A 51,130-nucleotide genomic window follows, 5' to 3' on the forward strand; every position below is an offset into this window, starting at 1 on the left:
ATCCGCGGCGTAGTCGTTCGGCGCTTCCAGCACCACATAGACGCCCCAGCGCAAATCGCGGAACACCGGCCGGCCGTCGCGTTCCAGCGACGACACCACTTCGACCACGCCGGATTTCTCCAGCACGCCGCCCTTGTCGTGCGGCCGCATCACATGCGGCAGATCGTCGACGCCGCAGGGCGGAAACAACAGGCCGCCGGCCGGCACGTCGAGGCCGGTGGCGTTGGCGATCGCGGCCATTTCGATCGCGGATTTGGTGCCGTCGAGAAACGAGTTGAACATCTGCGGATTCATGCCGGCGGACTGCGCCTCGCCGGCCGTCAGCCCGTAATGGCTCCAGACCTCGGCCGGCGTCACGTCGTGATAGGCCGGCAAATATTTGGTGCCCTTGCCGGCGGCGACCACGCGGAATCCGGTCGCGCGGGCCCAGTCCACCATCTCGGCGGTCAGCGCCGGCTGGTCGCCATAGGCCAGCGAATAGACCACGCCGGCCTGGCGGCCTTCTTCCGCGAGCAACGGGCCCGCCAGCACATCGGCCTCGACATTGACCATCACGATATGCTTGCCGGCGGCAATCGCCGCGCGCGCATGCCTGATGCCGACCGCCGGATTGCCGGTGGCTTCCACGATCACCTCGACAGCGCCGGAGGTCGCCCTGCCGGCGTCGGCGGTGAAGGTGGTCGCCGCGATCCGCGCGGCGTCCCAGCCAACCGTGCGGCAGGCCTCCCGCGCCCGCTCCGGATCGAGGTCGACGATCACCGGCACCTCGAGTCCCGGCGTATGCGGCACCTGCGACAGGAACATCGAGCCGAATTTGCCGGCGCCGATCAGCGCGACACGAACCGGTTTTCCGGCCGCGCGGCGGGCGTTGAGCAGGTGGTGAAGGTTCATGAGAGGGACGATCCGGCTGGCTGGAATGATGTTACGGTCGGAAGGCAGCAGCGGTGCGCTCCCTCTCCGATCGGAAGAGGGCCGGGGTGAGGGGTTCAGGCCTTATCGTTCGGCCTTAACCCCTCACCCGGATCGCATCTGATGATGCGATCCGACCCCTCCCGATCGGAGAGGTGAAGCAGAATTACTCCGCCGCCTGGCGATGGCTGCGCGCAAGCCGGAGCAGCGCATCGTCCTTTACGGTCTGGATCGGCGTAAAATCGCGATGTGCGATGAACTCCGGCCGGGTCGGGGTGCGGATATAGTTCGAAACGGCGTTGAGCGTGAGGTAGACGATCTTGCGCGGATACGGCGTGATGTTGCCGGCCGAGCCGTGCACCAGGTTGCCGTGGAACATCAGCATGCCGCCGGCCTTTCCGGTCGGCGCGACGATGCCGCCTTCCCTCACCAGCCGCGTCACCGTTTCCTCGTCCAGCGTCCACAGCGGATAGGAGGTGGTCTCGAGGTCGTGCGCCGCCTTGAGATCGCCGGCGGTCTGGCTCTTCGGCACCAGCATCAGCGGGCCGTTGATCGGCATCACCTCGTCGAGAAAGATCGCGATGTTCATCGCCCGCGGCTCCGGCATGCCGTCGTCGCGCTTCCAGGTGCCGTAATCCTGGTGCCATTGCCAGACGTCGCCGGTAAAGGCGGATTTGGCGTTGATCTTGTACTGGTGCATGTAGACCTTCTCGCCGAAGATCTGTTCCACCGGATCGATCATGCGCGGATGCGCGCCGAGCAGGCCGAACGCTTCGTTGTAGAGATGGGCTGCGAAGGCGGTGCGCGGCGCGCCGCTCTTTTCGCGCCATACCTCCGGGCGGTCGGTGTCGTAGATACCCTCCGCCTCATGCGCCAGCAGCGCTACTTCCTCGCGGCTGAACAGTTCGGGAAGAAACAGCCAGCCTTCCCGGTTGAAGTCGTCGATCTGTTGCTGGGTCAATTTCATGGCGTATCCTCCCTGGGATATTTTAGCACGGATTTCATTTCTTCTTGCCGGGTTCGGTCAACATCCGCGTCATCGGGTAAAGCTGCGGTACGATCGAGCCGGTATTGATATATCCGTCGCGGGCGCGATGGCAGGCGTTTCATCGTGGAATTCCTTGATGGCAGATTAGCATCGGGCCGGACGTTTACCAACCGGGCGATGGCGCAGCGCAATAACCGTTGCGTTCACCCTGCCGCCAGAAATTCCAGCACGATTTTACTGAATTCCTCGGGTGCCTGCTCGAACATCCAGTGGCCGGCGCCCGCTATCATCGCGGTCTTTGCGCCGGGAACATGCGCCGAGAGCGCGCGCAGCACCGCCGGTAGCGGCCCCCTGGTGTCGGCGCCGCCGACGAACAGCGTCGGCGTCCTGATCGATTCCGCCTGCTGCCTGGTATAGGGCTGGCGATTTTCGCCGACCTGTCCGATCAGGGTGTAGACGTTGTCGCGTAGCTGCTGTTTGGGTGCCGCCGGCAGGCGCCCCCACGCGCCTTCGCCCTCGATCGTATCGAAGAAAAGCATCAGCCCGCCCTCGATGTCACCCTCTTTGACCCTTTCTGCCGATGCGGCGAACCGCGACACACGTTGCGAGAGTCCGGCGGCAGGATCGAGCGATAGGTCCAGTTCGCCGCCGGGTTCGGCCAGCACCATCCTGCGCAGCAAATCGGGCCGCTGCTGCGCGACGCGAAACGCGATATGTCCGCCGCGCGAATGTCCCATCAGGTCCAGCGGCTTGTCCGCGAATTTCTCGATGAAGGCGATCACGTCGGCGACATGCTGCGCCATCAGATAGTCATTGCCGACGCCGTCCCAATGCTCGGGGAAAAAGCGCCGCAGGGAAACCGAGATCACGCGACGCTGCTTCGACAGCGGCCCGTACACCGCCGACCAGGTGCGGAAATCACCGAGCGTGCCATGGACGCAGACCAGCGGCGGCCCCTTTCCGACCTCGAGGTAGGCCATGTCGTATCCGTTGACGGCAAGCGTTTGCATGGGACACCAGGAAATGTGATAGGGGGCACATGGTGGCTTTACGGCGCACCCAGAAACTCCAGCACGATCTTGCAAAATTGGTGCGGCGCCTGTTCGAACATCGGGTGGGTGGTGTTGGGGATCATCACCGTCCTTGAATTGGGAACGTGGGCGGCAAGCGTGTGCAGCACATGCGGCAGCGATCCCCTGGTCCTGGCGCCGCCGATGAACAGGGTCGGCATCGCGATCGCTTCGGCATCGGCCTTCGAGAAAGGCGGGCGCCGGTCGCGGGCTTGCCCGACCAGCGTGTAGGCGTTGTCGCGCAATTGCTGTTTCGGCATCGCCGGCAGCCGTGCCCACTTGCCGGGACCTTCGATCGCCTCGAAGAACAGTTTTAGCCCACCCTCGACGTCGCCGGCAGCGATCAGGCTGGCTGCAGCCGCGACCCTCGCGGCAAGCGGCGACGGCCCTGGTGCCGCGGTGGGGTCGAGCGTGGCATCGAGCTCGCCGCCGGGTTCGGCCAGGATCAGCCGGCGCAACAGATCGGGCCGCCTTTGCGCGACCCGTAACGAGACGTGCCCGCCGCGCGAATGCCCCATCAGGTCGACCGGCCCAGCGTTCAGTTGCTCGATGAAGCCGATCATGTCCTCGACGTGCTGCGCGATCGAATAGGTGTCGCCCACGCCATCCCACCGCTCGGGGAAAAAGTGCCGCAAGGACACCGCGATCACGCGGTGTTTTTGTGATAGCGGTCCCAGCACGCAGAACCAGCTCCGAAAATCGTTGAGCGAGCCGTGTACGCACACCAGCGGCGGGCCCTCCCCGACCTCCAGATAGGCCATGTCGGTGCCGTTGACGGGAAGGGTTTGCATGGGGACTCGGGCGGGGCAGGCGGAAGGCGAATGCGGATCATTCCATGAAATCCGGCAAATGCCTACTAACCGGGCTCGCCCGCGTAGCTCAGCCCCGGAATGACGGAGGCGAGCGTCATCCTGTGTATGCCGCCGGTTCCGTCGGATTTCGGGTGGATCGCAACAATTTCCAAGCCTAGATTCCCTGCCAGCACGGAATATCCAGTTCACACCATGGAGCCACAAGATTTGGAGCCAGCCATGACAGAGCAGCATTTTGCGTTATTCGACACCGCGATCGGCCCTTGCGGCATCGTGTGGGGCGCGCGCGGCGTGGTCGCCGTGCAATTGCCGATGTCGAGCGAGGACAAGACCCGCGGCCGCATCCATCAGCGCTATGGCGACATTGCCGAGGCGCCGCCGCCGACCGAGGTACAAAGCGCGATTGACGGGATGGTGGAGTTGCTCGCGGGCAAACCCAACGATCTGTCGGACGTCGTGCTCGATCTCGACGGCGTTCCCGAATTCAACCGCGGCGTCTACGATATTGCGCGCACCATTCCGCCGGGCAAGACGCTGACCTATGGCGATATCGCCAGGCGGCTCGGCGGCGTCGAGCTGTCACGCGACGTCGGCCAGGCGCTCGGGCGCAATCCCTGTCCGATCGTGGTGCCTTGCCACCGCGTGCTCGCCGCCGGCGGCAAGCCCGGCGGATTTTCCGCCAATGGCGGCGTGGTGACCAAACTCAAAATGCTTGCGATCGAGGGCGCAGTGGTCAATCACACGCCGAGCCTGTTCGACTGAGGTGATGTCGCCGGCTGCATCGACGCGTTATCTGTCGCGGATGGACGGAATCACAAAATTGGAAAGGATGTCGATCTCCGCATGACCCTGGTGCCCGCTGAAGTAGAGGCCGGATGTCATCATCACGACGAGATCGAGCTCGGGAACAACGAAGATGCGCTGGCCGCCCTGTCCCATGGCGGCAATCCACGTGACTTCCTTGCCTTCCGAAAGCGTGCGGCCGAGCCACCACTGATAGCCGTAGAAGAACAAATCGCCGAAGTAGCCGATGGCCTGAAAACGCGGGGCGGTGGATTGCGCGATCCATGCCGCCGGGACGACTTGCCGGCCTTCCCACACGCCGCGATTGAGCACGAGCTGTCCGAGCTTCGCGGCGTCGCGCGGCCGGAGACGAAGGCCGATGGCCGCCGCAATCTTCCCGTTGGTTGGATAAGTCTTCCATTCCCAGTCGGTGATGCTGAGCGGCTGGAACAAAGTTTCGCGGGCAAAGGCTTGCAATGACTTCCCGGAAACGCGTTCGATGATGTTGCTCAGCAGATCGGTGCCGCCGCCGTTATAGGTCCAGATTGTGTCAGGCGGCCCGGCGATCGGCTTCGCCAAAATGTACTGAAGCGGGTTGGCGTCCGCGCCAAGGTGAGGCTCGTCGTTGCCGGGATCGGTCCAGGCGAGGTTCTCGTTCCACTTGATACCGGATGACATCGTCAGGAGATGGCGAAGGGTGATGCCGTCCCAGCCTGGCGTCTTGAGCGCCGAAAATTCCGGGAAGAATTTGACCACGGGTTCATCGACGCCGGCGATCAGCTTGCGGTCGATTGCGATGCCTATCAGCAGCGAGATAACGCTCTTGGAAGCCGAGCGCATATCGTGTCTGGTGGTCGCGTCATGGTCGTATTGTCCCGGCACATCCCAGCGCTCGTCATAGCCTGCGAAATATTGCTCGAACACCAGTTCACCATGACGGACGATGACGACGGCATGAACGTCGGCTTCGGTATCCTTCAGCCGGGCGGCAATGCCGCATAGCCGTGCGCCATCAAGGCCGGCGCTTTCGGGCGAGGCTGCGATCCAGCCGTCGTCCAATGCGGCCGGAGTGCCACAAACCGGATTGGTCTCGGCCAGTGTACCGGAGGCAATGACCGCGAAGACCGCGGCGAAGCCGAGACGCCGTAGTTGATCGAGGCGGTCGCGCATGGCTGCGGCGTTACGCCGGCGGCGGCAGCGAGATCTTGACCGAAGGTCGCGTCAGCATCTTTTCGTGGAAAGCATCGAGCTTCGGATAGGCCTTGCGCCAGCCGCAATCGGGAAAGCGGAAATCGGCATAGCCGAGCACGCAGACCAGCGCGATCTGCGAGATGTCGAGCGGCCGTGACAGCATGTCGGCTTGCTTCTCGAACCGCGCCATGCCGTTCCACGCCCGGTGCCAGTGATCGTCGCTCCACGCCTGCCAGCGCAGTTCCTGCGGCCGCACCATCCGCTCATAGCGGCACAGCAGCATCGAATCGAGCATGCCTTGCAGCAGGGAATGGTCGCTCTTGACCTTCCATTTGACGGCGCCGGATGCCGGAACGAGCTTTCCGCCGCCGGCCAACTCATCAAGATATTCGACGATGACGTAGGAATCGACGATCACCTCGCCATTGTCCAGGATCAGCGCCGGCAGCTTCTTCACCGGATTGATCTGCGAGTATTCTTCATTGAGCTGGCCCGGCACCACGGTGGCCGGAATGAATTCGATTTTGTCGATCAGGCCGAGTTCGATCGCGGCGATGCGGACCTTGCGGGCGAACGGCGAAGCGGGAGAGTAGGTCAGTTTCATGGAGTGTTCCTTTTTCTCCGTCATGGCCGGACAAAAGTGCCAAGCGCGCCTTCGCACTAAACGTCCTGAAGGACGGGACAAACCCGGCCATGACGAATTTTACAAATACGCGTGCATGATCCTCAAGCGGCGACGATTTCCTGCCGCTGCTCGCCAAGCCCTTCGATGCCGAGGGTGACGACGTCGCCGACGTTGAGGAACTTGGGCGGCTTCATGCCGGCGCCGACGCCGGGCGGCGTGCCGGTCGTGATGATGTCGCCGGGCAGCAGGGTAAGAAAGGTCGAGACGTAGGCAATGCACTTCGCGATGGTGAAGATCATGGTCGAGGTCGATCCGGTCTGGCAGCGCTTGCCGTTGACGTCGAGCCACATCGAGAGCTTCTGCACGTCCGGTATTTCGTCCTTGGTGACCAGCCACGGGCCGAGCGGACCGAAGGTGTCGTGCGATTTTCCCTTGGTCCATTGTCCGCCGCGTTCCTGCTGGAAGTAGCGTTCGGAGACGTCGTTGCAGACGCAGTAGCCGGCGACGTGATTGAGCGCGTCGGCCTCGGAGACATATTTGGCGCGGGTGCCGATGATGGCGGCGATTTCGACTTCCCAGTCGAGCTTCTTGGATTCCCGCGGCTTCTCGACCGGATCGTTGGGGCCGCTGAGGCTGGTGTTGGCCTTCAGGAAGAAGATCGGCTCGGGCGGAATTGGGTTTCCGGTCTCCTTGGCATGATCGACATAGTTCAGGCCGATGGCGACGAATTTCGAGAGGCCGGTAACCGGCGCGCCGAGCCGCGGCTTGCCGTCCACGGCGGGCAGCTTGGCGGCGTCGAGACCGGCGAGCTTGGCCAAGGAGGCCGGCGCATAGGCCTCGCCATTGAGGTCCTTCACATGCGCCGACAGATCGCGCAGTTGACCCGATTTATCGATCAGGCCGGGCTTTTCCTGGCCAATCGCCCCATACCGAACAAGCTTCATTTTCATCACTCCCTGACGTGGTTTTGGTTACTTGGATGCTTCATGGAACAGCACGCGGGGAAATTCAACTGCTGACTGCGCGCCGCATGGCAGGTCCCTTATCCGAAAAGCGCATGGGGGAAGTAACGGCTCCGGGATCATGCCCTAAACGATGAATTTGAAGGCGTCGCCGTCGCGCCGGATGCGGCCGCCGTTGAAATGGCCGCCGATCACCAGCGTCGGCCTGTCGGCAAGACGCGAGAACAATTCGCGCCGTGTCACCGCCGAGCGCACCGGATCGGAGTCCGCGGTCGACGACCAGTCGAGATGCGCCATCTGGCAGGGATGATGGGCGACGTCGCCCATCAGCAGGGCGTCTTCGCCGTCGGACTGGATGTGAAGGCTCATATGGCCGGGGCTGTGGCCGGGCGTCGGGATCAGGGTGATTTCATCGCCAATTTTGGCGTCGCTGGCGACGAGGTCGGCCTTGCCGGCATCGGCGAGGGGTTGCACCGAGTCATTGAAGACAGCCACCTTGTCGGACTCGTCGCGGTGGTCGCGCCAATGCTCGTATTCGGTTTTGCCGAACACATAACGCGCGTTGGCGAAGGTCGGCACCCATTTGCCGCCCTCGAGCCGGGTGTTCCAGCCGACATGGTCGACATGCAGATGCGTGCAGAGCACGGTGTCGATGCTGTCGGGCGCAAAGCCGGCCGCCGTCATGGTCTCGAGGAACGGCTCCTGGCGGTTGTTCCAGGTCGGAACCTTGCGGCCTTCCTTGTCGTTGCCAAGACCGGTATCGACCACGATCCGCCGCGAGGGCGTCTCGACCACCAGCGAGTGGATCGACATTTTGAGACGGCCCTCGTCGGTGGCGAAATGGGGAATCAGCCAGGGCAATTTCCGGATTTCTTCATTACTGGCCAGGGGCAGTATAAATTTCGTGCTGCCGATCGTCTCCAGTTCGACGATTTTCGTGATTTTGACCTTGCCCACTTTCCAGTGCATCCGGCGCTTCCCTGAAAATCCGCTTGTTGGAGGGCGAAAGATGCTGGTTTCCGCAAGCCTGTGCAATGGATCATCCGGCGGCATCGGGCGTTATCGGGGAAAGCCTGCCCAAGGAGCGCGCGATGCCAGAGCTAGCGATTTCAGCCGAAAAAGTCGGTTTTTTGATCGAGAAAGCGCGGGAATTCGATGCCACGGACGCGCCGACCGATCCGGATTCCGGCTCCAACGGGACTGACGACAACATGATCGATGTGCTCGAGGATAATGGCAGCGATCCGGTGGCGCGCGAGATTACGGGCTTCATCGATGCGCTGACGGACGACGAGCAGATCGACCTGGTCGCCCTGATGCGGCTCGGGCGCGGCGATGCGACCATCGAGAATGGCAAGATCTCCGTCGTGAGGCGGCCGATGGCCGCAACGGGCGCACCGCAAGCTATCTTCTCGGCGAACCGATGCTGGGTGATCTCCTGGCCGAGGGCCTCGATGAGTTCGGACTGAGCTGGGCCGACGAGCGAACCACGCCGGTACGGTGAGAATTCTGCTTCGAGTTGGAAGAAACTGCTACCGCGCGCAATCGACGATGACGGTGCCGAGCTTGTCGCCTTTTTCCACCGCAAGGTGAGCCTGGGTGGTTTCCGATAGCGCGAACTGCCCGGCGATGTTGTGAATACGCGTTCCCGCCGCCAGCCATTTCGAAATATCGGCTTGAGCTGCCGCAAGCAGCGGAGGCGGCAACGCCGGCAGCACCAGCGTGCGCAACGCGATGCATCTTTCCATCAGGGTGCGTATCGGCACCACCGGGTTGCGATTGCCGTTGGTGGCGTAGACCGCGATGGTTGAATTCATCGCCATCAGCTTCAGCGTGGTTTCGATGTTGCCGCCGAAGTCGACGTCGACGACGCGATCGACACCGCGCTGTGCGGTGAACGCCATCGTTTTGGCGACAACGTCCTCGGTCCGGTAGTTGACGACGAGGTCGGCGCTCGCAAGGCGCGCCTGCTCGGCCTTCATCTGCGAACTAACAGTCGCGATGACGCGCGCGCCGCCCCATTTTGCCAGTTGCACGGCATAGTGGCCGACCGCGCCGGCGCCGCCGGTGACCAGGACGGTCCGGCCCGCGATCGGCCCATCGCCGAACAGGCAGCACCACGAGGTCATGCAGGGGATACCGAGCGTCGCCCCGGCCGCGAACGACACGTCGTTCGGCAACGGCGTCACCAGATGCTCGGCCAGCGCGATATATTCAGCCGCGGTGCCGAACGCGCGGCCGTTGCGCTGCCCGTTAAAGAGCCAGACCCGTTGCCCCACGCTGAGCCGCGTGACGCCGGCGCCGAGCTGATCGACGATCCCTGCGCCGTCGCTGTTGGGAATCACGCGGGGGTATTCCATCGCGCGGTAGCTGCCGGAGCGGCGGCCGGCATCGGCGGGATTGACGCCGGAGGCTTCCAGCCGGACCCGGACTTCGCCAGGTCCGGCCGCCGGCGTCGGCATCTCGCCAAAGCTCAGCACATCGGGTGCAGCGCCCGTCCGCTCATACCAGGCCGCCTTCATTTGGTAGCGCTTTCGGTTAGAGCGTGCCGGGGAACGCGCCGCCATCGAGCAGGATGTTCTGCCCGGTGATGAAGCCGGCCTTGGCGCTGCACAGAAACGCGCACGCCTCGCCGAATTCGTCGGGATCGCCGAAGCGCCCGGCGGGATTGAGCTTGGCGCGTTCCACCATGATCTGCTCCGCGGTGAGGCCGCGCTTTTCGGCCTCCGCCTTCGCGGTGCCGCGCAGCCGGTCGGTATTGAAGGGTCCCGGCAGCAAACCGTTGATGGTGACGTTGTTGATCACGGTCTTGCGCGCGATGCCGGCGACGAATCCGGTGAGGCCGGCGCGCGCGCCGTTCGACAGGCCCAGTATCTCGATCGGCGACTTCACCGCGGCCGAGGTGATGTTGACGATGCGGCCGAACTTGCGTGCCATCATGCCGTCCACCGTCGCCTTGATCAGTTCGATCGGCGTCAGCATGTTGGCGTCGATGGCCTTGATCCAGTCGTCGCGGGTCCAGTTGCGGAAATCGCCGGGCGGCGGACCGCCGGCATTGTTGATCAGGATGTCTGGGTCGGGACAGGCTTTCAGCGCGGCCTCGCGGCCCGCAGGCGTGGTGATATCGCCGGCGACTTCCGTCACCGTGACGCCGGGGTTTGCCTTGCGTATGTCGGCGGCGGCGTTGGCCAGCACTTCGGCGCCGCGCGCGGTCATCGTGACATGCACGCCTTCGGCGGCAAGTGCGGCTGCGCAAGCGCGTCCCAGGCCCTTGCTGGATGCGCATACCAATGCGCGGCGGCCTTTGATTCCAAGATCCACTGTCTCACTCCCCTCTGGTTCGGATGGCTTTTTTGGTGGTTCGATATGCCTACTGTACCTCTGAATGGCGACCTGGTTCAATTCGCCCGCATCTCCGCCTTGATCATGTCGGCCGCCTTCTCGCCGATCATGATGGTCGGCGCATTGGTGTTGCCGCCGATCAGGGTCGGCATGATCGAGGCGTCGACCACGCGCAGGCCTTCGAGGCCGTAGACTTTCAGCTTCGGATCGACCACCGCCATCGAATCGTTGACGCCCATCTTGCAGGTGCCGACCGGGTGATAGACGGTATCGACGCGCTCGCGCAGCACTTTGCGAATATCGTCGTCGGTTTCGACGCCTTCGGTGAACACGTCAGAGGTCTGCAGCGCCTTCAGCGCCGGCGCATCCAATAGCCGCTTGGTCACCTTGAAGCCGGCGACCATGGTATCGACGTCGGCTTGCTCGCCGAAGAAATTCGGATCGATCGCGGGGGCGGCAAGCGGATCGGCGCTTTGCAGCCAGACGCTGCCGCGGCTTTTGGGGCGCAGCAGGCAGACGTGACAGGAGAAGCCGGTGCCCCAGCGCGGCTTGCGGCCGTGATCGTTCACCATCGCCATGCAGAAGTGCAGCTGGATATCGGGCACGTCGAGGTCGGGGCGGGTTTTGAGGAAGCCGCCGCATTCGGCGATGTTCGATGTCATCGGTCCACGCCGCTCGCGCCGGTATTGCGCGATGCCCTTGAAGATCCGCGCGATGCCACCGAACGACAGGCCGGCGAAATACGGCGCGTCGGAGGTGAAGCCGAATACAAAGTCCGGATGGTCCTGCAGGTTTTGCCCGACGCCCGGCAGATGATGCGTAGAGGCGATGCCGTGTTTGGCAAGGGCTGTGCTGTCGCCGACGCCGGACAGCATCAGCAGTTGCGGCGTCTGGAACGCGCCGCCCGACAGGATCACTTCGCGGCGGGCGCGAATTTGCCTGGTTTCCTTGCCTTGCCGGTATTCGACGCCGACCGCGCGCTTGCCCTCGAACAGGATGCGGGTGGCCTGCGCGTTGGTCTCGACGCGCAAATTCGGACGCGTCGCCATGAAGGGGTGAATGTAGCCGCGCGCCGCGCTCCAGCGTTCGCCGTTCTTCTGCGTCACCTGATAGCTGCCGAGGCCTTCCTGGTCCTCGGCATTGAAGTCCTCGCGGATGCGGAATTGGGCTTCGCGCGCGGCCTGCAGGTACATCTCCCGCACCGGATTGTCGGACCGCAGTCCGGTGACGTGGAGCGGACCGCCCTTGCCGTGATACTCGCCGCCGAGTTCGGCATTGTCCTCCGAGCGCTTGAAGTAAGGCAGCACGTCGGCATAGGACCAGCCGGTGTTGCCGAGCGAGGCCCACTGGTCGTAATCGCTTCTGTGGCCGCGGATATAGACCATGGCATTGATCGCGGAGGAGCCGCCGAGTCCCTTGCCGCGCGGCTGATAGCCGATCCGGCCGTTGAGGCCCGCCTGCGGCACGGTATCGAACGCCCAGTTGTTGACCTTGCCGGAAATCATCAGGATCATCGCGCCCGGCGCGGTGACGACCCAGTTGTCGTCCTTGCCGCCGGCTTCCAGCAGCGCCACCGACGTATTCTGATCCTCGGAGAGACGGCTTGCGACCGCGCAGCCGCCGGAGCCGCCGCCCACCACCACAAAATCGAATGTATCCGTCACGGTTGTTCCCCCTCGTTGATATTTCTTATGGCTTGCCAGCTCTCGTTATTGCGAGGAGCGAAGCGACGAAGCAATCCTGGCGCTACGACATCAATCGCAGCATCTTCTCCAGCCGCGCGATCCTGGCGCCATAGGGCGGATAAAGATCGGCCAGCCGGTTGAACGGCGAACGATAGAACACCGGCTTTAGTTTGCTTAAGGAGCGAAACCCCCATTCGCCGTGATAGGCGCCGGTACCGGACGCCCCGACGCCGCCCATCGGCTGGTTGATCTGGGTGAAATGAAACAGGCAATCGTTGACGGTGACGCCGCCGGAGACGGTGCGCGACAGCACCTCGTCGCGCGCCGCGTTGTCCTTGCCGAACCAGTACAGCGCCAGCGGCCGGTCGTGCTTGTTGACGTAGGCGACCGGCTCACCCGCGTCCCTGTAGCCCATGATCGGCAACAGCGGCCCGAAGATTTCTTCCTGCATGACGGTCATGTTAGGCGTGACGCCGAGCAGAATGGTCGGTGGAAACTTGCGTTTCGATTTCCAGGCGGGATCGCTGGCCTTCGCGGCCTGCATGACCTTGGCGCCCTTGGCGGCGGCGTCGGCCACCAGGCCCTCGAGCCGCGCATAATGCCGGTCGGAGACGATCGACGTGTAGTCGGCATTATCGGGGTCGGTGCCGAACATCTTCTGCATATTGGCCTGCAGCCGCTCGGCAAAATCCTGCACCGAGGCTTCCGGCACCAGCGCATAGTCGGGCGCGATGCAGGTCTGGCCGGCATTGAGCAGCTTGCCATAGGCGATACGCGCCGCTGCTTCCGCTAGATCGGCCGAACGGTCGACAATGGCAGGCGACTTGCCGCCAAGCTCGAGCGTGATCGGCGTCAGATTGCGCCCGGCGGCTTCCGCCACGAGCCGGCCGACCCGGGTCGAGCCGGTGAACATCAGATGGTCGAACGGCAGGGAAGCAAACGCCTGCGCGATATCGTCCTCGATGCCCGTCACCATCATTTCCGAGGCGTCGAATTTCGCGGCGATGACTTCCTTGAGCAGCGCCGAAAAACGCGGCACCAGCTCGCTCGGCTTGATCATCACGCGATTGCCGGCGGCAAGGGCGGCCACTGCGGGCGCCAGCGTGAGCTGCAACGGGTAATTCCAGGGCGCGATGATGCCGACCACGCCGAGCGGCTGCGGGATCAGCCGGTTCTTGGCCGGCATGAATTGCAGCGCGGTCGAAACCCGCTGCGGCGCCATCCATTTCTTCAAGTGCCTGGCGGCGTGCCTGATTTCGCCGAGCACCAGCAAGCTCTCCGCGATCGCGGTCTCGATGCTGCTGCGATGGCCGAAATCCGCCGAGATCGCCTGCTCGAAACCAGTTTCATTGTCCGAGATCGCCGCGCGCAAGCGCGCCAGCCGGTCGAGACGCTCAGTCAGCGTCGGCGCCGGCATGGTCCGCGACAGCTCGAACATGCGCTGAAACGCATCATCCAGGGCTCTTTGCCCCCGGCTTTTCAGCGGCTGGTCCATGGCGTTCCCCCCAAAATTCTCTTGGCCCAAAGCTGGGCTTTTGCGCCAATTCTGGCAAGAGCGGCCTTGCGGGCCTGTTTGGCCTGATAAAGCCTGTTCCGCCCCGATAAAACCCCGAAAAGATCGCTCGCGGGCCTTTCCAAAGCACCCTCGCATTGGTACATACCGCTCGCGCCATGGGCATTTGCCCGGGTTGCCTTCTCAGGAAGCCTCCGGACGGGATCGATCGGCGCCTTTGGGCGTGGGCCAAATTCGTTTCGGTGTTCGGTTTTCGGGAGGGTGAGCATGGTTTATCGCGGGGTGGAGCAGCCCGGTAGCTCGTCAGGCTCATAACCTGAAGGTCACAGGTTCAAATCCTGTCCCCGCAACCAGACAAACCTCTGATTTTATGAGGTTTTTTGAGAGCCGCCCTTCGGGGCGGCTTTCTTGTTTTGAGCATGTCGCCACCGTGTCGCCACCGCCTGCGGTTGGAGAACTCTGGGCGATACACCATTGGGAGCTGCTGAACTTCGGCTTCTGTCGGCTATTTGGTGCTTTGGCTCGGACCCTGTCTCCGTATTCGAGCGATGACTGGTGGACGTGAAGCGAGTTTCGACCCGCACCTTTCAGTTGCGGGATCAGCGCGTGCTGCCTAGTCTCGGGGCAGCTTTGCGCCGGCAGAACGCTTGCTCCAGGAACTCGGGATCACGGAGCCCGGCGAGATCGACCTTGAAGCGATCGCCTTTCATCTCGGCGCGCGCGTCCGATATCGCAAACTCGAAGGTTGTGAGGCGCGCATTATTGGACGGAACGAAGCTGCGATCATCACGATCGGTAAGGATTGTTCCGATCGGCGGAAGCGCTTTTCACTGGCTCACGAAATTGGTCATTGGACTCACCACAAAGGTCAGACGCTCGTCTGTCGCGTTGAGGAGTCCGCTCCACAAGGTAAGATGTCTCCCGAACGTGTCGCTAATAACTATGCGGCTGATCTTCTTATGCCGCATTATCTTTTCGGCCCCGCCGCCCGCGTCTATCCGAAATTGAATTTCAAAGCCGTCAACGATATCGCCGACATTTTTCACACGAGCCGATCAGCGACCGCCATTCGTCTTGTCGAAGGCGGCCACTCGCCCGCGTTGCTGGTTTGTCATGGGCTTAAAGGCCGCAAATGGTTTGCGCGTGGCCCCGACGTTCCGCCGCGATGGTTTCCGAGAGATGATCTCGACGCTGATAGCTTTGCGTTCGGCGTCCTTTTTGGCAAAAAGCCGGATGATCCAATGCCGCGCAAAATTGACGCGGAAGCTTGGTTTGATCGTCGCGATGCAGGAAAGTTTGCTGTACACGAACAAACAATCCGAAGCGCAACAGACGAAATTCTAACTCTGGTCCTGATCAACGATCCCGAAATGCTCGAAGATGAGTGACGAACTCTTGCTGAATGGATTGTGTTGGTCAGACTTTGCCAATTGTAATTATCGAGCCGTTTCTATCAACGTCGAGCCCCAGTCCATGGTCATGGTGCCGCTGGCTTTGACGTTGCGCGCGGTCAAGCGAGGCGCCGGTGCGAAATCTGCTCACTAGCACCTGGGGCGGCCGGGAAGCGGCAAGATGACATTCATGCCGCGTTTGTAATAGCTTAGGTAAATCCGGAAGCTTTGGGATAACACCAGACCGGCAAACCTTGCCTCCCCGGATAGCATCGCTATATCGGATTTTCCGCTATTACCCTTTGCCACCCAGCGAGACCGTTAATGACCACCGATACCGAAACCCCCGTTGAATCCCAGCCATTCCAGGCCGAGGTCTCCGAGCTCCTGCACCTGATGGTGCATTCGGTCTATTCGGAGACCGATATTTTCCTGCGCGAATTGATCTCGAACGCGTCGGACGCCTGCGACAGACTGCGCTATGAGGCGATCGCCCGTCCCGAACTGATCGCGGACGGCGAGCCGCCGAAAATCCGGATCGCACCGAACAAGAAGGACAACACGCTGACGGTTGCCGACAGCGGCATCGGCATGGACCGGCAGGAGCTGATCGACAATCTCGGCACCATCGCGCGTTCCGGCACCAGGTCTTTCCTGTCGCGTCTGGCCGAGGCCAAGGACGGCGCCAATCTGATCGGCCAGTTCGGCGTCGGGTTTTATTCCGCCTTCATGGTGGCCGAGCGCATCGTCGTCACCAGCCGCCGGGCGGGCGCGGATGAGGTCTGGACCTGGTCTTCGTCGGGCGGCAGCGGATTCGAAATCGCACCAGTTCGGGAGGAAGACGCGAAGCGAATCGCGCGGGGCACCGAGATCGTGCTGCACCTGAAACCCGACGCCAAAAAATACCTCGAGACCTACGAGATCGAACGTATCGTCGGCGCCTATTCCGACAACATCCAGTTTCCGATTGTGCTGGTTCCGGAAGAGGGCGAGCCGCGCCAGATCAATTCGGCCAGCGCGCTGTGGCAGCGTCCCAAATCGGAACTGAAGCCGGAGGACTATGTGCAGGCCTACAAGTCGATTGCGGGTGCGTTCGACGAGCCGGCGATGACGCTGCATTATCGCGCCGAGGGACGGCAGTCCTATGCGGTGCTGCTGTTTGCACCCTCCACCAAACCGTTCGACCTGTTCGAGCCGTCGCGCAAGGGCAGGGTCAAGCTTTATGTGCGCCGTGTCTTCATCACCGACGATGCCGACCTGTTGCCGGCTTACCTGCGCTTCATCCGCGGCGTGGTCGACAGCGAGGACCTTCCGCTCAACATCTCGCGCGAGATGCTGCAGAACAATCCGCAACTGGCGCAGATCAGGAAAGCGGTCACCAGCCGCGTTGTCGGCGAGCTCGAGACGCTGGGCGAAAAGGAACCCGACAGCTTCGGCAAAATCTGGGACGCCTTCGGCCCGGTGATCAAGGAAGGCCTCTACGAAGATTTCGAGCGGCGCGAAAAATTGCTGGCGCTGGCGCGATTCAGCACAACCGCGGGCGAGAAGCGGTCGCTCAGGCAATATATCGCCGGCCTCAAGCCCAACCAGACCGAGGTTTACTTCCTGGTCGGCGACAGCATCGAGCGATTGAAGTCGAACCCCAAGCTCGAATCGGCGGCGGCCCGCGGCATCGAGGTGCTGCTGCTGACCGATCCGGTGGATGCGTTCTGGGCGTCGGCGCGGCTGGATTTTGAAGGCAAGCCGCTGAAATCGCTGAGCCAGGGCGATGTCAACTTCGATCTCGTTCCGCTGCTCGATGACAGCGCCGGGAAAGAGGCCAAGGACGCGGCCGTGACCGACGAGGCGGCGACGATCGCGGTCATCAAGGCCTGCCTCGGCGATCGCGTCACCGATGTCAGGGCCTCGCAGCGGTTGACCACCAGCGCGTCCTGTCTGGTCGCGGGCAGTCAGGGGCCCGATCGGGAGCTCGAGCGCCTGTTGTCGCAGCAAAATCGCGGGGTCAGGACCAAACCGATCCTGGAGATCAATCTGCGGCATCCGCTGGTGGCGGCGATCGCGAAGGCTGAAGCAGGGTCGGCGACCGCGGACGATCTGTCGCTGCTGTTGCTGGAGCAGGCTCAAATCCTCGACGGCGAATTGCCCGAGGATCCCGCAGCCTTTGCCGCGCGCCTCAATCGCCTCGTCCTGCAGGCGATGCCGTCGCCGGGCGAAGGGTCGACATGAATAATGGCCCGGCATCGTTAGCGCTGCGGGCAGGATTGGCGATTATCCTGGCGATCACGGTCGTCGCGGTGCGGTCGCCAGCCCTGGCGCAAGGCAACACACCAAAAGCGCTCGCGGTAATTCCGCCGAACAAGGATACCGACCTCAAATTCTATTCCGGCAACGGTCCGCCTCAGGAAGGTGTCGCAGCACTCGAATACATGATGTCCGATGCCGATCTGGTGCTCTGGGTCGCAGGCAACCAGTTTTTTGCGATGGATGAGGTGGTCGGTGCTTTCCGGAAAGTCCATCCCGGTGTGACCGTCGGGCTGATCACGCTGCCACCCGGCCTGCTTCTTTCAGCGATCGAAGGCGGTGGCTGGGTTTATGACGGCAAGGAATATCGCGGCACTCCCGATGTCTATGCCTCCGTCAATCTCGGGCACCTGAAAAAGCTCAAGGCCGCCGGCCTCATGAACAGCTATGAGGTCTACATGCATAACGAGCTGCAGATCATGGTGGCCAAGGGCAATCCGAAGGCCATTACCGGCATCGACGATCTCGTCCGGGCCAACGTCCGGACCTCGATGCCCAATCCGGTGAGCGAGGGCATCATGCAATTCTATGCCCGCAAGGTGCTGGAACGGCATGGGCTGTGGCCGGCGATTGCCAACGGCCAGGAATGCGCCTCCTGCCAGACCACGGAGCGGAACTGGTTCACCGCCGTCCATCACCGGGAAACGCCCGAACGCATCCGCGATGACAAGTCGGATGCCGGCATCGTCTGGAAGACCGAAGGGATGGAAGCCTTGCGTCACGGCGCTCAGATCGAGACCGTGGAACTGCCGGCCGCAGACAGCTTGCGCGACGAAGTCTCCTATGCCGTCGGCGCGCTGCAAAACAGCCGGCACCAGGAAAACGCGGAGAGTTATCTCGCCTTCCTGAGGTCGGATGCCGCGCAGGACGCCTATGCGCAATTCGGTTTTGTCAAGGCGCGGCCGGAGGAGCTCGTCCTCAAGCCCATCGATTGAGCAGCGATCGGCGGTTCAATCCGCCTTGCAGCGGGCCCGGAAAATGCTACGCGTCGGTGCGGCTACAAGGTAACCGGGATCGTCATCCCCTGGGCACGCTAGCCTCAAAAAAACCTGGAGGAACGCATGGGCCGGAAGATAGCGATTGTCGGAGCAGGTGCCGTCGGCGGGTATGCCGGGGCGCATATGGTGCAGGCCGGCGAGGACGTGACGTTCATCGATCCGTGGCCCGAGCATGTCGAGCATATGCGCAAACACGGCCTGCGCGTCACCCACGCCAGGGACGTTCCGGAATTCACCGTTCCGGTTCGCGCGCTGCACGTCACCGACGCCCAGCAGCTCGCCAAGGAGACGCCGGTCGACATCGCCTTTGTCTGCATGAAGTCCTACGACACCGCCTGGGCCACCATGCTGATCCGCCAGTATCTGGCGCCGGCCGGCTACGTGGTGTCGCTGCAGAACTGCATGAATGAAGAGACGATCGCGGGCATTGTCGGCTGGGGCAAGACGCTCGGCTGCATCGCCAGCAGCATCACGGTCAACCTGCCTGAGCCGGGCCATATCCACCGCGGTGCCGCCAAGCACGGCGCGGCGCACACCGTATTTCGCGCCGGCGAGGTGCACGGCCGCATCACGCCGCGGTCGGAAGAAATCTGCCGCCTGGTCGGCTACGCCGACAGCGCCAAGGTCACCGGCAATCTGTGGGGCGAGCGCTGGTCGAAACTGGTCGCCAACGTCATGGGCAACGGGCTCTCCGCCTGCACCGGCCTGCCAGGCGGCGAGCTGTTGAAAAGCGAGCCGATCCGCCGCTTCTCCACCCGGCTCGGTAGCGAAGCGATCCGCGTCGGGCAAGCGCACGGCTACCAGCTGGAGGAGATTCTGCATCTGCCGCCGGAGACGATCGCGCGGGCCGGCGAGGGCGACGAGACGGCGATGCGCGCCTGCGACGAGCAGCGCTTCAAGGACGGTAGCCGCACGTCGTCCGAGCAGCGTCCCTCCATGGGCCAGGACATGCAGAAGGGCCGGCGCACCGAGATCGAATTCCTCAACGGCTTTGTGGTGCACGAGGGCGAGAAGGTCGGCCTCAACTGCCGCGCCAATGCCGTGCTGACGGACATCGTCAAGCGCGTGGAACGCAACGAGCTCAAGGCCGATCCGCGGCACATCACCGAGCTGCGGTTGAACTGAACAGGCAGTCCGCCCCGTTACGGTTCTGCGGTCCTGGTACTGCCGCCGGGAACGATCCGGCACGGCTCGCCGGTCGCTCAACGAATAAGCAAATGCACGTCGCAAAAGCTGCGCATAGGTAATGAGCAGACGCCGGCGCGAAATCCAACTTACTGACAATATGAATGATTCCCGAACCTCGCGACGCCTGAACGCGTTGTACACAATGGCATGGGGCTTGCTTAACTATCTCCGGCAGTTCTTGCGGGGGGTACGTAGGTCATGGCCAACTCGAAGTATTCATCCGGCGGTACGGTCGCTGCGGAGCCAGGGCCGATCGATCTCGATTGGTCGAGCACGGCGCTCGTCATCATCGACATGCAGCGCGATTTCATGGAGCCCGGCGGTTTCGGCGAGACGCTGGGCAACGATGTCTCGCAGCTGGCGAGCGCGGTAGAGCCGATCGCAGCGGTGCTGGCCGCGGCGCGCGAGAGCGGGATGCTGGTGGTGCACACCCGCGAGGGCCATTTGCCCGACCTGTCCGATGCGCCGCCCGCCAAGATCGAACGCGGCGCGCCGTCCTTGCGCATCGGCGATCCCGGTCCGATGGGCCGGATCCTGATCCGCGGCGAAGACGGTCACGACATCATTCCGGCGCTTTATCCGATCGACGGCGAGATCGTCATCGACAAGCCGGGCAAGGGTGCGTTCTACGCCACCGAGCTCGGCGACCTCCTGCAGAAATACGGCATCAAGGATCTCTTGGTGTGCGGCGTCACAACGGAGGTCTGCGTCAACACCACCGTGCGCGAGGCCAACGACCGCGGCTACCGCTGCGTCGTGCTGGCTGACGGCTGCGCATCCTATTTCCCCGAATTCCACGAGATGGGCCTGAAAATGATCAAGGCCCAGGGCGGCATTTTCGGCTGGGTCAGCGACTCCGCCGCGGTTCTGGAGGCAATGACACCGGAGACTTCGAACAAGTTGGCAGCGGGAGCATCACGATGAGCACGAGTACAACGGGGACTGCTGGAGATTTCAAGCCGGTATTGTGGACGCCAGGCGACTGGAATGCCTTTTTCGGTTTCGGCACCAACATCCTGGTCAACATGCTGGTGCTGACCGGGTTGCTGCGCTTCGTGCTGAAGATGCCCGACTCGCTGGTGTTCGGCCGCATCCTGCCGGCGCTCGGCCTGATGATGTGCCTCTCCACCTTCTACTATGCGTGGCTTGCCTACCGGCTGGCACAGAAAACGGGCCGCACCGATGTCTGCGCGTTGCCATCGGGCGTCAGCGTACCGCACATGTTCATCGTCACCTTTGTGATCATGCTGCCGGTGACGCTCAAGACCGGCGATGCGATGAAGGGCTGGTCCGCGGGCCTGGTCTGGGTATTCTTCCAGAGTTTTATTCTGATGATCGGCGGCTTCATTGCGCCCTACATCCGGAAGATTACCCCGCGCGCGGCGCTGCTCGGCACGCTGGCCGGCGTATCCGTCACCTTTATCTCGATGCGGCCGGCGCTGGAGATGTACATGACGCCGCAGATCGGCCTGATCTGCTTTGCCATCATCCTGGTGAGCTGGTTCGGCGGCGTGAAATATTTCAAGGGAATACCGGCGGGCCTCGTCGCCATCGCGGCCGGCATGATCATCGCCTGGGGCTCCAACCTGTTCGGGCTTGGGCTCGGCGGCTTGAGCGTCAAGGGCGTCGGCGACGCCTTCGCAAGCTTCGGCTTTTCGGTGCCGATCCCGGCGGTCGGCCAGGTGTTTTCGGGCTTCGAATTCCTTGGCGTCATCCTGGTGACGGCGATCCCGTTCGGCATCTACGACCTGGTCGAGGCGATGGATAACGTCGAAAGCGCCGAGGCAGCGGGCGATGCATATCCCACCACCCGCGTGCTGACCGCCGACGGCGTCGTCAGCCTGATCGGCTGCCTGATGGGCAATCCGTTCATCAACGCGGTCTATATCGGCCACCCCGGCTGGAAGGCGATGGGCGGCCGGATCGGTTATTCGGCGGCGACCGGGATCATGGTGGTGGTGTTGTCCTGGTTCGGCATCATCTCGGTGCTGCTGGCGCTGGTGCCGGTGGTCGCGATTTCGCCAATCCTGCTCTACATCGGCATGCTGATCGGCGCGCAGGCGTTCCAGACCACGCCGCTCAAGCATGCGCCGGCGATCGTGCTGGCCTTGACGCCGCATCTTGCGGCCTGGGCCAAGCTGCAGATCGACACCATGCTCGGCTCGACGCTCAATGCGGCCCAGAGCGTCGGCGGCCTCGCCGCCGACAAGGTCGGCGCGGTCAAGACCGCGGCGATTGCAGCGCTGCCGCAGCAGGGCGTGCTCTACCGCGGGCTGGAAGTGATGGGCGGCGGCTCGATCCTTGCGGGCCTGGTGCTGGGCGCGATCGGCGTCTTCGTCATCGAGCGCGACTTCATGAAGGCTTCCGCCTTCGCGCTGGCGGGTGCCGTGTTGACCTATTTCGGCTTCATGCACGGCGAGGCCGTTGGCATCGGCGGCGGAATGGGCGTGACGCCCGGCGTAGCACTGGCCTATGCCGTGGTGGCGGCCGGCTTCTTCGCGGTGGAGAAGTTCGGTGCCAGCACGATGCCCGTGCCGGAGATGCCGTCGCACGCGGTGCCGGCGGAGTGACAGTGGCGCAGTAGCCTGTCAGCGCGGGGAATACGGGTTCAAATTCGGTTCCCGCAACCCGACAAAAGCCCCTGAAAACATTTTGTTTTCAGGGGCTTTTGTATTCCATGCGCGGCGCGGGCTGCCTTTCGCGAACCGATTTGCGGTGCCGGCCGTATCTTGCAGTGACTTGACGATTGCCAAAATCCGGACCATCCCGCAGCCATGACCACGCTTGGCAATTCCTTCTACGGCAGCATTCCGGTGTTTCGCGGCTTTTCCAGCCTGATGGACCCGGCGTTGTATTCGCCGTTGCCGCAGGACTGGTCGATCGGCATCGCCGATATCGTGGAATCGACCCGGGCGATTGCCGAGAAGCGTTACAAGGCGGTCAACATGGCCGGCGCTTCCGTGATCGCGGCTGTCACCAATGCGCTGGAGGGACGCGAATTTCCGTTCGTGTTCGGCGGCGACGGCGCCAGCTTTGCGGTATCGCCTGACGATCTCGATCGCGCGCGCGAGGCGCTGGCGGCGACTGCGAGCTGGGTCGAGGAAAGCCTTGGCCTCGTGATGCGGGTGGCGCTGGTGCCGGTCAAAGCGGTGCGGGCGCAAGGCCTTGACGTTCGCGTCGCCCGGTTCGGGCCGTCGGCGAACTTGTCCTATGCGATGTTTTCCGGCGGAGGCCTGGGGTGGGCGGAAGCGGCGATGAAGCGCGGCGAGTTCGCGGTGCCGAAAGCGCCGCCGGGAACGCAGCCCGATCTGACCGGGCTGTCATGCCGGTTCGAGGAAATTCCTTCGGTGCACGGTCTCATTCTTTCGGTGCTGGTGGTGCCGGCGCAGGGCGCCGATCCCGCGGCGTTTCGCAAGCTGATCGAGGACGTCATAGCGCTTTCCGAGCGCAGTCCGGATTCCGGCCGGCCGGTGCCGCCGGGCGGTCCGCCGCTGCGATGGCCGCCGGCCGGAGTCGAATACGAGGCCCGTGCCGGCCGTAAAGGCTCGCTGTTCAGGCGGCGAGCGTTGGTGCTGGTGCATACGCTGTTTGCCTATCTGGTGATGCGCTTTGGCATCAGCGTCGGAGGCTTTGTGCCGAAAACCTATGTGCAGCAGGTGGTGGAGAACTCCGACTTCCGCAAATACGACGATGGACTGCGCATGATCCTCGATTGCACGCCGGAACTGGAGCGAGCGCTGACGCAGCGTCTTGCCGCGGCGGCCTCGGCCGGAATCGCGCGGTACGGCCTGCACCGGCAGGATGCGGCGATGATGACCTGCTTTACGCCGTCGGCGTTGCGCAGCGATCACGTCCATTTCATCGATGGCGCCCGCGGCGGCTATGCCTCGGCGGCGACCGCGCTAAAGGCGACGGCGGCTTAGCTTGCTCCTCATGGTGAGGAGCGCGCCTTCGCGCGTCTCGAACCATGACCGCGTGCGGCGTTCTTCGAGACGCCGCTTCGCGGCGCCTCAGGATGAGGAGAAGGATCAGGTTTCAGCGGCCTGACCGGCTCCAAGTCTCGCCGCCGCAGAGCGCGCCGACGCAGCCTTCGACCTTCAGCGAGTTCGGGCCGGCCAGCGAAATATTGCTGGTGTAGCTGTTGCCGTCATCGGCGTTGTAGATCTGGCCGGACCACCTTTCCGGGCCGGAGGGCCACATGCCGCTGAACAGCGGAAGCCCGATCATCGGACGCTTTGCCAAGGACGGGTCGCGGTTCTTGTCATCGACCTGGGGTTTCCCGGTTGCGGAATCGATCGGATCCTTCAGCCAGACGATGACCCCGCAGATTCCACCGCCGCATTTGCTGACGCGAACCTTGGCGTCGCCCGCTTGCGTCAACCAGATACCGCTGACTGGGCCACTGGTTTGCGCTTTCGCCGGCGAAGCGCTCAAGAGCGCCATCAAAACCGCGATGATAAAACCGAACCTGCTAGCCATTAGAATTCTTCCCCAAAAAGCAGCTCTGAATAACAAAAAATCGAATTTGTGCAATGCCATATCGGCCGCTGAGGTCGTTCACCCGCGCATGGTCACCAAGGCAGGCCGCATAGGTCGATCACGCCCTTCAGCGGCGCGCGCTTGAGGCTGTAGAGGTAGGGCGGGATGGCGGTGAACCGGACCCGTCCCTCGGGCTGCTGGCAATAGATTTCGCCGTCGAACGGCTTCCAGCCGCGACCGGCGTAAAACGGCACGTTGTGCGGCTCGCAAAACAGCATCGCGAAATCAGCCGAACCTTCGTCCCGCAAGGTTCGGATCGCCGCATCGAGCGCGATGCTGGCATAGCCGCGGCGGCGAAAGTCCTCGCGGGTCAGAACCCCGCCGATGCCGCCCGCCCGCATCTTGCGCCCGTTCCATGTGACCTCGCGGCGATAGATGCCGACATGGCAGAGGGCGCCTTCCGGCTCGGCCTGCACCAGTATCCGCAACTCGGCATGGGCGAAAACGATGCCGGCCCACGGCAATTTGGCCACGACTTCGGGCGGCCAGACCGCGTCGAACAGCGGTTTGGCCATCGGCCACGATGTATCTCCGTTCAAAACGTCGATCTCGATGCTCATCAGCGTGCCATTCGCGGGGCGACGGACCCCGTGTTTTCCCAAATTGCGGTGTTTTAGACCGATGGAACCTTCTATAAGGGTTCCCGTTACACCATGTCTCCCATCATTGCGGACATCCCCCCATGACCTTCACGTTGCCCAACCTGCCTTACGCCCATGACGCCCTTGCGCCCCATATGTCGAAGGAAACGCTGGAGTATCATCACGACAAGCATCATCAGGCTTACGTGACCAACGGAAACAACGCGATTAAGGGGACCGAATTCGAGGGCAAATCCCTCGAGGAGATCGTGAAGGGCTCGTTCGGGAAGAACCCGGCCGTTTTCAACAATGCCGGCCAGCACTACAACCACCTGCATTTCTGGAACTGGATGAAGCCCAATGGCGGCGGCAGCAAGTTGCCCGGCCGCCTGGAAAAGAAGATCACCGAGGACCTCGGTGGCCTTGAGAAATTCAAGACCGACTTCGCCGCCGCCGGCGTCGGCCAGTTCGGCTCCGGCTGGTGCTGGCTGCAGGTCAAGAACGGCAAGCTCGAAATCTCCAAGACGCCGAACGGCGAGAGCCCGCTGGTGCATGGCGCCACGCCGATCCTCGGCTGCGACGTCTGGGAGCACTCCTATTACATCGATTATCGCAACCGCCGTCCGGACTACCTGAAGGCGTTCGTCGACCATCTGGTGAACTGGGAATATGTCGACCAGTTGTTCTCGAAAGCCTGATACTTCCCAGGCGCTAAGTTTGGGCGGCAGCGTCAAGCTGCCGCCCTTTTCGTTTGGATATTCTGCGTCATGCCCGGGCATGACGAGATTCACGGCGAAACCGTAGTTCAGGAATCACGAGGTGGATTTGAGTCTGCCGCCTCGATCTAATATCATCGTGCTGCGGTGTGGACGGCCTCATCCGCCGATGCGGGAAACGACTTGATGAATTATCTGCTGGTTTTTGTCGGCGGCGGCCTCGGTGCCACGCTGCGTCACCTTGTCAACGTTGTGAGCGGGCGCTGGTTCGGTACCGCCTTTCCGTATCATACCTTCTTCATCAACATCACGGGCTCGATAGTGATGGGCCTGATTGCCGGCTACCTCGCGTTCAGGGCGGACGCGTCGCAGTCCTGGCGGCTGTTCCTGATGACCGGCATCCTTGGCGGCTACACCACGTTCTCCGCGTTCTCGCTCGATACGGCGCTGCTCTACGAGCGCGGCGAGATCGGGCTTGCTGCGTTCTACGTGGTGGGGTCGGTGGTGTTTTCGATTGCGGGCCTGTTCGGCGGTCTCGCGCTGGTTCGCCATCTGACGTGACCTCTTTTGGCCGCTGCAATCCCGCATGGGCCTCCAATGAGGCGCGCATGGGTTTTGCCGTTGTTCTGTTTGCTTCGCTGTGCCGCCAAGACTAAGCCATTGCGGTCTCATCACCCGTCAGACCGATTGCCTTGAAAGAACTTCCTCTGAATGACCCGGCGCCTGCCGACGAGGACGCCGACGACGGCGAACCGGGTACCCGGCGTAAACGCAAGCCGATCGGCTGGTCGATGATCTTCATCGGTGTGCTGGTCGCGGTCAGCGCCACGCTGGTCTACCGGCGCGACGGCATCGACGGCGTGCTGGAAATCCTCACCCACGATCTCTGGCTGTTCGGCGGCATCCTGCCGCGCGTGCTGGCGGGCTGCCTGCTCGGCGCGTTCATTGCCGAGATCTTGCCGCATGAGAAGGTGTCGCGGTCGCTGGGGCCGGCCTCCGGGCTGAAAGGCCTGCTGATCGGAACCGCGTTCGGCGCGATCCTGCCTGGCGGGCCCTTCACCGCCTATCCGGTGGCGAGCGCGCTGCTCACGGTCGGCGCCGATTTCGGCGCCACCATCGCGATGGTCGTAAGCTGGACGCTGATCGGTTACGGCCGGGCGGTTGCCTGGGAATTGCCGATCATGGGGGTCGACTTCACGATGTGGCGCATCGTGATCTCGCTGCCGTTGCCGGTGCTGGCCGGCGCGCTCGGCCGTTTTGTCTATGTCAGGATGTATCCGAAGGGCGCGCCGCCATGAGCGCGGCCCTGCTGATCGACATCATCCTGTGGGGCTCGGTGGCCGCGGTCGGGTTTCTCGCTCTGCAGCGCGGCCGGCCGGTGCTGATCGCCTCGCTGCGCGACGGCACCATCGACTTCATCGCCGTGGTGCCACGGATCGCACTCGGCGTGGTCGGCTCGGGCTATATCGCAGCCGTCATCCCACAGGAGATCATCACCGGCTGGCTCGGGCCTCACTCAGGCTGGTTCGGCGTGCTTACCGCCGTGATCGCGGGCGCCGCGACGCCGGGCGGGCCTGTGATCGGCTTTTCAATCGGGGCTGTCGCATTGAAGGCCGGCGGCGGCGCGCCGCAGGTGATCGCCTATGTGGTCGCCTGGGCGCTGTTCGCCTTTCAGCGGTTGCTGCTGTGGGAAATCCCGTTCATGCCGGCGCGGTTCGTCTGGTTCCGCGCCGCGGTCTCGCTGCCGTTTCCGTTTCTGGCCGCCGCCATCGCGATGGCGATCGGCAAGCCATAGCCCGCCGGACCGGCTGCAAGGCTTCCTGAAAACGCGCGAAACCGCTATCAAACGGGGCGCGTGAATAACTGCCGCCCGATGCCGCAATGATATCCGGACCGAAGAATGAGCCGTTTCTGGAGCAGCTTGACGCACGACCTCAAGCCTTACGTGCCCGGCGAACAGCCGCGCATGGTGGAATTGGTCAAGCTCAACACCAATGAAAATCCGATTGGCCCTTCGCCGCGCGCGTTGCAGGCGATCCGCGACCAGGCGACCGATACGCTGCGCCTCTATCCCGACCCACAGGCCACCGCGCTGCGGAGTGCCTTGGCCGAGTATCACAAGGTGCGACCCGAACAGGTGTTCGTCGGCAACGGCTCGGACGAGGTATTGGCGCACGCCTTCGCCGCTCTGCTCAAGCACGATGCGCCGCTGCTGTTCCCGGATATCACCTACAGTTTCTACCCGGTCTATTGCCGCCTGTTCGGCATACACTACGAGGCCGTGCCGCTCGACGACGCCATGCGGATCCGCGTTGCCGATTATCGCCGGCCGGCCGGCGCGCTCATCCTGCCCAATCCGAATGCGCCGACGGGAGTAGCCCTGTCACGGGCCGAGATCGTCGCCCTGCTGGAGCAGCATCCTGACGCTCCCGTGGTGATCGACGAGGCCTATGTCGATTTCGGCGCCGAGACCGCGATTCCGCTGGTCGCTTCCCACCCGAACCTTCTGGTGGTGCAAACCATGTCCAAGTCCCGGGCGCTGGCCGGGCTGCGGGTGGGCTATGCGATCGGCGATGCCGACCTGATCGGGGCGCTCACGCGGGTCAAGGACAGCTTCAACTCCTATCCTCTTGGCCGGCTTGCCCAGGCCGGCGCCATCGCCTCGCTGGAAGACGAAGCCTGGTTTCAACAGAGCCGGGCGCGCGTGATCGAAGGCCGCGAGCGGCTAACTCGCGGCCTGGTCCGGCTTGGGTTCAAAGTGTTGCCGTCGTCCGCGAACTTCGTCTTCGCGTGTCATCCGGCGCATGAAGGCGCGGCACTGGCCGGGGCACTGCGGCAACGAGCGGTGATCGTCCGCCATTTTGCCGCGCCCCGCATTAGCGACTATCTGCGGATCACCGTGGGCACGGACGGGCAAATCGACCGGCTATTGTCGGCCTTGTCGGACATTCTGGGCAGTAAGCCTGCGGCGGCCTGATTGACTTTCGTCATGGCCGGGACAGGCTCGGGGCATGACGAGGACTCAACTCTCGCCGACAATTGCGGGTTCGTGGACTTTTGTTATGTTATAATATAACGTTTATCCGTGACCCACGCCCCCAGCCACGGCCCCAGCCATGCCCACAGCCACGGCCCGGCTTCCCCGCACCCGGCCCAACCGGCGTCCTGGTCGATCCTGCGCATGACGCTGGTTGCCCGATTGGGCGCAGCACTCGCGGTCAGCGCCGGGCTCTGGGCGGTGGTGTGGCTTTCGATGAGGTGAGCATGGCCGCGCAACTGCAATTCCGCGATGTCACGCTGGGCTACGACCGGCATCCGGCCGTGCATCATCTGAGCGGCGAGGTCGCGACCGGCGCGCTCCTCGCAGTGGTCGGTCCGAACGGCGCCGGCAAGTCGACGCTGTTTCGCGGGCTGGTCGGCATCCTCAAGCCGCTGGCGGGCTCGATCGGACTTGGCGATCTCGATGCGCGCGACATCGCCTATCTGCCGCAAACGGTCGACATCGACCGCAGCTTCCCGATCTCGGTGTTCGATTTCGTCGGCACCGGGCTGTGGCGCTCGATAGGGTTGTTCGGCGGCATCGGCCAGTCAGGGCGCGACGGGATCGCGCAGGCGCTGGCAGCCGTTGGTCTCAACGGCTTCGAGAACCGGGCCATCGGCACGCTGTCCGGCGGCCAGATGCAGCGGATGTTGTTCGCGCGCGTGCTGCTGCAGAATGCGCGCCTGATCGTGCTGGACGAGCCCTTCAACGCCATCGACGCCAAAACCTCAGCCGATCTGCTGGCGCTGGTGCGGCGCTGGCATTCCGAGCAGCGCACCGTGCTGGCGGCGCTCCACGACATGGATCTGGTGCGCGCCAATTTCCCCGACACGCTGTTGCTGGCGCGCGGGCCGGTCGCCTGGGGCGCCACATCGGAGGTGCTGACCGCCGACAATCTGATGCAGGCGCGGCGGATGTGCGAAGCGTTCGACGACAGCGCGGCGGCGTGCGCCGTTGACGATGTGTCGTCGCGGGCCGCCTGAATCATGATCCATGATGCGCTGATCGCGCCCTTCACCGAATTTGAATTCATGCGCCGCGCACTGGCGGCGGTGACGGCACTGGCGCTCGGCGGCGCGCCGATCGGCGTGTTCCTGATGCTGCGTCGCATGAGCCTGGTTGGTGACGCCATGGCGCATGCGATCCTGCCCGGTGCCGCGATCGGTTTCCTGCTGTCGGGCCTCAATCTCTTTGCGATGACGTTCGGCGGATTGATCGCGGGTTTTACGGTGGCGATTCTCGCAGGTCTGGTCGCGCGCACCACTGAACTGAAGGAAGACGCTTCGCTGGCGACGTTCTACCTGGTGTCGCTGGCGCTCGGGGTAACGATCGTTTCCATCAAGGGCACCAATATCGATCTGCTGCATGTGCTGTTCGGCGACATCCTGGCGATGGACGACCAGACCCTGCTGGTGATCGCGTTCAACGCGACGATCACGCTGATCGTGCTGGCGGTGATCTATCGTCCGCTGGTGATCGAATGTGTCGATCCGGTATTCCTGCGCACCGTGAGCAGGGCCGGTGCGCCGGCGCATCTGGCGTTCCTGGCGCTCGTGGTCATCAACCTCGTCAACGGCTTTCATGCGCTCGGCACCCTTTTGGCGGTGGGGCTGATGATCTTGCCGGCCGGGATCGCGCGGTTCTGGTCGCGTGACATCACCGGCATGATCTGCATCGCGGTCGTAAGCGCCATCGTATCGGGTTATGCCGGATTGGTGCTGTCGTTTCAGACGCGGGTACCGTCGGGGCCGGCGATCATCCTGGCGGCGGCGGTGCTGTACGTTATTTCCGTTCTGTTCGGCAGCGTCGGCGGCCTGGTGAGGCAGATGTTCCCCGGCCGCCACCTCGAAGCTTGAGACTGCTTATGAAGTTGCAATTGTCAGCTCTGCGCTCGCTGCCACCTCTCCCCTTGCGGGAGAGGTCGGATCGCATGGAATGCGATCCGGGTGAGGGGTTAAGGCCTATCGATAGACCTGAACCCCTCACCCCAACCCTCTCCCACAGGGGGAGAGGGAGCTCACCGTCACTGCTGCGACATCGAACCAATTCTCGATGAGTCGGACTTTGACGATACGGTGGGTTATCTTTTTGGCGTTTGTAGTGCTCGCTTCGCTCGCCCGCGCGGAAGAACGCCTCAACGTCGTCGCCAGTTTTTCGATCCTCGGCGATTTCGCAAAAAACGTCGGCGGCGAGCGCGTCAGCGTGACGACATTGGTCGGTCGCAACGGCGACGTGCACGTCTATACGCCGGCGCCGGCGGACGCCGGCAAGGTCGCGGAAGCCAGACTCCTGGTTATCAACGGCCTCGGCCTCGAAGGCTGGCTGCCGCGGCTGGTGCAATCCTCCGGCGGCAAGGCCGCGGTCGTGACGGCGACCGATGGCATCGCGCCGATCAAGGTCGGTGCCGATGCCGATCCGCATGCCTGGCAGTCGGTCGCCAATGCGAAAATATATGTCGCCAATATCCGCGACGCGCTGGTGGCTGTCGATCCCGCAGGCGCAACGGTCTATCGGACCAATACGGAAAGCTATCTGGCGAAACTCGACGCGCTCGACCGCGAGGTGCGCGGGGCCATCGCACAAATTCCCCCCGATCGCCGCAAGGTGATCTTGACCCACAAGGCCTTTGGCTATTTCGCCGCCGCCTATGGCATCGACTTTATCGCTCTTTTGGGGGTTTCCACCGAATCCGAGCCCAGTGCGCGCGACCTCGCCGACATTATCACCCGGATCAGGACCTTGCGCATTCCGGCGGTGTTTCTCGAGAATATCAGCGACCCCCGGCTGATCCGCCGGATCGCCGCCGAGACCGGCGCCAGGATCGGCGGAACGCTCTATTCCGACAGCCTGACGGATGAAAAGGGCGACGCCCCCACTTACATTGAACTGGTCAGGCACAATATAAAGGCGCTGACCAGCGCGCTGGCCAATTAGGGCAGGGGCCTCCTTGCCGCCGGTGCGGTGTATCGCTGTTTTTCCGGAGTTATCATGCCTGAACCGACCTCCCAAAAAATTCCTGTAACCGTGCTCACCGGCTATCTCGGCGCCGGCAAGACCACGCTGCTCAATCGCATCCTGTCGGAAAACCATGGCAAGAAATACGCCGTGATCGTCAACGAATTCGGCGAGATCGGCATCGACAACGACCTGATCATCGGCGCCGACGAAGAAGTGTTCGAGATGAACAATGGCTGCGTCTGCTGCACGGTGCGCGGCGATCTCGTCCGCATCCTCGAAGGCCTGATGAAACGAAAAGGCAAGTTCGACGCCATCATCGTCGAGACCACCGGCCTCGCCGATCCGGCGCCGGTGGCGCAGACCTTCTTTGTCGACGAGGACGTGCAGAGGAACGCCCGGCTCGATGCGGTGGTGACGGTCGCCGACGCCAAATGGCTGAGCGACCGTCTGAAAGACGCGCCCGAAGCCAAGAACCAGATCGCCTTTGCCGACGTCATCGTCCTCAACAAGACCGATCTGGTTTCCGGGGCCGAACTGGCCGAAGTCGAGGCGCGGATTCGCGGCATCAATCCCTATGCCAAACTGCATCGCACCGAGCGCTGCCAGGTTGCGCTATCCGACGTGCTGGAGCGCGGCGCGTTCGATCTCGACCGTATCCTCGAAATCGAACCGGAATTTCTCGAGGCCGGCGACGACCATGACCACGACCACCATCATCACGGCCACGACCACGATCACCACCATGGTGGCCTCAAGCACTACCATGACGAGGACATGCAATCGCTGTCCTTGCGCACCGACAAGCCGCTCGACGCCACCAAGTTCATGCCCTGGCTGCAGGGCCTCATCGCCAGCGAGGGCCAGCGGATCTTGCGCTCGAAGGGGATTCTTGCCTTCAGCGACGACAACGACCGTTATGTGTTCCAGGGCGTGCACATGATGCTGGAGGGCGATCACCAGCGGGCCTGGAAGGACGGCGAGGCGCGCGAGAGCCGTCTGGTCTTCATCGGCCGCGAATTGCCCGAGCAGACCATCCGCGACGGATTCGAACGCTGTATCACCACGTGATGAAAGAGTTCGACCCAGGCGACAATGCGGCCTCCATCGTCTCCGTCACCGATCGGGTGCGCGGCCTGACGATCGGCATGCCGGTCACGTCCGTGCATTTTCTCGGCGAGAACGCGGCCTTTGTCGGCGCCGAAGAAGAGGTTGCGCTGGTGAACGGCGACGGCGGGATTTCGCGCATCGCCGTCCACAGCGGCGGCATCCTGTGCTCGGCCTTTGACGGGATGCGCCTGGCGATGGGCGGCGATGACGGCAAGCTCAAGGCCCTCAACGCGGCAGGTGAAGTCGCGCTGCTCGCGACCGATCCGAAACGGCGCTGGATCGACAATGTCGCGCTGCATCCCGATGGCGCGGTGGCATGGTCGGCCGGCAAGACCGCTTTTGTCCGCGGCGGCACCGGCGAGGATAAATCCTTCGACGCGCCCTCGACGGTCGGCGGGCTGGCGTTTGCACCCAAGGGCCTGCGCCTGGCGGTCGCGCATTATAACGGCGTGACGCTATGGTTTCCCAACATGACGGCCAAGCCCGAAGTTCTGGAATGGGCCGGCTCGCATCTCGGTGTCGTGTTCAGCCCGGACAACAAATTCGTGGTCACTGCGATGCATGAGCCGGCGCTGCATGGCTGGCGGCTGGCCGACCACCGGCACATGCGCATGACCGGTTATCCCGGACGCGTCAGGTCGATGTCGTGGAGCGTCGGCGGCAAATCGCTGGCGACCTCGGGCGCCGACATGGTGATCGTGTGGCCATTCGCCAGCAAGGACGGACCGATGGGCAAGGAGCCCGCGATGCTGGCGCCGCTGCAGGCGCGCGTCTCCGCCGTCGCCTGCCATCCCAGGCAGGATATCCTCGCCGCCGGCTACAGCGACGGCACCATCCTGATGGTGAGGCTGGATGACGGCGCCGAAATCCTGGTCCGCCGCAGGAACGCCGCCTCACCGGTCGCGGCACTCGCCTGGAACAGCAAAGGCACCCTGCTGGCGTTCGGCGCCGAGGACGGCGATGCCGGGCTGCTGACGCTTTAGGGCGGGGGCAGGCCTCATTTACCGGTTTCCCGGGGAACAATGAACCGCGGCGTCGGTTAATCCCGCTCGCAATCGCGGGGTGAACGACATGTCTCCGGACGACAGAAAACGCGCCTACAGGAAAGATCTGCTGCTGGCATCCGTGATGGTCGCGGCGGGGCTTGCGCTATCCGGCGTTTCGCTGGTCGATCTGGCGGTTCACGAGCCGAAGATGGCGCAGGCGACACCGCCGCTGCAATCGACGCCCGGTGCGGAAACGAAACCGTCGGCGCCTGCCGAGTCCGTGACGACAGGTCAGCGGCCATCGGAGATTCCGCCGCAACCGGCGCATCCCGACGCCGAGGCGCAAAAGGCCGGAGTCACGCCGGCCCTGCCGCCCGCGCCGGCCGAAAAGATCGCCGCGCCGATCGGGGAAAAATAGCGCGATATCCGCGATGCCCTGGCATCCTTTAGTCCGTCATGCCCCGCGAATGCGGGGCATCCAGTATTCCGCGACATTCATCGGGATCGAGGCGCCGGCGTTTACTGGATCATCCGCCGGAGCCTGTCATCGGGCTCGCCGAAGGCGAGACCCGGTGGCGAATGATGACAGGCAGATGTTCGCGGATGCACCCCCCGGAGTGATGGCTTGCCGAGTTTGCAGCCTCGCTAGTTGCGTCTCGCTGCCGCATAATGTGTGCATCCGATAGCCACCCACGAGGCGGATAATGAAAATCGACGACGTCAGGCGAACCGCCTATTCGATGCCGCTGACCAGCCCGTCGTTCCCGCCCGGGCCCTATCGTTTTTTCAACCGTGAATATTTCGTCATCACCTACCGGACCGATCCGGAAGCGCTGGCCGCTGTGGTGCCGGAGCCGCTCGAAGTCACCGATCCTATCGTCAAATATGAATTCATCCGGATGCCGGACTCAACCGGCTTTGGCGATTACACCGAGACCGGGCAGGTGATTCCGGTCCGCCTCGACGGCGTCGACGGTGTCTATATCCATTCGATGTATCTCGACGACGATGCGCCGATCGCGGGCGGCCGCGAGTTGTGGGGGTTTCCCAAAAAGCGCGCCTCGCCGAAAATCGAGGTCGAGAGCGACGTGCTGGTGGGGTCGCTGCATTACGGTTCAGTGCTCTGCGCCTCCGGCACCATGGGCTACAAGCATCGCACCGTCGATCACGACACCGTATTGAAATCCCTAAGGGTGCCGAATTTCATTCTCAAGATCATTCCGCATGTCGATGGGTCGCCGCGAATCTGCGAACTGGTGCGCTATTCTCTCGAAGACATCGTGTTGAAAGAGGCGTGGACCGGCCCCGGCGCGCTCGGCCTGTTTCCCCACGCGCTGGCGGACGTCGCGCGGCTGCCGGTGCGCGAGGTGGTGTCCGCGCTGCATTTCAAGGCGGACCTGACGCTGGGGCTCGGCAGCGTCGCGTTCGATTATCTGGCGAAGTGATGGCACGCCGCGCCACAGCGTTTTCGAGCGAAGTGGATACCGGTTCGCGTAAAGAAAACGCGTCAAAATCAGAATCCAGAGCCCCGTTTCGATTCCATCGAAACGGAAGCGACTCTAGTTGAGCGGCCGCCAGATGATATCACAAGCGCCCTTGCAGTTGTTGCAATGCGTCGGTTGACCGAACGTGCTGGCCAATTCCCATTCCTGCGATTCATTGCTCCACTGAACCGTGGCGGAGGAGATGATGTCGTCGGATTGGCAACTCGAGCAGACCGGGGTCGACCGTGATGCCTGTCGACCGAGGAATGTAGCGGTTTTGGCCAGCTTGGATGGTTCCTGGTTCAGGTTGAACGGATTGAGAAGCAACGCGTGTTTCATGTCGTAGCCCACCGGTGAGTCGAATCACCTAACCCCGGTGTGACGATAGAGCCTTGGCGATCAGGGCGTCATCAGGATTTTCACATCTGTGGATGGTGGCAGCTAAAACCGAACGGTTTGGAACGCTATCCTTATTGCGAAACGCTGAATCATCGCACCAGCACGTTGCGGAACTGCCACGGATCCGACGTGTCGATATCCTCCGGGAACAATCCGGGCCGGTCGGTCAGCGGGGTCCAGTCGGTGTAGTAACCGTTCACCGGGCCGAGATACGGCCTCTGGATTTCGAGGCAGCGGCGGAAATCCATCTCATCCGCCTCGACGATTCCGGCGGTGGGATTTTCCAGCGCCCACACCATGCCGGCGAGCACCGCCGACGACACCTGCATGCCGGTGGCGTTCTGGTAGGGCGCGATGTCCCGGGTTTCCTCGATCGAAAGCTGCGAGCCGTACCAATAGGCGTTCTTGCCGTGGCCATAGACGAGGACGCCGAGTTCGTCGATGCCGTCCTCGATCTCGTTCTCGTCCAGAATGTGCCATTTCGGCTGCATCCTGCCGGTCGCACCGAAGATTTCGTGCAACGACAGCACCGCGTCATTGGCGGGATGGTAGGCGTAGTGGCAGGTCGGGCGGTACACCACCTTCTGGCCGTCGCGTACCGTGAAATAGTCGGCGATCGAGATCGATTCATTGTGGGTGACGAGGAAACCGTACTGCGCGCCCGGCGTCGGGCACCAGGAACGGACGCGGGTATTGGCGCCGGGCTGCAGCAGATAGATTGCCGCCCCGCAGCCGTGGCTGTGGGTGCGGCCATTGTCCGGCATCCACTTTTCGTGCGTGCCCCAGCCGAGCTCGGCCGGCTGCATGCCCTCGGACACGAAACCTTCCACCGACCAGGTGTTGACGAACACGTTCATCGGCTTCGGTCTCTTCGAGCGCTGGGTGTCGCGCTCGGCGATATGGATGCCCTTGACGCCGAGCTTGTGGGCGAGCTGGCCCCAGCCTTCGCGGCTCTTGGGGTCGTTGAAAGGCGTATCGGTGTCGCGGGCGATGTCGAGCAGCGCCTGCTTGACGAACCACGACACCATGCCGGGGTTGGCGCCGCAGGTGGACACCGCGGTCGGCCCGCCCGGGCTCTTGTGCTTGGCGGCAAGCAGGGTCTCGCGCAGCGCGTAATTCGAGCGCGCCTCAGGGCCGATATTCTTGTCGAAATAAAACCCGAGCCACGGCTCCACCACGGTGTCGATATAGAGCGCGCCGATCTCGCGGCACAGCGTCATGATATCGACCGACGAGGTATCAACCGACAGGTTGACACAAAAGCCCTGGCCGCCGCCGGCGGTCAACAACGGCACCAGCACCTCGCGATAATTGTCGCGGGTGACCGCCTGCTTGATGAAGCGCACGCCGTGGGCTTTGGCGATCTCGCCGTCCTCGTGCGGATCGATGATGACGAAGCGCGATTTGTCGTAGGCGAAATGCCGCTCGATCAGCGGCAGGGTGCCTTTGCCGATCGAGCCGAAGCCGATCATGACAATGGGACCGGAAATCTTCGCGTGGATTTGCTGGGTAGGCGGGCTCATGAGAAAGTCTCCGGATAGGGATGCGCTGGGCCAGAAGGGATCAAGCGGTGCGCCGTTTCGCGGTCACTTCGATCTCCACCTTCATCTCGGGCTTGTAGAGTCCCGCGACCACGAGGATCGTCGCGGCCGGCCTGATATCGCCGAGCCTTTCGCCGCAGACCGCCAACACCGCGTCCGCGTCCCTGCCATCGGTGATGTAATAGGTCGCGCGCACGATGTCGGCCATCGCGAAGCCGCCATCCCTGAGCGCCGCTTCGATGGTCTTGAAGCAGTTGCGCGCCTGGCTTGTGACATCCGAAGGCATCGCCATGGTGGCGTAATCATAGCCGGTGGTGCCGGCCACGAAGGCAAAATCGCCGTCGATCACCGCGCGGCTGTAGCCGGCAGTCTTTTCGAACGGCGAGCCGGTGGAAATCAGGCGGCGGGACATCGGAACCTCGATCTGGGCCTGGCGCGGTTTACCGGCCTTTTTCCAGGGCCGGCACGGCAACTCGCTATCGCACGACGAGCGATATGTCACGCTGGGAACGAAGGGTCGCGGAAGCCCGTCTGGGTGCGACTATGTCCATGATGATCATGACAACCAGCATGATCAACAAGACCGTTGTAACGGTTCGGGTGCGCAAATTCGGGGCATCGTCGCGCGTCATCGATCGGCCTTCCGGCATGACGCTCAGGCCGCCTGCGGTATTGCGCGTGTCTTCTTGAGAAGATTGGCCTGGATTTTGGGCAGCGAAGCACCGGCCGGCACGGTCATGCCCCAGGCGCCGTTGAGGGCGCCGTCGCGCAGTTCGAGGCCGAGCAGGCGGTCATGTTCGAACGGGCCGGGCAGGGACAACTCGCCGGTTTTCAGCGACGAGAAGCCGAAGCGGGCATAGTAAGGCGCGTCGCCAAGCAGGATCACCGCGCCGTGGCCACGCCGTTTCGCGGCCGCGAGCGCGTGATTCATCAGCGCCGCTCCGACGCCGAGTTTCCGGCAGGACGGATCGACCGCCAGCGGGCCAAGCACCAGCGCCGGCACGCCCCCGGCGCTGACGTGCCACAACCGCAATGTTCCGACCAACCGGTGTTTCAAGCCGTCCCGGCGCACGGCCGAGAAGGCGAGGCCTTCGGCCGGTGCGCGCCCGTCGCGAAGGCGCTGGCAGGTGCGCATTTGGCGGTTTTCGCCAAAGCAGGCATCCAGCAGCGCTTCGCGCGCGACGACGTCCGAAGCGCGTTCCGCGCGGATCACGAACGGGGCGGTTTCGGTCAGGACAACCGGGGTCTCTTGCAAGGCAGTCATGGCACGTCAGTCCCCACTCCAACGGCACAGATGCCAGGGGAGTGTTGTCAGCAAACTCGGATGTGAGGGATGGAAGCCGGCGGACCGGCTTCCGGTTGTTTTGCTCCCCCTCCGGCGTAGGGGGAGGGAGGGTTGGGGCAGGGGTGCTTCGCGCCGGCCTCCCCCCGCAAGCGGGAGAAGCAAGCGGAAAGCTCAGATGTGGTAGGTCCGCAACGGCGGGAAGCCGTTGAAGGCCACCGACGAGTAGGTCGACGTATACGCCCCGGTCCCCTCGATCAGCAGCTTGTCGCCGATCTCGAGCGTCACCGGAAGCGGGTACGGCAGCTTCTCGTACATCACGTCGGCCGAATCGCAGGTCGGCCCCGCCAGCACGCACGGCGTCATTTCCGCGCCGTCATGCGGGGTGCGGATAGCGTAGCGAATCGACTCGTCCATGGTCTCGGCGAGACCGCCGAACTTGCCGATGTCCAGGTACACCCAGCGCACATCGTCCTCGTCGCTCTTTTTGGAGATCAGAACGACTTCGGTCTCGATGATGCCGGCATTACCGACCATTCCGCGGCCCGGCTCGATGATGGTCTCCGGGATCGCGTTGCCGAAATGCTTGCGTAGCGCGCGGAAGATCGACCGGCCGTACTGCACGACCGGGGGAACGTCCTTGAGGTACTTGGTCGGGAATCCGCCGCCCATGTTGACCATCGACAGGTTGATGCCGCGCTCGGCGCAGTCGCGGAACACCGTCGAGGCCATCGCCAGCGCACGGTCCCACGCCTTCACCTTGCGCTGCTGCGAGCCGACATGGAACGAGATGCCCCAGGGCTCCAGTCCCAGCCGCTTCGCAAGATCGAGCACGTCGACGGCCATTTCCGGGTCGCAGCCGAACTTTCGCGACAGCGGCCATTCGGCGCCGGCGCAATCGTACAGAATACGGCAGAACACCTTCGAGCCGGGAGCGGCGCGGGCGATCTTCTCGACCTCGGCGGTGCAATCGACCGAGAACAGTCGAATGCCGAGCGCGAAGGCGCGCGCGATGTCACGCTCCTTCTTGATCGTGTTGCCATAGGAGATCCGCTCCGGGGTCGCACCCGCGGCCAGGGCCATCTGGATTTCGGCGACCGAGGCGCAATCGAAGCACGACCCCATCGAGGCCAGCAGCGACAGCACTTCCGGCGCCGGGTTGGCCTTCACCGCGTAGAACACGCGGCTGTCCGGCAGCGCCTTGGCGAAGCTCTGGTAGTTGTCGCGAACGACTTCGAGGTCGACGACGAGACACGGCTCGACGTCCTGGCCCTCGTTACGACGGTTGCGCAGGAATTCCTGAATACGTTCAGTCATAGCACCCTCCCAAACGGCCCAGCGACGGGACACGTTCAAAAATGATCTCGGATAAGAGCGTTCCGGCCGCATCGCGCGATGGAGGCGCAACTAAGCCAAAAAACTCGAACCGAACTGTGCTGCCGTGGATTGGTTGGGAATGATCCCGCCCGCACACCTGGCAATGAAGGACAAGCCTCTTCGGTATTCGCGCCGGCTGGTGGAAAGCCGGCAGAGACCAAAAAAGCCCGATCCGTCGTTGCTTTAAGTCGCGTCCCCCGTTGAGAACGAGGTGCGCCGGTTCGCCTCCGGCTGCCAGTCACGGTTGCAAGGGGTGAAGAGACCTTCAATGGCATCTCTTGAGAGAGATGCTGGCCTTTCAAGTCTCGGATGACTTGAGCGACCCTCGGTAGCTTCGTCCCTTGGCGGCTGTCCGGCCTCTTGTCCGGATACCTACCGACTGACACACGACCACAGGCACGTGCGAAATTGGGCAAGAGTGCAAATAAGGGTTTTGAGTCTGCTGTGCAACATTTTTTTTGCGCTGGGGTCAATTTTCCCCGACGCGCGCCTTCAGCGCCGCTCTCGGCGCGCGCAAGCGAGCTCGAACGTGAACAGGCGTTAAGTTTCTTTAATGAGGCGTTAGCGTTTGACGCGAGCAGCGCGCGGCTTTGTCGCTCGAGCTATCTCACGCGCGCCGCGTGAACGGCTCGACACGCTGGGCGGCGCGGATGAACGCCGCCATGATCAGGACGCCGAGCGCGAACAGCACGGCTTGCAGGATGTGTGCGCCGGTGTCGTCGAGACCGAACAGGATCGCGAGCGCCCAGCCGCCGGCGAACGCCGCGCCGAACACTTCGGCGCCGATCAGGATGGCGGCGCTGATGACGGTGACGACACTGGGCCAGACGATCTGGCGGGCGGCGGTCGGGGTGGGTTGGGCGTTCATGAGGCGGATCCTGTTGCGGGCGCAATCTCTCGCAAAAGGGCCTCGCTATCAAGCGCAAAAGGCCTAAAAAAGCCTCGCCGCGTGCTATAGCTGGCCCGATCATTTTTGAGGCGAAAACGGAAATCTCGATGTCTGAAACCTTGGAAAAGCCCACCACCCCGCAAGCCCAGGCAAACCCGCTGCTAAAGCCGTGGCAGACGCCGTTCGAGACGCCGCCGTTCGCCGAAATCCGCCCCGAACACTTCCTGCCTGCCTTCGAGCAGGCCTTCGCCGATCACTCAGCCGAGATCGCCGCGATCACCGGCGATCCCGCCGCGCCCGATTTCGCCAACTCCGTCACCGCGCTGGAACGCTCGGGCAAGCTGCTCTCCAGGGTGTCGGCGGTGTTCTACGACCTGGTGTCGGCGCACTCCAACCCGGCGCTGCTCGAGATCGACAAGCAGGTGTCGCTTGCGATGGCGCGGCACTGGAACCCGATCATGATGGACGCCGTGCTGTTTCGGCGGATCGCGCAGCTCTACCAGAACCGTTCCAGACTGGGACTGACCGCCGAGCAGATGCGGCTCTTGGAGCGCACCTACACCCGCTTCCACCGCGCAGGCGCCGGGCTCGACGAGGCCGCCAAGAAGCGGATGGCCGAGATCAACGAGCGGCTGGCGCATCTGGGGACCTCTTTTAGCCATCATCTGCTCGGCGACGAGCAGGACTGGTTCATGGAACTCGGCGAGACCGATAGCGACGGCCTGTCGGACACCTTTATCGAGTCGGCCAAGGCCGCGGCCGGCGAGCGCGGCATGGCCGGCAAGGCGATCATGACGCTATCGCGGTCGTTTGTTGAGCCGTTCCTGAAAAGCTCCACCCGGCGCGACCTGCGCGAGAAGGTGTTCAAGGCGTTCACCGCGCGCGGCGACAACAACAACGAAAACGACAACAACGCCACCATTGTCGAGATCCTTCAGCTCCGCGAGGAGAGTGCCAAGCTGCTGGGCTTTGCCACCTTCGCCGCGTATCGGCTGGAGGATTCGATGGCCAGGACGCCCGAGGCGGTGCGCGGCCTGCTGGAGCGGGTCTGGAAACCGGCGCGGGCCCGCGCGCTCAGGGATCGCGACGACCTGCAGGCGCTGGTGGCGGAGGAGGGCGGCAACTTCGCGCTGGCGGCGTGGGACTGGCGCTACTACGCCGAAAAGCTGCGGCAGATCAGGGCCAATTTCGACGACGCCGCGATCAAGCCTTATCTCGCGCTCGACAACATGATCGCCGCCGCCTTCGACTGCGCCACCCGGCTGTTTGGCGTCAGCTTCGCCGAGCGCAAGGATATTCCGGTCTGGCACCCGGACGTGCGCGTCTGGGAGGTCAAGGATGCTTTCGGCAAGCACAAGGCGCTGTTCTATGGCGACTACTTCGCCCGCCCCTCGAAGCGCTCGGGGGCCTGGATGACCTCGCTGCGCGACCAGCAGAAGCTCGATGGCGAGATTACCCCCTTGATCCTCAATGTCTGTAACTTTTCCAAGAGCGCCGATGGCCAGCCGTCGCTGCTGTCGCCGGATGACGCGCGGACGCTGTTTCACGAATTCGGCCACGCCTTGCACGGGATGCTGTCCGATGTGACCTATCCGTCGCAGTCGGGCACCAGCGTATTCACCGATTTCGTCGAGCTGCCCTCGCAGCTTTACGAGCACTGGCAGGAGCAGCCGCAGGTGCTGCGGCAGTTCGCCCGGCATTACCAGACCGGCGAGCCGCTGCCGGACGATCTGCTGAAACGCTTCCTCGCCGCGCGCCAGTTCAACCAGGGTTTTGCCACCGTTGAATTCGTCTCCTCGGCGCTGATCGATCTCGAATTCCACACCCAGCCGGCTTCCGCCAGTCGGGACGTGCGGGCGTTCGAACGCAAGGAGCTGGAAAAGATCGGCATGCCGCCGGAGATTTCGCTGCGGCACCGGCCGCAGCAGTTCGGCCACATTTTTTCCGGCGATCATTATGCCTCGGGCTATTACAGCTACATGTGGTCCGAAGTGATGGACGCCGACGCGTTCGGCGCCTTCGAGGAGGCCGGCAATATCTTCGATCCCGCGGTCGCCAAACGCCTGCTCGACGACATCTATTCGTCGGGCGGCTCGCGCGATCCTGAAGACGCCTATGTCGCATTCCGCGGCCGCGAGCCGGAGCCGGACGCGTTGCTGCGCCGGCGCGGCCTGTTGGAAACCCCCGAAGCGGCCTGACGTGAACAGGCTCCCTGAGGTGACATCAGCGATACGCCGGGTGTCCGGCTGGCTGCTGTTGGCCGCAAGTCTCGCCCTCGGCGCCCACGCCGCGCAGGCGCATCCGCATGTCTGGATCACCGCCAGCAGCGAGTTGCTCTACGGCGCCGATGGCTCGATCATCGGCGTGCGTCATGCCTGGACCTTCGATGACGCGTTCTCCAGTTATGTGTTGCAGGGCATCGAGACCAAGACCGAAGGCGTCTACAGCCGCGAGGAGCTGGCGCCGCTGGCGCAGACCAATGTCGAATCGCTCCACGAATTTGGCTTCTTCACCTTCGCCCGCGCCGACGGCAGGAAGCAGAAGTTTCAGGAGCCGGTCGATTATTATTTTGAATACAGGGACAGCCGGCTGACGCTGCATTTCACCCTGCCGCTGAAGACGCCGGTGAGGCCAAAGGTGCTGGCGCTCGAAGTGTTCGATCCGGAGTTCTTCATCGACTTCAAGTTCGCCGACCCGGATCCGGTCACGCTGGTCGGTGCGCCCGACGATTGCCGGATGAAATTCCAGCGGCCGGCCGACGGCACGGCCGAGGCCCAGAAACTCGGCGAGCAGAATTTCATGGGTGGCGATAGTTCGAATTACGGCGCGATGTTCGCCAACAAGATCATGGTGGAGTGCCCGTGACACGCATCGCCCTTCCCAACCGTGCGTCGTGATCTGCCGGTTCCGTCCTGGGGAACTGGCCGTCGATAGTTGGTGACAGGTTGTCGTGCTCTTCAGTTTAATTTGCGTGGCGGCGACGAGTCTGGTCCTCTGCCCTTGGGGTATGCACTGAGACACTCATGGGGGCACCATGCTGATGCGTGGAATTGGCGCTGTCGCGCTGACCGTATCTCTTTCATCTGGAGCGTTGGCAGAGACGCAGGGCATCTTGCGTCGAATATCATGCACGATGGTTCGCGGTTACGTCGCGAGGTATTCAGCTTCAACGGCCGAAATGTGGGCGCGCAGTCACGGGGCAACCGAGGCTCAGATTGAAGCTGCGCGAGAATGCTTGAAGGGAATGGCAGACCAGACCGTGCAGACTACCCGCTGGTTTGGTCGGTAAATCGCGATCTCCATTCATCCAGAGAACGGGCACGACGTCGGCCGCCGTACCTCTATCAGCGGATATTGTCGCGGATAGAGTGTAACTGCGGCGCGATTCAGCCCTTGTTCGGAACGACGCGCTCGCCGATGATGGCGCCAACAAGAATGTGCCCAGGGAGAGCGCCACGATGCCGGTTTTGTACGGGATTCTCACGGCCGTGTTACTGCTGGCTGGCGTAACACCATCATGGGCGCAGGGATATCCGAACCGGCCGGTGCGCGTGGTGGTCGGGTTCACGCCCGGTGGCCCCACCGACGTCATCGCGCGCCTCGTGGCGCAAAAACTTTCCGACAGTCTCGGCCAGCAATTCTTCGTCGAGAACCTCGCCGGCGCGGGCGGCAACATCGCGGCCGGTCAGGTCGCGCACGCAACCCCCGACGGCTACACCATCATGGCGATCAGCACCGGCTACATGGTGAACCCCAGCCTCTACGCCACGGTGCCGTACGATCCGGTCAAGGATTTCTCCGCCGTGACCCTGGTTGCGGTTTCGCCAAACGTGGTGGTGGTCAATCCGTCGGTTCCAGCCAAAACGCTGCCGGAGCTCGTGCAGCTGATCCGGGACAATCCCGGCAAATACAGCTATGCCGGTCCGGGCGTGGGCTCGACGCCGCATCTCGGCGGCGAGCTGTTTCGTCTGACCTACAAGCTCGATCTGGTCCACGTTCCCTTCGCCGGCGCCGCGCCGGCGGTGCAGGCCACCATCGGCGGCCACACGCCCATCGCCTTCACCGCGTTGCCGTCCTCCCTTGCGGCGATACAGGCCGGCCAGGTGCGCGCGATCGGCATTGCGGCTGGCGAGCGCGCCGAGCAGATACCCGACGTGCCGACCTTCGCCGAACAGGGCGTCAAGGGTCAGGAAGCCGATACGCTGACCGGCATCGTTGCGCCCGCAGGCACGCCAAAGGAGATCGTCGAGCTGCTGGCGCGCGAGATCGCCAAAAGCGTTGCCCAGCCCGAGTTCAGGGCGAAGCTTGCAACGCTCGGCTTCAAGCCGGTCGCCAATACGCCCGACCAGTTCGCCGCGCGCATCAAGCTGGAGATCGAAAAGTGGGGCAAGGTCGTGCGCGACGCGAATCTGAGAATCGAATGAGCGGTTGCAGGCAATGTCTGGCGGAATAGCAGGGCCGGCGGCCTTCGCGCGGTCCCCGGTTCGCTGTCAGCGCTTGGTTTTGACGCGTTTTCTTTACGCGAACCGGTACCCACTTCGCGCGAAAACGCTCTAGCGGACAGAAGCGCCGGGTATCACCAGCGAATTGATTCCCGGCTGTTGGCTGAAGCCGACCCCGAGTGACAGGCTGAGATTCGACGTCGGCTGGAATTCGACGCCGGCACGCGCGCTATAGCCTGACAATGAGTTGGACGTGTTGTCGAAGGGGGCAAAGGGGTTACCGATGCCGTTGTTGTATTTCAGGGTGTCGAAACCGGCAAAGACCCTGACGGGTGAGTTCTGGAAGTTGTAGCCGACCTGCATGCCCTGGTAGGAACCTGGATTGATGTTGCTTATGCTGGTCAAGCCGAGGCCGCCGGCTTCGCTGCCGACAAACCAGCCGTTCGGAAAATTGTAGCGCAGATAGGAAAAGCCGCCGCCTCGGGCATCGGTGCCGTCAAAGCTCGGAAAGTTGCCGTAAGTGTTCAGGCTCTGGCCGCCGGTTGAATCGCCGCCGAAGCCGAAAAGCGAGCCTGGGATCCAGTATGACACCGGGGCGGTTTGGGCATGGGCCGTTTGCCCGCCCGCACAGAGCGCCGCCAATACCAGTGCCAGACCCAATCTGCGTGAGAAAATCGACATCCGCGCGACCGTCAAATGTGCCGGAATTATACCGTCCGGATCTCAGAAACGCCAGTGTGAATGCAGCCGGCGTGCCGGCCCGGTTCAGTTCGCCAAGGCCGTTGCGATGATATCCGAACCCTTCTCCGCGACCATAATTGTGGCGGGATGGATGTTCGGCGATGGCATGGCCGGCATGACGGAAGCGTCGACCACCCGCAACCCGTCGATACCGCGAACGCGCAGCTGGCTGTCGACCACCGCGTCGTTCTGCTCGCCCATCCGGCAGGTGCCGCAGGGATGAAACACGGTCGAGCCGACCTTGCGGACATAGTCCTCGATTTGCTGGTCGCTTTTCACGTCGGGCCCCGGCCGCAACGGTTCGCTGACGAGCGAACGGAACGGATCGGTCGCCGCGATTTGGCTGGCGATGCGAAACGCCGCCACCATGATCCTGACGTCGTCGGGGTGGGTCAGGTAGTTGGCGAGAATGCGTGGCGGCATCCGGCCTTCCTTGTCGCGCAGCGTGATCTCGCCCCGGCTTTTCGGCCGGCAGACGCTGAAGATGAAGCTGAAGCCGGGCCAGCGATGCAGGCCCTTCACAATGCCGTCCGACGAGTAGTTGAGTACCTGGTACTGGATATCCGCCACCGGTTCCGACGGATTCGATTTGGCGAACAACGTTGCCTCGGTCGCGCCGACGGCCATCTGGCCGGAGCCGGTGAGCAACCACTGCAACGCGAGTTTTGCCGACTTGACCGGCGACAGCACGGCTTCGTTGAGCGTGCCGGGCAGGTGGGTCTTGAATGCAAAGCTCGACTGATAATGATCCTGCAAGTTCTTGCCGACACCGGGAAGATCGAGCTTGACGTCGATGCCTTCCGCGGCGAGCTCGCCGGCGGGTCCGATGCCGGAGGCGAGCAGCAGCACCGGCGAGTTGATCGAGCCGCCCGACAGCACCAGTTCACGGCGCGCGCCGATGCGCTGGATCTGGCCGTTGCGCTCGACCTCGACGCCGACAGCGCGGCGGCCTTCGAACAGAATCCGGCGCACATGAGTCATGGTCATCAGTTCAAGATTGCGCCGCTTGAGGTTCGGCTTGAGATAGCCGACCGCGGTCGAACGGCGCCAGCCATTGTGGACGTTGAGCGGCGCGAAACCGATGCCGTCGATGCGCTCGCCGTTGAAATCCGGATTGCGCTGGTACTGCAGGCGCTCGCAGGCTTCGACGAAGGCCCTGGCGACCGTCGACGGACGCTTGATCCGCGAAACCGTCATCGGGCCGCCGGTGCCGCGCCACTCATTGGCGCCGTCGACGCAATGCTCCATCCGCTTGAAGTAGGGCAGCACGTCGCGGTAGCTCCAGCCCTGCGCCCCGAGCCGTTGCCATTCGTCGTAGTCGCTCGGCGCGCCGCGCAGGAACACCAGGCCGTTGATGGAGCCGGAGCCGCCCAGCACCTTGCCGCGTGGCCAGACGATGCTGCGGCCGCCGAGGCCCGGCTCCGGCTCGGTCGCGTAGCCCCAGTTGACGTTCGGATTGGGGACGAGCTTGCCGAAACCCATCGGTATGTGGATCCACGGATTGCGATCACGTCCACCGGCCTCGATAGCGCAGAGCGTAATGTCTGGATTCTCGGTAAGTCGCGCCGACAGCACGCAGCCCGCCGAGCCCGCGCCGACCACGACGACATCGAATTCGGCGTCTAATCCGGATTTGGTCATGGCTGTCCCTTTGACATGATCGCACTCGGGAGAGGGGTTAGGCGGCGAGCCCCCGCCGGGGCTACGATCGATCGAACAGCATCCAACGGTTCAAAATTGAAATGGAGTGACCGAAACCGACATCTTCCCGTCCGCAGTTTGCTCCACCTTGAAATCCACCTCTTTTTCCGCCGTGGCATCCGCGACGGTGGCATACAACAACCCGCTGCAGGTGACGCTTCGTTTGGTCTTGTTTCTTGAATTCATCCGTATTGTCTCATCCAGTTTATAGGCCGCACCTTTTCTCGCCTTTTCCAGAATCGCGGATTTTTCAGCCTCGGTAGTCGTATTCTTTGCCATTTCCGTAACCGTACTCGAATTCCTGGCGGCGTAATTGACCAGCGCATTATTGCTGTCGTCCGAAACGATCTTGACCACCGAATTGCGCGCATCCGCGGTATCGCACTCAGGCCCCGCCCCGCTGCCGCTTCCGCTACAATCGCTCAGCAAACCCAGAGCGAAGAGGCACCCCAAGACCGTCTGCCCTTCCCGAAAATGCTTCATCGGAGTGCTCACGATTATCTCCTTGTCTCACCATAACGGACATCGCCGGGCCGGCCCGGCATGTCCGTTTCGTACCAACAGGCGAGACGGCGCACCCCGGCGAAAAATTCCGGCGCCTGGCCGCGATCGATATCTCATGCCTTGTTGGTGAACCAGATCGTTGGCGCTCCGGCCACTCCCGCATTCTGCATGGCACTCTTTAATTCGGCGCTTGTCGCGAAGGCTTGCGCGGCTTCGAGGGAAGCAAACTCGTGGGTTACGGTGATGTCGTTGGGATTGTCGGCTGCCCGGTATACGGCCTGAGCCGTTACGCCCTTGGCCTTCTGGACCGGCGCGAAATCGTCGTAGGCCTTACGCCAGGTTTTGTAGTCGGAGACTGTGTGCCTGACAAACATGGTCGTCATTATCGTTCCTCCCTGAAAGATTGCATCAATTTTCCCCCGGCGGTTCGCCTGTGTCCGCTATTCCTACAGGGGCTCACATTCGCTGTCCCGACCGGTATGTTCCGGCGCGATGCTATTCGATCACCTCGTCGGCGCGAGCAAGCAAGGTAGGCGGAATTGCAAGGCCAAGCGATTTTGCGGTCTTGAGATTGATAATGGTCTCGATCCTGGTCGAGCGTTGCACCGGCAGATCGGCAGGCTTGTCTCCCTTTATTATGCGCCCCGCATAGCCCCCGACAAGACGTGAAGCGTCCTGCGCGTTGGCACCATAGCTCATGAGGCCACCCAAATCGACAAACTCGCGCTGAAAGTACAACGTCGGAACCGCCTGCTTCGCCGCCGCCTCTATGATCTGGAGTCGATTGACGATGAACAGCGGATCGACCGAGACGAACAGCACGGCGATATGTTGTTGCGCGATCGTGGCAAAGGCGTTGTCGATCTCCTCCTTGTTGCCGGCATTGAGCACCAGCAACTTTTTCTCGACGCGACCGGCCGCTTCTGTGGCATTGCGCAGTTGGGCCTCTGCTGTCGGACGGTTGGGATTGATCAGTACGCCGATGACTTCGGCAGCGGGAAGCAATTCGCCTATCAATTCCAGATTCTTGGCGCCGAGTTCGGTGGCAAGCCAGGTGACGCCGGTGATGTTGCCGCCTGGCCGGTTCAAGCTGTCAACCAGACCCGAGGAAACGGGGTCGTCGCCGGTCAGGAACACGATCGGAACGGTCGATGTCGCGCGCTTGGCCGCTAGGGCGGCGACGTTGCCGCCCATCGTTATGATAAGGTCCACGGGGCGCTGGACCAGCTCCCCGGCGAGAGCTGGCAGCAGGTTAAATTGGCACTGAGCCCAGCGATACTCGATCGCCACGTTCTCGCCCTCGGTAAACCCGCTTGCATTGAGGCCATCCAGAAAGCCAGTGATGACCGTCTTGAAAGTCTCCGGCGAACCGCTGGCGAGAAAGCCGATGGTCGGCCGCGAACGTTGCGCACGCGCCGCCAAGGGCCAGATCGCCGCGCCGCCCGCCGCCAAAAGAAATGTGCGTCGTCTCATGTCTGCTTCCGCGCGGGCTCGGAAAGTTGAGCTATTGAGCGGCAATGAAGGTATTCGGTATTGCGTTGGTTGCCAACAGGCGGCATCGCAATGTCACTGATCGCAATGTCACTCAATGACATCGTCGGCGCGGCCGAGCAGGGTGAGCGGAAAGCTGACGCCGAGTGTCCTGGCGGTCTTGAGGTTGACCACGAGTTCGATACGCTCTTTAGTTGATATTGTTTTTTGCCTTGCAAGCTCTGTATTTGGCCAGAGCTTGTGGCGAGCCTTCATTCCAGGAACCGTCTGCGTGGATAGGTATGCCCGCCGATACTGCGCATTGTTTTGCAATGTTGTGTTGAGATTTTGTGCGCGCCGCTCCTTGGAGATTCGTATATTGGGCGCATGCAATCGACGGGATCAGCAGTGCGGCGGAGGCAAGTAGAAGAAGATATTTTGGATTTTTAATTGTAATCATTTCTCCCGGAAGTTGTTTTTCAAATGCTAAACATTAAACACTTCGGAAGGGTAGCACTTCGGGTCATTTGATGTCATCTTTAGTCGCAGCCAGGTGGTGTCATGCTGGGCACGAGTAGTTGGAAGCTCCGCGACAGTGAACAAATCATTGTTTGCAATAGAAGCCTCTTGGGTCAAAAGCACTTTTTGATCGGAATCACCCGCGTTCGCGATGAAGCGCTTATTCTCCAAGACACGCTGGACTACGTCTGCAAGAACGTCGATGCGATAGTCGCCTATGACGACGCGAGCACGGATCGAACGCTGGAGATTCTTGGCGAGCACCCAAAAGTTGCTCTAGTTGTGACAAATCGGTCGTGGGAAGCGGACATCGAGGCACGCCGGATTGCCGAGGGTCGACATCGCGGGCTTTTGCTGCAGACGGCGCGCGAACATCTGCAGTTCGACTGGATATTTTGCTTCGATCCGGATGAGCGCGTTACCGGAGATCTGCGGGGATTCACGGAAGGAACGCATTCCAGCGATTACGACGGCGTGCGGATTCAATTGTTCGACGCCTATATGACGCCTGGCGATCATGCACCCTATCAAGCCGATCGCGAACTATTGGGCTTTCGTCGCTTCTTCGGCCCGGAGCGGCGAGACATTCTGATGTTGTGGCGAAACCGGTTGGAGTTCATCTTCGCGAAACGAGAACCGAGCGGCGTGGAACACGTGCGAACCGGTCTCTATTGCCAACACTATGGTAAGTCGTTGTCGGTCGATCATTGGGAAGAGACCTGCGACTACTACATGCGACACTTTCCATTCGATACCTACGGACGAAAATGGCTCGAGCGCAAAGGTCGAGCAATCCACACCCAATCTGACTTCATGCGACCCTTGTACGAGTGGGGCGACACGCTCTTCGCGAATGCGGTCAAGATGTGACTGAAAATCGAGCGTGCGCATCGTGCCAATGTGACCGCTTGGTTTGCAGGCTCACGCCGAGTAGTCTTGCAGGAGCGCGGGAGGATTTCGCCGATGTCCGCTATGGGTCAAAAGCGGAATAGCTCAATGCGAGCAAATGACTTCCGCTTCTCTAATCGGCCGGTTGAGGTCAAGCACTTTCAGGCTATCCACCGCTGCAGTGTCGATGTCTCTCACGGGCTCGCGC

At 62.8% G+C, this 51,130-nt stretch carries 51 protein-coding genes, 1 tRNA gene and 1 pseudogene (1 of these 53 only partly in view); 27 read left to right on the forward strand and 26 right to left on the reverse strand.

Annotation, left to right across the window (positions count from 1 at the left end; translation table 11 throughout):
- The 4 genes from E7813_RS24650 to E7813_RS24665 all read right to left on the reverse strand — a co-directional run.
- Positions 1-891: the 5' portion of a Gfo/Idh/MocA family oxidoreductase gene (locus E7813_RS24650; protein ID WP_291577899.1), read on the reverse strand. Its footprint begins 420 nt before the window's first position; the window shows 891 of its 1,311 coding nt (coding positions 1-891); the start codon lies at positions 889-891; its stop codon lies off the left edge, out of view.
- 184 nt (positions 892-1,075) lie between these two features.
- The gene (locus tag E7813_RS24655) at positions 1,076-1,876 is read right to left on the reverse strand and encodes a phytanoyl-CoA dioxygenase family protein (RefSeq protein WP_291577900.1); all 801 of its coding nucleotides are present in this window, start codon (positions 1,874-1,876) and stop codon (positions 1,076-1,078) included.
- Positions 1,877-2,100: 224 nt separating this feature from the next.
- A complete protein-coding gene (locus E7813_RS24660) occupies positions 2,101-2,907 on the reverse strand; it encodes an alpha/beta hydrolase (RefSeq protein WP_291577902.1) in 807 nt (268 codons plus the stop codon).
- 38 nt (positions 2,908-2,945) lie between these two features.
- Entirely contained in the window at positions 2,946-3,758 is an 813-nt protein-coding gene (locus E7813_RS24665; RefSeq protein WP_291577903.1) for an alpha/beta hydrolase, read from the reverse strand.
- Positions 3,759-3,998: 240 nt separating this feature from the next.
- On the opposite strand from E7813_RS24665, the gene E7813_RS24670 reads away from it, so the two are divergent.
- The gene (locus E7813_RS24670; protein ID WP_291577904.1) at positions 3,999-4,541 is read left to right on the forward strand and encodes a methylated-DNA--[protein]-cysteine S-methyltransferase; all 543 of its coding nucleotides are present in this window, start codon (positions 3,999-4,001) and stop codon (positions 4,539-4,541) included.
- Positions 4,542-4,568: 27 nt separating this feature from the next.
- On the opposite strand, the gene E7813_RS24675 is transcribed toward E7813_RS24670, so the two are convergent.
- From E7813_RS24675 to E7813_RS24690, 4 genes are all read right to left on the reverse strand, one after another.
- Positions 4,569-5,732, reverse strand: coding sequence for a serine hydrolase (locus E7813_RS24675; RefSeq protein WP_291577905.1), 1,164 nt, complete (start codon positions 5,730-5,732; stop codon positions 4,569-4,571).
- Positions 5,733-5,742: 10 nt separating this feature from the next.
- Positions 5,743-6,357 (reverse strand): glutathione S-transferase family protein, encoded by a 615-nt coding sequence (locus E7813_RS24680; protein WP_291577906.1) that lies wholly within the window; start codon positions 6,355-6,357, stop codon positions 5,743-5,745.
- Positions 6,358-6,479: 122 nt separating this feature from the next.
- A complete protein-coding gene (locus E7813_RS24685; protein ID WP_291577907.1) occupies positions 6,480-7,322 on the reverse strand; it encodes a fumarylacetoacetate hydrolase family protein in 843 nt (280 codons plus the stop codon).
- 144 nt (positions 7,323-7,466) lie between these two features.
- A complete protein-coding gene (locus E7813_RS24690; protein WP_291577908.1) occupies positions 7,467-8,309 on the reverse strand; it encodes an MBL fold metallo-hydrolase in 843 nt (280 codons plus the stop codon).
- A gap of 122 nt (positions 8,310-8,431) precedes the next feature.
- Here E7813_RS24690 and E7813_RS24695 point away from each other — a divergent pair.
- A pseudogene (locus tag E7813_RS24695) lies at positions 8,432-8,844 on the forward strand (DUF3775 domain-containing protein).
- 28 nt (positions 8,845-8,872) lie between these two features.
- Here E7813_RS24695 and E7813_RS24700 read toward each other — a convergent pair.
- From E7813_RS24700 to E7813_RS24715, 4 genes are all read right to left on the reverse strand, one after another.
- Positions 8,873-9,862, reverse strand: coding sequence for an NADPH:quinone reductase (locus E7813_RS24700; protein ID WP_291577909.1), 990 nt, complete (start codon positions 9,860-9,862; stop codon positions 8,873-8,875).
- Positions 9,863-9,878: 16 nt separating this feature from the next.
- Positions 9,879-10,661 carry an SDR family oxidoreductase gene (locus E7813_RS24705; RefSeq protein ID WP_291577910.1) on the reverse strand — a complete coding sequence of 261 codons (783 nt, stop codon included), beginning with the start codon at positions 10,659-10,661 and terminating at the stop codon, positions 9,879-9,881.
- Positions 10,662-10,738: 77 nt separating this feature from the next.
- Positions 10,739-12,346, reverse strand: a complete 1,608-nt coding sequence (locus E7813_RS24710; RefSeq protein WP_291577911.1) for a choline dehydrogenase — start codon at positions 12,344-12,346, stop codon at positions 10,739-10,741.
- An 82-nt stretch (positions 12,347-12,428) separates the two neighbouring features.
- On the reverse strand, positions 12,429-13,862 hold the full coding sequence (locus tag E7813_RS24715; RefSeq protein WP_291577912.1) for a coniferyl aldehyde dehydrogenase: 1,434 nt from the start codon (positions 13,860-13,862) through the stop codon (positions 12,429-12,431).
- Positions 13,863-14,156: 294 nt separating this feature from the next.
- On the opposite strand from E7813_RS24715, the gene E7813_RS24720 reads away from it, so the two are divergent.
- From E7813_RS24720 to E7813_RS24755, 8 genes are all read left to right on the forward strand, one after another.
- A tRNA-Met gene (locus E7813_RS24720) sits at positions 14,157-14,233 on the forward strand.
- A gap of 294 nt (positions 14,234-14,527) precedes the next feature.
- A complete protein-coding gene (locus E7813_RS24725) occupies positions 14,528-15,268 on the forward strand; it encodes an ImmA/IrrE family metallo-endopeptidase (protein ID WP_291577913.1) in 741 nt (246 codons plus the stop codon).
- Between the two features lie 327 nt (positions 15,269-15,595).
- Entirely contained in the window at positions 15,596-17,497 is a 1,902-nt protein-coding gene (gene htpG, locus E7813_RS24730; protein ID WP_291577914.1) for a molecular chaperone HtpG, read from the forward strand.
- Positions 17,494-18,507 (forward strand): substrate-binding domain-containing protein, encoded by a 1,014-nt coding sequence (locus E7813_RS24735; RefSeq protein ID WP_291577915.1) that lies wholly within the window; start codon positions 17,494-17,496, stop codon positions 18,505-18,507. Before htpG ends, E7813_RS24735 begins: the two co-directional genes overlap by 4 nt.
- Positions 18,508-18,633: 126 nt before the next feature.
- Entirely contained in the window at positions 18,634-19,695 is a 1,062-nt protein-coding gene (locus E7813_RS24740; RefSeq protein WP_291577916.1) for a 2-dehydropantoate 2-reductase, read from the forward strand.
- A 261-nt stretch (positions 19,696-19,956) separates the two neighbouring features.
- Positions 19,957-20,682, forward strand: a complete 726-nt coding sequence (locus E7813_RS24745; protein WP_291577917.1) for an isochorismatase family cysteine hydrolase — start codon at positions 19,957-19,959, stop codon at positions 20,680-20,682.
- Positions 20,679-22,328 (forward strand): regulator, encoded by a 1,650-nt coding sequence (locus E7813_RS24750; protein WP_291577918.1) that lies wholly within the window; start codon positions 20,679-20,681, stop codon positions 22,326-22,328. The genes E7813_RS24745 and E7813_RS24750 overlap by 4 nt, the downstream gene beginning before the upstream one ends.
- A 204-nt stretch (positions 22,329-22,532) precedes the next feature.
- Positions 22,533-23,681 (forward strand): DUF3095 domain-containing protein, encoded by a 1,149-nt coding sequence (locus tag E7813_RS24755; protein ID WP_291577919.1) that lies wholly within the window; start codon positions 22,533-22,535, stop codon positions 23,679-23,681.
- A gap of 112 nt (positions 23,682-23,793) precedes the next feature.
- Here the strand turns inward: E7813_RS24755 and E7813_RS24760 are convergent, their stop codons facing one another.
- Together E7813_RS24760 and E7813_RS24765 are read right to left on the reverse strand one after the other, a co-directional pair.
- Positions 23,794-24,237 carry a DUF2147 domain-containing protein gene (locus E7813_RS24760; RefSeq protein WP_291577920.1) on the reverse strand — a complete coding sequence of 148 codons (444 nt, stop codon included), beginning with the start codon at positions 24,235-24,237 and terminating at the stop codon, positions 23,794-23,796.
- Positions 24,238-24,329: 92 nt separating this feature from the next.
- Positions 24,330-24,857: a GNAT family N-acetyltransferase gene (locus tag E7813_RS24765; protein ID WP_291577921.1), complete on the reverse strand. Its 528-nt coding sequence runs from the start codon at positions 24,855-24,857 to the stop codon at positions 24,330-24,332.
- A gap of 122 nt (positions 24,858-24,979) precedes the next feature.
- Here E7813_RS24765 and E7813_RS24770 point away from each other — a divergent pair, with 122 nt between their 5' ends.
- The 13 genes from E7813_RS24770 to E7813_RS24830 all read left to right on the forward strand — a co-directional run bounded on the left by E7813_RS24770 (position 24,980) and on the right by E7813_RS24830 (position 35,130).
- Positions 24,980-25,576: a superoxide dismutase gene (locus E7813_RS24770; RefSeq protein ID WP_291577922.1), complete on the forward strand. Its 597-nt coding sequence runs from the start codon at positions 24,980-24,982 to the stop codon at positions 25,574-25,576.
- A 204-nt stretch (positions 25,577-25,780) separates the two neighbouring features.
- Positions 25,781-26,155: a fluoride efflux transporter CrcB gene (gene crcB / locus E7813_RS24775; protein WP_291577923.1), complete on the forward strand. Its 375-nt coding sequence runs from the start codon at positions 25,781-25,783 to the stop codon at positions 26,153-26,155.
- Between the two features lie 146 nt (positions 26,156-26,301).
- Positions 26,302-26,892: a permease gene (locus E7813_RS24780; protein ID WP_291577951.1), complete on the forward strand. Its 591-nt coding sequence runs from the start codon at positions 26,302-26,304 to the stop codon at positions 26,890-26,892.
- Positions 26,889-27,389: a hypothetical protein gene (locus tag E7813_RS24785; RefSeq protein WP_291577924.1), complete on the forward strand. Its 501-nt coding sequence runs from the start codon at positions 26,889-26,891 to the stop codon at positions 27,387-27,389. Before E7813_RS24780 ends, E7813_RS24785 begins: the two co-directional genes overlap by 4 nt.
- Before the next feature lie 105 nt (positions 27,390-27,494).
- Complete coding sequence (gene hisC, locus E7813_RS24790; RefSeq protein WP_291577925.1) at positions 27,495-28,571, forward strand: histidinol-phosphate transaminase; 1,077 nt, start codon at positions 27,495-27,497, stop codon at positions 28,569-28,571.
- Positions 28,572-28,679: 108 nt separating this feature from the next.
- Positions 28,680-28,856 (forward strand): hypothetical protein, encoded by a 177-nt coding sequence (locus tag E7813_RS24795; RefSeq protein WP_291577926.1) that lies wholly within the window; start codon positions 28,680-28,682, stop codon positions 28,854-28,856.
- A gap of 2 nt (positions 28,857-28,858) precedes the next feature.
- The gene (locus E7813_RS24800) at positions 28,859-29,617 is read left to right on the forward strand and encodes an ABC transporter ATP-binding protein (protein WP_291577927.1); all 759 of its coding nucleotides are present in this window, start codon (positions 28,859-28,861) and stop codon (positions 29,615-29,617) included.
- Between the two features lie 3 nt (positions 29,618-29,620).
- A complete protein-coding gene (locus tag E7813_RS24805; protein ID WP_291577928.1) occupies positions 29,621-30,490 on the forward strand; it encodes a metal ABC transporter permease in 870 nt (289 codons plus the stop codon).
- Positions 30,491-30,686: 196 nt separating this feature from the next.
- Complete coding sequence (locus E7813_RS24810) at positions 30,687-31,568, forward strand: metal ABC transporter substrate-binding protein (protein ID WP_291577929.1); 882 nt, start codon at positions 30,687-30,689, stop codon at positions 31,566-31,568.
- A 54-nt stretch (positions 31,569-31,622) separates the two neighbouring features.
- Positions 31,623-32,660: a GTP-binding protein gene (locus E7813_RS24815; RefSeq protein WP_291577930.1), complete on the forward strand. Its 1,038-nt coding sequence runs from the start codon at positions 31,623-31,625 to the stop codon at positions 32,658-32,660.
- Positions 32,660-33,682, forward strand: coding sequence for a WD40 repeat domain-containing protein (locus E7813_RS24820; RefSeq protein ID WP_291577931.1), 1,023 nt, complete (start codon positions 32,660-32,662; stop codon positions 33,680-33,682). The genes E7813_RS24815 and E7813_RS24820 overlap by 1 nt, the downstream gene beginning before the upstream one ends.
- 88 nt (positions 33,683-33,770) lie before the next feature.
- Positions 33,771-34,103, forward strand: coding sequence for a hypothetical protein (locus tag E7813_RS24825; protein WP_291577932.1), 333 nt, complete (start codon positions 33,771-33,773; stop codon positions 34,101-34,103).
- Between the two features lie 286 nt (positions 34,104-34,389).
- Positions 34,390-35,130 carry an acetoacetate decarboxylase gene (locus E7813_RS24830; protein ID WP_291577933.1) on the forward strand — a complete coding sequence of 247 codons (741 nt, stop codon included), beginning with the start codon at positions 34,390-34,392 and terminating at the stop codon, positions 35,128-35,130.
- A 114-nt stretch (positions 35,131-35,244) separates the two neighbouring features.
- Here E7813_RS24830 and E7813_RS24835 read toward each other — a convergent pair whose 3' ends face one another.
- From E7813_RS24835 to E7813_RS24860, 6 genes are all read right to left on the reverse strand, one after another.
- Complete coding sequence (locus E7813_RS24835) at positions 35,245-35,508, reverse strand: hypothetical protein (RefSeq protein WP_291577934.1); 264 nt, start codon at positions 35,506-35,508, stop codon at positions 35,245-35,247.
- A 149-nt stretch (positions 35,509-35,657) separates the two neighbouring features.
- Positions 35,658-37,091, reverse strand: a complete 1,434-nt coding sequence (locus tag E7813_RS24840; RefSeq protein ID WP_291577935.1) for a homospermidine synthase — start codon at positions 37,089-37,091, stop codon at positions 35,658-35,660.
- 40 nt (positions 37,092-37,131) lie between these two features.
- Positions 37,132-37,521: a RidA family protein gene (locus E7813_RS24845; RefSeq protein WP_291577936.1), complete on the reverse strand. Its 390-nt coding sequence runs from the start codon at positions 37,519-37,521 to the stop codon at positions 37,132-37,134.
- A gap of 243 nt (positions 37,522-37,764) precedes the next feature.
- The gene (locus E7813_RS24850) at positions 37,765-38,373 is read right to left on the reverse strand and encodes an N-acetyltransferase (protein ID WP_291577937.1); all 609 of its coding nucleotides are present in this window, start codon (positions 38,371-38,373) and stop codon (positions 37,765-37,767) included.
- A gap of 192 nt (positions 38,374-38,565) precedes the next feature.
- Entirely contained in the window at positions 38,566-39,708 is a 1,143-nt protein-coding gene (locus tag E7813_RS24855) for a type III PLP-dependent enzyme (protein WP_291577938.1), read from the reverse strand.
- A gap of 667 nt (positions 39,709-40,375) precedes the next feature.
- On the reverse strand, positions 40,376-40,636 hold the full coding sequence (locus tag E7813_RS24860; RefSeq protein WP_291577939.1) for a hypothetical protein: 261 nt from the start codon (positions 40,634-40,636) through the stop codon (positions 40,376-40,378).
- Positions 40,637-40,764: 128 nt separating this feature from the next.
- Between E7813_RS24860 and E7813_RS24865 the strand changes: the two genes are divergently transcribed.
- The 3 genes from E7813_RS24865 (at position 40,765) to E7813_RS24880 (ending at position 45,081) form a co-directional block, all read left to right on the forward strand.
- Entirely contained in the window at positions 40,765-42,855 is a 2,091-nt protein-coding gene (locus tag E7813_RS24865; RefSeq protein WP_291577940.1) for a M3 family metallopeptidase, read from the forward strand.
- Positions 42,856-42,874: 19 nt separating this feature from the next.
- Complete coding sequence (locus tag E7813_RS24870; RefSeq protein ID WP_291577941.1) at positions 42,875-43,522, forward strand: DUF1007 family protein; 648 nt, start codon at positions 42,875-42,877, stop codon at positions 43,520-43,522.
- A gap of 593 nt (positions 43,523-44,115) precedes the next feature.
- Positions 44,116-45,081, forward strand: coding sequence for a tripartite tricarboxylate transporter substrate-binding protein (locus tag E7813_RS24880; RefSeq protein ID WP_291577943.1), 966 nt, complete (start codon positions 44,116-44,118; stop codon positions 45,079-45,081).
- A gap of 129 nt (positions 45,082-45,210) precedes the next feature.
- Here the strand turns inward: E7813_RS24880 and E7813_RS24885 are convergent, their stop codons facing one another.
- The 6 genes from E7813_RS24885 to E7813_RS24910 form a co-directional block, all read right to left on the reverse strand.
- The gene (locus E7813_RS24885) at positions 45,211-45,780 is read right to left on the reverse strand and encodes a hypothetical protein (protein ID WP_291577944.1); all 570 of its coding nucleotides are present in this window, start codon (positions 45,778-45,780) and stop codon (positions 45,211-45,213) included.
- 84 nt (positions 45,781-45,864) lie between these two features.
- Positions 45,865-47,481 (reverse strand): GMC family oxidoreductase N-terminal domain-containing protein, encoded by a 1,617-nt coding sequence (locus tag E7813_RS24890; protein ID WP_291577945.1) that lies wholly within the window; start codon positions 47,479-47,481, stop codon positions 45,865-45,867.
- 90 nt (positions 47,482-47,571) lie between these two features.
- Positions 47,572-48,036, reverse strand: a complete 465-nt coding sequence (locus tag E7813_RS24895; protein WP_291577946.1) for a hypothetical protein — start codon at positions 48,034-48,036, stop codon at positions 47,572-47,574.
- 122 nt (positions 48,037-48,158) lie between these two features.
- Positions 48,159-48,428 (reverse strand): antibiotic biosynthesis monooxygenase, encoded by a 270-nt coding sequence (locus E7813_RS24900; protein ID WP_291577947.1) that lies wholly within the window; start codon positions 48,426-48,428, stop codon positions 48,159-48,161.
- 112 nt (positions 48,429-48,540) lie between these two features.
- Positions 48,541-49,563: an ABC transporter substrate-binding protein gene (locus tag E7813_RS24905; RefSeq protein WP_291577948.1), complete on the reverse strand. Its 1,023-nt coding sequence runs from the start codon at positions 49,561-49,563 to the stop codon at positions 48,541-48,543.
- A 63-nt stretch (positions 49,564-49,626) separates the two neighbouring features.
- Positions 49,627-49,908 carry a hypothetical protein gene (locus E7813_RS24910; protein ID WP_291577949.1) on the reverse strand — a complete coding sequence of 94 codons (282 nt, stop codon included), beginning with the start codon at positions 49,906-49,908 and terminating at the stop codon, positions 49,627-49,629.
- A gap of 168 nt (positions 49,909-50,076) precedes the next feature.
- Between E7813_RS24910 and E7813_RS24915 the strand changes: the two genes are divergently transcribed.
- Positions 50,077-50,904: a glycosyltransferase family 2 protein gene (locus E7813_RS24915; protein WP_291577950.1), complete on the forward strand. Its 828-nt coding sequence runs from the start codon at positions 50,077-50,079 to the stop codon at positions 50,902-50,904.
- The last annotated feature ends 226 nt before the right edge of the window (positions 50,905-51,130 follow it).

The sequence above is a fragment of the Bradyrhizobium sp. genome, assembly GCF_004799405.1.
GTDB lineage: Bacteria > Pseudomonadota > Alphaproteobacteria > Rhizobiales > Xanthobacteraceae > Bradyrhizobium.

What these genes read in the sequence shown, in the direction of transcription:
- E7813_RS24655 (WP_291577900.1), bottom strand. Translation starts at nt 1,876, where the DNA reads ATGAAATTGACCCAGCAACAGATCGACGACTTCAACCGGGAAGGCTGG.
- E7813_RS24660 (WP_291577902.1), bottom strand. Translation starts at nt 2,907, where the DNA reads ATGCAAACGCTTGCCGTCAACGGATACGACATGGCCTACCTCGAGGTC.
- E7813_RS24665 (WP_291577903.1), bottom strand. Translation starts at nt 3,758, where the DNA reads ATGCAAACCCTTCCCGTCAACGGCACCGACATGGCCTATCTGGAGGTC.
- E7813_RS24670 (WP_291577904.1), top strand. Translation starts at nt 3,999, where the DNA reads ATGACAGAGCAGCATTTTGCGTTATTCGACACCGCGATCGGCCCTTGC.
- E7813_RS24675 (WP_291577905.1), bottom strand. Translation starts at nt 5,732, where the DNA reads ATGCGCGACCGCCTCGATCAACTACGGCGTCTCGGCTTCGCCGCGGTC.
- E7813_RS24680 (WP_291577906.1), bottom strand. Translation starts at nt 6,357, where the DNA reads ATGAAACTGACCTACTCTCCCGCTTCGCCGTTCGCCCGCAAGGTCCGC.
- E7813_RS24685 (WP_291577907.1), bottom strand. Translation starts at nt 7,322, where the DNA reads ATGAAGCTTGTTCGGTATGGGGCGATTGGCCAGGAAAAGCCCGGCCTG.
- E7813_RS24690 (WP_291577908.1), bottom strand. Translation starts at nt 8,309, where the DNA reads ATGCACTGGAAAGTGGGCAAGGTCAAAATCACGAAAATCGTCGAACTG.
- E7813_RS24700 (WP_291577909.1), bottom strand. Translation starts at nt 9,862, where the DNA reads ATGAAGGCGGCCTGGTATGAGCGGACGGGCGCTGCACCCGATGTGCTG.
- E7813_RS24715 (WP_291577912.1), bottom strand. Translation starts at nt 13,862, where the DNA reads ATGGACCAGCCGCTGAAAAGCCGGGGGCAAAGAGCCCTGGATGATGCG.
- htpG (WP_291577914.1), top strand. Translation starts at nt 15,596, where the DNA reads ATGACCACCGATACCGAAACCCCCGTTGAATCCCAGCCATTCCAGGCC.
- E7813_RS24735 (WP_291577915.1), top strand. Translation starts at nt 17,494, where the DNA reads ATGAATAATGGCCCGGCATCGTTAGCGCTGCGGGCAGGATTGGCGATT.
- E7813_RS24740 (WP_291577916.1), top strand. Translation starts at nt 18,634, where the DNA reads ATGGGCCGGAAGATAGCGATTGTCGGAGCAGGTGCCGTCGGCGGGTAT.
- E7813_RS24745 (WP_291577917.1), top strand. Translation starts at nt 19,957, where the DNA reads ATGGCCAACTCGAAGTATTCATCCGGCGGTACGGTCGCTGCGGAGCCA.
- E7813_RS24750 (WP_291577918.1), top strand. Translation starts at nt 20,679, where the DNA reads ATGAGCACGAGTACAACGGGGACTGCTGGAGATTTCAAGCCGGTATTG.
- E7813_RS24755 (WP_291577919.1), top strand. Translation starts at nt 22,533, where the DNA reads ATGACCACGCTTGGCAATTCCTTCTACGGCAGCATTCCGGTGTTTCGC.
- E7813_RS24760 (WP_291577920.1), bottom strand. Translation starts at nt 24,237, where the DNA reads ATGGCTAGCAGGTTCGGTTTTATCATCGCGGTTTTGATGGCGCTCTTG.
- E7813_RS24765 (WP_291577921.1), bottom strand. Translation starts at nt 24,857, where the DNA reads ATGAGCATCGAGATCGACGTTTTGAACGGAGATACATCGTGGCCGATG.
- E7813_RS24770 (WP_291577922.1), top strand. Translation starts at nt 24,980, where the DNA reads ATGACCTTCACGTTGCCCAACCTGCCTTACGCCCATGACGCCCTTGCG.
- crcB (WP_291577923.1), top strand. Translation starts at nt 25,781, where the DNA reads ATGAATTATCTGCTGGTTTTTGTCGGCGGCGGCCTCGGTGCCACGCTG.
- E7813_RS24785 (WP_291577924.1), top strand. Translation starts at nt 26,889, where the DNA reads ATGAGCGCGGCCCTGCTGATCGACATCATCCTGTGGGGCTCGGTGGCC.
- hisC (WP_291577925.1), top strand. Translation starts at nt 27,495, where the DNA reads ATGAGCCGTTTCTGGAGCAGCTTGACGCACGACCTCAAGCCTTACGTG.
- E7813_RS24800 (WP_291577927.1), top strand. Translation starts at nt 28,859, where the DNA reads ATGGCCGCGCAACTGCAATTCCGCGATGTCACGCTGGGCTACGACCGG.
- E7813_RS24805 (WP_291577928.1), top strand. Translation starts at nt 29,621, where the DNA reads ATGATCCATGATGCGCTGATCGCGCCCTTCACCGAATTTGAATTCATG.
- E7813_RS24810 (WP_291577929.1), top strand. Translation starts at nt 30,687, where the DNA reads ATGAGTCGGACTTTGACGATACGGTGGGTTATCTTTTTGGCGTTTGTA.
- E7813_RS24815 (WP_291577930.1), top strand. Translation starts at nt 31,623, where the DNA reads ATGCCTGAACCGACCTCCCAAAAAATTCCTGTAACCGTGCTCACCGGC.
- E7813_RS24820 (WP_291577931.1), top strand. Translation starts at nt 32,660, where the DNA reads ATGAAAGAGTTCGACCCAGGCGACAATGCGGCCTCCATCGTCTCCGTC.
- E7813_RS24825 (WP_291577932.1), top strand. Translation starts at nt 33,771, where the DNA reads ATGTCTCCGGACGACAGAAAACGCGCCTACAGGAAAGATCTGCTGCTG.
- E7813_RS24830 (WP_291577933.1), top strand. Translation starts at nt 34,390, where the DNA reads ATGAAAATCGACGACGTCAGGCGAACCGCCTATTCGATGCCGCTGACC.
- E7813_RS24835 (WP_291577934.1), bottom strand. Translation starts at nt 35,508, where the DNA reads ATGAAACACGCGTTGCTTCTCAATCCGTTCAACCTGAACCAGGAACCA.
- E7813_RS24840 (WP_291577935.1), bottom strand. Translation starts at nt 37,091, where the DNA reads ATGAGCCCGCCTACCCAGCAAATCCACGCGAAGATTTCCGGTCCCATT.
- E7813_RS24845 (WP_291577936.1), bottom strand. Translation starts at nt 37,521, where the DNA reads ATGTCCCGCCGCCTGATTTCCACCGGCTCGCCGTTCGAAAAGACTGCC.
- E7813_RS24850 (WP_291577937.1), bottom strand. Translation starts at nt 38,373, where the DNA reads ATGACTGCCTTGCAAGAGACCCCGGTTGTCCTGACCGAAACCGCCCCG.
- E7813_RS24855 (WP_291577938.1), bottom strand. Translation starts at nt 39,708, where the DNA reads ATGACTGAACGTATTCAGGAATTCCTGCGCAACCGTCGTAACGAGGGC.
- E7813_RS24860 (WP_291577939.1), bottom strand. Translation starts at nt 40,636, where the DNA reads ATGAACGCCCAACCCACCCCGACCGCCGCCCGCCAGATCGTCTGGCCC.
- E7813_RS24865 (WP_291577940.1), top strand. Translation starts at nt 40,765, where the DNA reads ATGTCTGAAACCTTGGAAAAGCCCACCACCCCGCAAGCCCAGGCAAAC.
- E7813_RS24880 (WP_291577943.1), top strand. Translation starts at nt 44,116, where the DNA reads ATGCCGGTTTTGTACGGGATTCTCACGGCCGTGTTACTGCTGGCTGGC.
- E7813_RS24885 (WP_291577944.1), bottom strand. Translation starts at nt 45,780, where the DNA reads ATGTCGATTTTCTCACGCAGATTGGGTCTGGCACTGGTATTGGCGGCG.
- E7813_RS24890 (WP_291577945.1), bottom strand. Translation starts at nt 47,481, where the DNA reads ATGACCAAATCCGGATTAGACGCCGAATTCGATGTCGTCGTGGTCGGC.
- E7813_RS24900 (WP_291577947.1), bottom strand. Translation starts at nt 48,428, where the DNA reads ATGACGACCATGTTTGTCAGGCACACAGTCTCCGACTACAAAACCTGG.
- E7813_RS24915 (WP_291577950.1), top strand. Translation starts at nt 50,077, where the DNA reads ATGCTGGGCACGAGTAGTTGGAAGCTCCGCGACAGTGAACAAATCATT.